This is a genomic window from Lysinibacillus sp. CNPSo 3705 (assembly GCF_028674935.1).
Classification (GTDB): Bacteria; Bacillota; Bacilli; order Bacillales_A; family Planococcaceae; genus Lysinibacillus.
In genome coordinates this window covers 1-57,671 of sequence record NZ_JAQZSD010000058.1, presented here as the reverse complement: position 1 = coordinate 57,671, position 57,671 = coordinate 1, and the positions used below count along the sequence as shown (strand labels likewise).

34 protein-coding genes (1 of these 34 running past the window's edge) are annotated in these 57,671 nt (G+C 36.7%); 24 read left to right on the top strand and 10 right to left on the bottom strand.

The window, feature by feature from the left end:
* The 9 genes from PVA17_RS19570 to PVA17_RS19530 form a co-directional block, all read left to right on the top strand.
* Nucleotides 1-1,040, top strand: partial view of an undecaprenyl-phosphate glucose phosphotransferase gene (locus PVA17_RS19570; protein WP_274068664.1) — the 3' portion only. 352 nt of this gene lie to the left of the window's left edge; only the last 1,040 of its 1,392 coding nucleotides appear in the window; its start codon lies off the left edge, out of view; its stop codon occupies nucleotides 1,038-1,040.
* Nucleotides 1,041-1,202: 162 nt separating this feature from the next.
* A complete protein-coding gene (gene galU / locus PVA17_RS19565; RefSeq protein ID WP_274068663.1) occupies nucleotides 1,203-2,087 on the top strand; it encodes a UTP--glucose-1-phosphate uridylyltransferase GalU in 885 nt (294 codons plus the stop codon).
* Nucleotides 2,084-3,046: a UDP-glucose 4-epimerase GalE gene (galE, locus tag PVA17_RS19560; RefSeq protein ID WP_274068662.1), complete on the top strand. Its 963-nt coding sequence runs from the start codon at nucleotides 2,084-2,086 to the stop codon at nucleotides 3,044-3,046. The genes galU and galE overlap by 4 nt, the downstream gene beginning before the upstream one ends.
* 102 nt (nucleotides 3,047-3,148) lie before the next feature.
* Entirely contained in the window at nucleotides 3,149-4,435 is a 1,287-nt protein-coding gene (locus tag PVA17_RS19555) for a glucose-6-phosphate isomerase (RefSeq protein WP_274068661.1), read from the top strand.
* Nucleotides 4,435-6,132 carry a phospho-sugar mutase gene (locus PVA17_RS19550; protein WP_274068660.1) on the top strand — a complete coding sequence of 566 codons (1,698 nt, stop codon included), beginning with the start codon at nucleotides 4,435-4,437 and terminating at the stop codon, nucleotides 6,130-6,132. Before PVA17_RS19555 ends, PVA17_RS19550 begins: the two co-directional genes overlap by 1 nt.
* A 586-nt stretch (nucleotides 6,133-6,718) precedes the next feature.
* Nucleotides 6,719-11,194: an endonuclease gene (locus PVA17_RS19545; protein WP_274068659.1), complete on the top strand. Its 4,476-nt coding sequence runs from the start codon at nucleotides 6,719-6,721 to the stop codon at nucleotides 11,192-11,194.
* 328 nt (nucleotides 11,195-11,522) lie between these two features.
* The gene (locus PVA17_RS19540; RefSeq protein WP_274068658.1) at nucleotides 11,523-12,527 is read left to right on the top strand and encodes an acyltransferase family protein; all 1,005 of its coding nucleotides are present in this window, start codon (nucleotides 11,523-11,525) and stop codon (nucleotides 12,525-12,527) included.
* Between the two features lie 1,004 nt (nucleotides 12,528-13,531).
* On the top strand, nucleotides 13,532-16,681 hold the full coding sequence (locus PVA17_RS19535) for an S-layer homology domain-containing protein (protein WP_274068657.1): 3,150 nt from the start codon (nucleotides 13,532-13,534) through the stop codon (nucleotides 16,679-16,681).
* A gap of 318 nt (nucleotides 16,682-16,999) precedes the next feature.
* Nucleotides 17,000-18,496, top strand: a complete 1,497-nt coding sequence (locus PVA17_RS19530; RefSeq protein WP_274068681.1) for an S-layer homology domain-containing protein — start codon at nucleotides 17,000-17,002, stop codon at nucleotides 18,494-18,496.
* 114 nt (nucleotides 18,497-18,610) lie between these two features.
* Here the strand turns inward: PVA17_RS19530 and PVA17_RS19525 are convergent, their stop codons facing one another.
* Nucleotides 18,611-19,870, bottom strand: coding sequence for an efflux RND transporter periplasmic adaptor subunit (locus tag PVA17_RS19525; RefSeq protein ID WP_274068656.1), 1,260 nt, complete (start codon nucleotides 19,868-19,870; stop codon nucleotides 18,611-18,613).
* Nucleotides 19,867-20,544 carry a hypothetical protein gene (locus PVA17_RS19520; RefSeq protein WP_274068655.1) on the bottom strand — a complete coding sequence of 226 codons (678 nt, stop codon included), beginning with the start codon at nucleotides 20,542-20,544 and terminating at the stop codon, nucleotides 19,867-19,869. Before PVA17_RS19520 ends, PVA17_RS19525 begins: the two co-directional genes overlap by 4 nt.
* A 568-nt stretch (nucleotides 20,545-21,112) precedes the next feature.
* Here PVA17_RS19520 and PVA17_RS19515 point away from each other — a divergent pair.
* From PVA17_RS19515 to PVA17_RS19485, 7 genes are all read left to right on the top strand, one after another.
* Entirely contained in the window at nucleotides 21,113-24,070 is a 2,958-nt protein-coding gene (locus PVA17_RS19515) for a hypothetical protein (RefSeq protein ID WP_483308039.1), read from the top strand.
* A gap of 56 nt (nucleotides 24,071-24,126) precedes the next feature.
* Complete coding sequence (locus PVA17_RS19510) at nucleotides 24,127-24,786, top strand: S-layer homology domain-containing protein (RefSeq protein ID WP_274068653.1); 660 nt, start codon at nucleotides 24,127-24,129, stop codon at nucleotides 24,784-24,786.
* Between the two features lie 295 nt (nucleotides 24,787-25,081).
* Nucleotides 25,082-26,164 carry a CAP and S-layer homology domain-containing protein gene (locus PVA17_RS19505; protein ID WP_274068652.1) on the top strand — a complete coding sequence of 361 codons (1,083 nt, stop codon included), beginning with the start codon at nucleotides 25,082-25,084 and terminating at the stop codon, nucleotides 26,162-26,164.
* A 653-nt stretch (nucleotides 26,165-26,817) separates the two neighbouring features.
* Nucleotides 26,818-27,741, top strand: a complete 924-nt coding sequence (locus PVA17_RS19500; protein WP_132360466.1) for a C40 family peptidase — start codon at nucleotides 26,818-26,820, stop codon at nucleotides 27,739-27,741.
* Nucleotides 27,742-27,988: 247 nt separating this feature from the next.
* Entirely contained in the window at nucleotides 27,989-29,878 is a 1,890-nt protein-coding gene (locus tag PVA17_RS19495; RefSeq protein WP_274068651.1) for an N-acetylmuramoyl-L-alanine amidase, read from the top strand.
* Between the two features lie 190 nt (nucleotides 29,879-30,068).
* On the top strand, nucleotides 30,069-31,970 hold the full coding sequence (locus PVA17_RS19490; protein WP_274068650.1) for an N-acetylmuramoyl-L-alanine amidase: 1,902 nt from the start codon (nucleotides 30,069-30,071) through the stop codon (nucleotides 31,968-31,970).
* 191 nt (nucleotides 31,971-32,161) lie between these two features.
* Nucleotides 32,162-34,057 carry an N-acetylmuramoyl-L-alanine amidase gene (locus PVA17_RS19485; RefSeq protein ID WP_274068649.1) on the top strand — a complete coding sequence of 632 codons (1,896 nt, stop codon included), beginning with the start codon at nucleotides 32,162-32,164 and terminating at the stop codon, nucleotides 34,055-34,057.
* 48 nt (nucleotides 34,058-34,105) lie between these two features.
* On the opposite strand, the gene PVA17_RS19480 is transcribed toward PVA17_RS19485, so the two are convergent.
* Together PVA17_RS19480 and PVA17_RS19475 are read right to left on the bottom strand one after the other, a co-directional pair.
* Nucleotides 34,106-34,510, bottom strand: a complete 405-nt coding sequence (locus PVA17_RS19480; RefSeq protein ID WP_274068648.1) for a ribosomal eL19 family protein — start codon at nucleotides 34,508-34,510, stop codon at nucleotides 34,106-34,108.
* Between the two features lie 24 nt (nucleotides 34,511-34,534).
* Entirely contained in the window at nucleotides 34,535-36,460 is a 1,926-nt protein-coding gene (locus tag PVA17_RS19475; protein ID WP_274068647.1) for an S-layer homology domain-containing protein, read from the bottom strand.
* A 652-nt stretch (nucleotides 36,461-37,112) separates the two neighbouring features.
* On the opposite strand from PVA17_RS19475, the gene PVA17_RS19470 reads away from it, so the two are divergent.
* On the top strand, nucleotides 37,113-38,396 hold the full coding sequence (locus tag PVA17_RS19470) for an oligosaccharide repeat unit polymerase (protein WP_132360478.1): 1,284 nt from the start codon (nucleotides 37,113-37,115) through the stop codon (nucleotides 38,394-38,396).
* A 205-nt stretch (nucleotides 38,397-38,601) separates the two neighbouring features.
* Here PVA17_RS19470 and PVA17_RS19465 read toward each other — a convergent pair whose 3' ends face one another.
* Nucleotides 38,602-40,620, bottom strand: a complete 2,019-nt coding sequence (locus PVA17_RS19465) for an S-layer homology domain-containing protein (protein ID WP_274068646.1) — start codon at nucleotides 40,618-40,620, stop codon at nucleotides 38,602-38,604.
* Between the two features lie 236 nt (nucleotides 40,621-40,856).
* On the opposite strand from PVA17_RS19465, the gene PVA17_RS19460 reads away from it, so the two are divergent.
* The 5 genes from PVA17_RS19460 to PVA17_RS19440 all read left to right on the top strand — a co-directional run bounded on the left by PVA17_RS19460 (nucleotide 40,857) and on the right by PVA17_RS19440 (nucleotide 48,147).
* Complete coding sequence (locus tag PVA17_RS19460) at nucleotides 40,857-43,118, top strand: S-layer homology domain-containing protein (RefSeq protein ID WP_274068645.1); 2,262 nt, start codon at nucleotides 40,857-40,859, stop codon at nucleotides 43,116-43,118.
* Between the two features lie 267 nt (nucleotides 43,119-43,385).
* On the top strand, nucleotides 43,386-44,531 hold the full coding sequence (locus PVA17_RS19455) for a polysaccharide pyruvyl transferase family protein (RefSeq protein WP_132360484.1): 1,146 nt from the start codon (nucleotides 43,386-43,388) through the stop codon (nucleotides 44,529-44,531).
* Complete coding sequence (locus PVA17_RS19450) at nucleotides 44,528-45,628, top strand: glycosyltransferase (RefSeq protein WP_132360486.1); 1,101 nt, start codon at nucleotides 44,528-44,530, stop codon at nucleotides 45,626-45,628. The genes PVA17_RS19455 and PVA17_RS19450 overlap by 4 nt, the downstream gene beginning before the upstream one ends.
* Entirely contained in the window at nucleotides 45,625-47,154 is a 1,530-nt protein-coding gene (gene murJ / locus PVA17_RS19445) for a murein biosynthesis integral membrane protein MurJ (protein WP_132360488.1), read from the top strand. The genes PVA17_RS19450 and murJ overlap by 4 nt, the downstream gene beginning before the upstream one ends.
* 381 nt (nucleotides 47,155-47,535) lie before the next feature.
* Entirely contained in the window at nucleotides 47,536-48,147 is a 612-nt protein-coding gene (locus tag PVA17_RS19440) for a TetR/AcrR family transcriptional regulator (protein WP_132360490.1), read from the top strand.
* Between the two features lie 130 nt (nucleotides 48,148-48,277).
* Here the strand turns inward: PVA17_RS19440 and PVA17_RS19435 are convergent, their stop codons facing one another.
* Nucleotides 48,278-49,663 (bottom strand): S41 family peptidase, encoded by a 1,386-nt coding sequence (locus PVA17_RS19435; protein ID WP_132360492.1) that lies wholly within the window; start codon nucleotides 49,661-49,663, stop codon nucleotides 48,278-48,280.
* A gap of 204 nt (nucleotides 49,664-49,867) precedes the next feature.
* The gene (gene brnQ, locus PVA17_RS19430; RefSeq protein ID WP_132360494.1) at nucleotides 49,868-51,187 is read right to left on the bottom strand and encodes a branched-chain amino acid transport system II carrier protein; all 1,320 of its coding nucleotides are present in this window, start codon (nucleotides 51,185-51,187) and stop codon (nucleotides 49,868-49,870) included.
* A gap of 249 nt (nucleotides 51,188-51,436) precedes the next feature.
* Between brnQ and PVA17_RS19425 the strand changes: the two genes are divergently transcribed.
* Entirely contained in the window at nucleotides 51,437-52,405 is a 969-nt protein-coding gene (locus PVA17_RS19425) for a C40 family peptidase (protein ID WP_274068644.1), read from the top strand.
* Here the strand turns inward: PVA17_RS19425 and PVA17_RS19420 are convergent.
* From PVA17_RS19420 to secA2, 3 genes are all read right to left on the bottom strand, one after another.
* Entirely contained in the window at nucleotides 52,378-52,878 is a 501-nt protein-coding gene (locus tag PVA17_RS19420; protein WP_274068643.1) for a hypothetical protein, read from the bottom strand. The two genes, PVA17_RS19425 and PVA17_RS19420, sit on opposite strands and share 28 nt — an antisense overlap.
* Nucleotides 52,879-52,972: 94 nt before the next feature.
* On the bottom strand, nucleotides 52,973-53,875 hold the full coding sequence (locus PVA17_RS19415) for an accessory Sec system S-layer assembly protein (RefSeq protein WP_132360500.1): 903 nt from the start codon (nucleotides 53,873-53,875) through the stop codon (nucleotides 52,973-52,975).
* On the bottom strand, nucleotides 53,875-56,238 hold the full coding sequence (secA2, locus tag PVA17_RS19410; RefSeq protein ID WP_132360502.1) for an accessory Sec system translocase SecA2: 2,364 nt from the start codon (nucleotides 56,236-56,238) through the stop codon (nucleotides 53,875-53,877). Before secA2 ends, PVA17_RS19415 begins: the two co-directional genes overlap by 1 nt.
* 225 nt (nucleotides 56,239-56,463) lie before the next feature.
* Between secA2 and PVA17_RS19405 the strand changes: the two genes are divergently transcribed.
* Nucleotides 56,464-57,528: a glycosyltransferase family 4 protein gene (locus PVA17_RS19405; RefSeq protein ID WP_132360504.1), complete on the top strand. Its 1,065-nt coding sequence runs from the start codon at nucleotides 56,464-56,466 to the stop codon at nucleotides 57,526-57,528.
* Nucleotides 57,529-57,671 lie beyond the last annotated feature (143 nt).

Here is a 57,671-nt window from a genome sequence, read left to right as displayed (position 1 = left end):
TTGTAGGATTTATGATTATTGTTACATATCGTTTTTTTGTTAAGCAATTTTTAAGAGCAATGAGAAAAAAAGGCTATAATCAACAGTTTGTTTTAATTTTAGGAGCGGGCTCTATCGGAAAAAGGTATTTAGAGAACTTGGATAATCATCCTGAATACGGGCTTAGAGCAATTGGTTTTTTAGATGATTTTAAACAAATTAATAGAGAGCAGAAAATATTAGGGAAAATAGAGGATTTATCGACAACACTAGAAAAAACAATAATTGACGAAGTAGTAATTGCGTTACCCTTAACTGCTTTTTCAAAATATCATCAAATTATTGAAATGTGTGAGAAAGCAGGTGTTCGTGTATCTATTGTTCCAGATTTTTACGATATACTACCTGCTACCCCGCATTTTGAAAGTTTTGGTGATTTACCAGTCATTAATGTTAGAGATATACCTTTAGATGAATATGTAAATAGAGTACTGAAGCGTATATTTGATATTGTTTTTGCGCTTTGTGCAATAATTATTACATCACCTATACTATTAGTGATCGCAATTGGCGTGAAATTAACTTCTCCAGGTCCTATTTTTTTCAAACAAGAGCGTGTAGGGCTTAATCGTAGAACGTTTTATATGTATAAATTTAGATCTATGAAGCATATGTCTGTCGAGGCCTCTAATACGCAATGGACTGTTGAAAATGACCCAAGAAGGACTAAATTTGGTACTTTCCTAAGAAAAACCAGTCTTGATGAGTTTCCCCAATTTTTTAATGTTTTGAAAGGCGATATGAGTATTGTAGGACCTAGACCTGAAAGACCATATTTTGTCGATCAATTTAAAGAGGAAATTCCCAAATATATGATAAAACATCATGTGAGACCAGGTATTACTGGATGGGCCCAAGTAAGCGGATTACGAGGAGATACTTCAATTGAAGAACGAATAGAGCATGATATTCAGTATATTGAAAATTGGACATTGTTATTTGATATTAAAATTATTATGAAGACTATCGTAAATGGCTTTGTAAATAAAAATGCATATTAACTGAAGTATCTTTGGAGATGGGAGTATATTGTTCAGTAAAAGACCTTGGTACTTCTAGTTTGAGTTAGAAAAAAGCTTTAGTGTGAATTTAACAATTGAGATTTTATTTGATGAACGAAACGGGAAAATAAATTTCGTTAATTTTTTAGGAAGTGATGCCTTATGAGAAAAATCCGCAAAGCCATTATTCCAGCGGCAGGGCTTGGAACACGTTTTCTACCAGTTACAAAAGCTATGCCGAAAGAAATGCTTCCAATAGTAGACAAACCGACGATTCAATACATCGTGGAAGAAGCTGTCAATTCTGGAATTGAAGATATTATTATTGTGACTGGTAAAGGTAAACGTGCAATCGAGGACCACTTTGATAATGCAGTAGAACTTGAGACGAACTTAATTGAAAAAGGGAAGCTAGACATGCTTGAAAAGGTGCAAGAATCTGCAAATGTTGAAATTCATTATATTCGTCAGAAAGAGCCCCTTGGATTAGGACATGCTATTTGGTGTGCGCGTAAATTTATTGGTGATGAGCCGTTTGCTGTATTGCTTGGTGATGATATTGTGAAAAGCGAAGAGCCTTGTTTAAAACAGTTAATGAATCAATATGAAAAAACATTGTCAAGTGTCATTGGTGTGCTAGAAGTGCCAGATGAAGATGTACATCGTTATGGAGTTATTGATCCAGTAAACAGGAACAAACGATTAATGCAGGTTACACAATTTGTTGAAAAGCCTACATTAAAGGATGCACCATCGAATTATGCAATTATTGGACGCTATGTGTTAACACCTGAAATTTTCCGTTTCTTAGACGAGAAGAAAAAAGGCAAGGGTGGCGAGATACAGTTAACGGATGCTATTGAATCTTTAAATGGTATTCAACGGGTATTTGCGTATGAGTTTGAAGGACGCCGCTATGATGTAGGTGAGCAATTGGGCTTTATCGAAACTACCATTGATTTTGCCTTAGAACGTGAAGATTTAAGTGAAGGTGTAAAAGAATTCATTTTAAAAAAAGCAAAACAGTTAAGTGGTGAAACTTTATGATTTTAGTTGTTGGTGGTGCTGGTTATATTGGTAGTCATTTTGTTAAAGAATTAGTAAAGACTCATGAAGTAGTAGTGCTCGATAATCTAAGCACTGGTCATCAATGGGCTGTAGATGCAAGAGCTACTTTTGTACAAGGTGATTTAGGTGATTCTTCTACAGTTCAACAAATTTTTGATACATACAATATTGAAGTAGTTTTACACTTTGCAGCATTTAGCTTAGTAGGTGAGTCTGTAATTGATCCTATGAAGTACTATGAAAATAATGTAACTGCTACTTTGAATTTATTAAAAGTAATGAAGGAAAACAATGTTGATAAGTTTATCTTTTCTTCTACAGCTGCAACGTACGGGATGCCAACTGTTGATTTAATTGATGAAGAAACGCCTACTAATCCTATTAATCCTTATGGTCGATCTAAATTAATAGTCGAACAAATGCTTGCAGATTTTGCATCAAGCTACCAAATGAAATATGTAGTATTACGATACTTTAACGCTGCTGGTGCGTATGAAACAGCTGAAATTGGTGAAAGTCATTCTCCAGAAACACATTTAATTCCAATTATTCTTCAGCATTTTTTAGGGCAAAGAGAATCCATTTCAGTATTTGGTACTGACTATGATACACCTGACGGTACTTGTATTCGTGACTATATCCATGTAACAGATTTAGCGAAAGCACATTTACTGGCTCTTGAAGGTTTGTTAAACGGTGCTATCGAAACGGCAACTTATAATTTAGGCAATGGGAATGGCTACTCTGTAAAAGAAGTTATTGAAACATGTGAGCGTATTGTAGGAAAAAAAGCTATTGTCCAATATGTGGAACGAAGAGCAGGTGATCCTGCTAAGTTAATTGCCAATGCTGATAAAATTTATTGTGAATTAGGATGGAAGGCTCAATTTGGTATCACGGATATTGTAAAAAGCGCATGGAATTGGCATAAGAAATAATGATAATAAATTACCAACTCGACAAGGCTCGAGTTGGTTTTCTTTTTGTAATATGGCATAATATACATATCAAATTTTACCTAAAGAAGTGAGGATTCTATAGTGCTAACAGAAATTGTTAAAACAACATTGCTGAATTGTTCACTAGACGATAGTGATATATTACGGTATAAAGATCGCGTAAAGAGGATTCATGACGCTTTACCACAATATCCATTAACAGGGTGGATGAATTCTCCGTTACAAGATCAAGAAGCACTGATTACTTCTATTGAACGAGTAGCGAGTGAGGTACGTGCTTGTGCGGATGTACTTGTCGTTGTCGGGGTGGGTGGATCGTTTTTAGGAGCCAGAGCAATTCAAGAAGCGTTAATGCCTTATTTTGGTCTAGCTAAATGTGGCATCGAGGTCGTTTATGTTGGTCTTAATATGAGCGGTGCATATATTAAAGAACTACTCGAGTATTTAGATACAAAGCAAGTGTATGTCAATGTGATTTCAAAGTCAGGTGGTACGATGGAGCCTGCGTTGGCATTTCGGGTTATGCGTTTATATATGGAAGAGCGTTATGGTGATAAGGCAATCGAGCGCATTATTGTGACGACAGATGCTGAAAAAGGGATTTTGAAGGAGATTGCAGATCATGCTGGTTATCGCCAATTTGTGATTCCTAATGATATTGGTGGGCGTTATTCCGTATTAACGCCTGTAGGCTTACTACCGGTAGCAGTAGCTGGAGTTAATATTCGTGCTTTAATGGAGGGTGCACGATATGCAGCTACTGAGTTAGCAGAATCAGATTTAGAACATAACGATGCATATAAATATGCAGTTATGCGACATATGCTTTATGAGAAAGGGTTTACGATTGAGTTACTTGCTTCCTTTGAGCCAGGTTTGAATAAGTTTCATGAATGGTGGAAGCAGTTATTTGGTGAAAGTGAAGGGAAGGAGCATAAGGGGCTCTATCCTTCAACGGTAAATTTCTCAACGGATTTACATGCGATTGGGCAGTTTATTCAAGAGGGAAGTCGTGTAATGTTTGAGACATTGTTACACTTCCATGAAATTGAGGGAGATTTAGCTGTACCTTTTGATGCACGAAATGAAGATGGATTAAATTATTTATCGACTCGCACCTTTAATGAGATTAATGCTATTTCCAAACAGGGGACAGCACTTGCGCATGCAGAGGGAAGGGTACCTGTTATTCAGCTTGAATTACCGAAGCTTGATGCGTATCATTTAGGTTATTTAATTTATTTCTTTATGAAGGCTTGTGCGATGAGTGCGTGCTTGCTAGAAGTTAATCCATTTGATCAGCCTGGAGTTGAAGCGTATAAACGTAAAATGCTAGAGTTGTTGAAAGAAGAGAAGGTGTCAAAGTAATGGTTAATGTTCGTGAATTCTATAATCAGTGGATAGAGATGAATCTACCAAATTATTTAGCAGAGGAGCTTGCATCTATTGCTGAGAATAGTAGTTTAATAGAAGATCGCTTTTATCAATATGTATCCTTTGGCACTGGTGGAATGCGTGGTGTTTTAGGTGCTGGGACAAATCGTATGAACGTTTATACCATTCGTCGTGTCGCGGAAGGGCTTGCTCGTTATATCGAATCGAATGGCGAAGCCGCTAAAGAACGTGGAGTTGTTATTGCTTATGATACACGTCATTTCTCTTATGAATTTGCATGTGAGACTGCACGTGTATTAGGGGCACATGGTATTCGTTCATATGTTTATAAGGAAGCACGACCAACACCGCAGTTATCGTTTACGGTACGTGAGTTACATGCTTATGCGGGTGTTGTCATAACGGCTAGCCATAATCCTAAACAGTATAATGGTTTTAAGGTGTATGGCGAGGACGGTGCACAACTAACACCTCAATTTGCGAATGACATCGTAGAACATATGGAAAATATCGAGGATATATTTTCTATTGAGGTATCTGAACTTGAGCAATTGGAGCAGAAAGAGATTTTGACTTGGCTTGGAAGTGTTATGGATGCCGCATATTTAGAGAATCTTTTAACATTAAAGGACAATGATGATATTGCTCTAGATATGAAGCTTGTTTATACGCCATTACATGGTGCTGGGTTAGTGCCAGTTAGTGAAGGACTACAAGCTTTTGGCTTTCAACACATACATATTGTAAATGAACAAGCTGTACAGGATGGAGCTTTTCCAACGGTTTCATACCCAAATCCAGAGGAACCTGCTGCTTTTGCATTAGCAATGGAACTAGGGAAGAAAGTTGGCGCAGATCTTTTATTAGCAACAGATCCTGATGCGGACCGTTTAGGTGTGGCTGTGAAGAATGGTGAAGGCTACGAACTTTTGACGGGTAATCAGCTTGGTGCTCTATTGTTGCATTATTTATTGTCAACAAAACAGTTAAATGATACTTTACCGGATAACGGAGTAATGTTGAAAACTATTGTAACTTCAGAGTTAGGTGCGATGATTGCAACGCAATTTGGTGTAACTACGGTCAATACGTTAACGGGTTTCAAATACATAGCTGAAAAAATTGCTGAGTATGAAAAAACTGGGGCTTTTTCGTATTTATTCGGCTATGAAGAAAGCTATGGCTACTTAATTCAAACTTTTGTCCGCGATAAGGATGCTGTACAAATTGCCTTAAAGGTAGCGGAGATGGCTGCTTTCTATGCAAAGAATGGACAGACTTTATTAGAAGGTTTGTACGATTTGTATCATCAGTATGGTTATTACCAAGAGACCTTAGTTTCACAGGTGTTTGAAGGGAAGAATGGCCAAGATGAAATGAAGGCGCTATTAAATAATCTTCGACGAAACGTGCCTAAGTCAATAGCGAACTTAGAAGTAAAACGATTTGAAGATTATTTCACGGGACTTTCAACTTTAGCAGATGGTTCTACTGAGCCTATTGAATTGCCAAAGGAAAATGTCTTGAAATACGTACTAGAGGATACATCTTGGGTAGCCATTCGACCATCAGGTACAGAACCGAAATGTAAATTCTATTTTGGAGTGGTTGGAGAGACAATGGAGGAAGCTAAAGAAAAATTAAAGCAACTCCAAGCTGCATTTTTATAGATCAGCAGTTTAATAAATCAATTAATAAACGCCCTTATTAAAAGAGGGCGTTTTGTTTTTTACTCTATCTATTTCAACTCGGCCTTATGCTGGAATGTTGGGCGAGCGGGCTGACAGTAGTTCAATAAGTCGATTGTTTTACCTTTTAATTGATTTTGTTTGATTTGTTACTGTTCAATTTCTACTATTTCAAGCCGACTTTCTATTGATTCAAGACCAATTTCAGATTGAATTGAAAGTTTGACTAATTTGTTTAAACCACTCGCTTAAAACTTCCTCTATTGATTTTACCTGTCTTCTATTAAAAAAAGTCATTTTTTAAATCTCCCTCTCTTAATATTTTGTATCTTTGTAAGGGGTTAATAAATTTTAATATAAAAATAATAGTTATTTACATAGACCATTAATAACAATAAATAGATAAAAAATTAATAAGGTATTAACAATAATATGTTTACATATATATGTAGTGGAAAATATGTTTTACGCTTATTTAATATGCTGACAACCCTGCGTATGAAAATAATCTTATTTTTTGCAATTTAAAAGACCTATCATTCTTAAAATTGAAAGGAGCATTAATCAGATGTCAAAAAAGAACTGGAAGAAGCCGATAAACGCCTTTTTAGCAACAACTCTAGTCGCGAGTGTTGCCGCACCAGTAGCATCCCTCACTGTACAAGCTGAAACATTAGCAAAGGATTTAATCATTTCAGAGTATATAGAAGGAAGCTCCTTCAATAAAGCCATTGAAATATATAATGGTACAGGTGCAGCGGTTGATTTAAGCAATTATACGTTAGAGCTTCATACGAACGGGGAAGTTACCGCGAAAAATAAAGTGAGTCTGACGGGTACTCTAGAAAGCGGAGCTACTTATGTTTTATATCATAAAGATGCAGCGCCTAACATTAAAGCAAAAGGAAATCTAGAAAACTCAACTGTTATTAATTTCAATGGAAATGATCCAGTCGTTTTAAGGAAAGCTGGTGAAATAGTCGATTCTATTGGACAAGTCGGTTCTTCAGCGGATTACGCTAAAGATGTAACTTTAGTAAGAAAAAGTTCAGTCTTATCGGGTGATACGAATATTGAGGATCCATTTAATGCAGCTTTAGAATGGACTTCATATCCGGTAGATGATTTTTCTAATTTAGGGCAGCATGTTATGGATATTGATTCAGGTCAGCCTGTTGACCCTGAAGTACCGACAATTCTTTCAATTGGGGAAGCTCGGAATAAAGGAGTAGGTGAAACGGTAACTATTAAAGGTAGAGTTGCGGCAGGCTTGAAAAATACGTTCTCCGTTCAAGACGAAACAGGTGGTATTGCCGTAAGACCTACAAGTTTAGCTATGTCTATCGGTGATGAAGTTACACTAAAAGGTAAGTTAGCTGACTATCGTGGGCTACTACAATTAGATGGTGCGACAATCGTTAAAAAGGTTGAAAATGCCGGTGTACCTTCTCCAAAGGTAGTAACAGGTGCTTATGTGAATGAAGATAGTGAATCACAGTTAGTAACAGTGAAAAATGTTACGCTCACAGATGTTCAACAAGGGGCTGGATGGGCAAACTTTACTGCTAATGACGGAACGAACTTCCTCGTACGAGATGAAACAAATTCGCTTGGCTTAGCTGTCGGTACAAACTATGAATCTATCACTGGTATTGTTCAACAGTTTGATAACGACTATCAAGTCATTCCTCGATCAAAAGCAGATATTGTAGTGGACAGTTCGGCGTTAAAGTCTGCAAGCGCATCTCCTGGAAGTGGGACGTTTGTTGGGAAAACAACTGTTACTTTAACAACATCGACAGCCGATGCAGAAATTTATTACACATTAGATGGCACGGTGCCGACTGATAAAAGTCTTAAATATGAGACACCAATTGAAATTAGCAAAAATACGACTTTAAAAGCAATAGTTAAAGCGAAAGATGGCACATATAGCGAAATTACTACATTTGATTATCGCATTGCTGATCAACTACAAATTCATGATATTCAAGGTGCAGGGCATGCTTCAACCTTTGATGGTAAAACAGTTGAAGGAATTGAAGGAGTCGTAACTTATTCATTTACGTTAAATAATAATTGGTATTATACGATTCAAACGCCAGATGAATTGGCTGATCATGATCCGAATACTTCTGAAGGAATTTTTCTGTACAGTGGAAAGAAACCGTGGCCAATAAAGGTAGGGGATTTAGTATCTGTTAAAGGTAAAGTAAGCGAATATGCTTACGATGGCTATGATGATAGGCAGCAAACGGATTTAAAAACAACTCAAATTAATGTGCGTGACGATCAAGATGGGAAAGTAGAAGTCATTAAAAGTAGTGTAGCTTTACCAAAAGCAATTGAAATCGATAAGCTAAAAATGTCATTTAGTCAAATCGACAGTGATCAACTCCAAATTTTTAATCCAACAATTGATGCTATTGATTTTTGGGAAAGTATTGAAGGGATGAGAGTAGAAGTTAGAAACGTGAAGGCGGTAGCACCTCAGGAGCATGGAGATTTAGTAACAGTACTTGAGGATGAATCGACGGACACAATTCACGGTGGGGTATTGTATGAGAAAGAAAATGCAAATCCGAACAGAATTCAATTCCGACTAGAACCGAATGGCGCTGCACGCAATTTTGAAGTGGCAACAGGTGATAAATTTAAAGGACCAATTACGGGTATCGTTGGCTATTCCTATCAAAACTTTAAAATCTATGCTTCGTTAGATGAGATGAAGGCAGCTTATGAAAAAGGAAATACAGCACCAGAGACTACAAAAATAATAAAGGCAGAAGATAAGGTAACAATTGCCTCGTATAATTTGGAGAACTTCTCTAATAACAAAACTTCGACAACTGATGATAAAGCGAGAAAATTAGCAAGAGCAATTGGTATTGATATGGGTAGCCCTGATATTGTCGGCGTAACAGAGGTGCAGGATAATAATGGGTCATCTCCGGGTGATTCCAAAGCGGATCAAAGTTATAAAAGATTAATTGACGCTATTAAAGGTGTTGGTGGTGTCGAGTATCAGTATGTGAATATCGATCCAATTAACAATCAGGACGGTGGAGCACCGGACGCTAATATTCGAGTTGGCTTCCTTTATAATCCAAAGCGAGTTAAGCTGAAAGAAGGTATGCCAGCAGGAGATGCTACAACAGCTGTTGGCTATAAAGATGGGAAATTAACATTGAACCCTGGTCGAATTGATCCGGCAAATGAAGCGTTTCATAGTAGCCGCAAACCTTTAGCAGCACAATTTGAATTTCAAGGTGAAGATGTAATTGTTATCGCAAATCATTGGAATTCTAAAAATGGAGATACTCCTTTATTTGGTGCGATTCAGCCACCACAGTATGGAAGCGAAGGGCAACGTAAAAAAATCGCCAACATTGTTTATAATTTTGTTGAGGACGTTAAATCAAAAAATCCAGATGCAAATATTGTTTCTTTAGGTGATTTTAATGATTATCAATTCGCTGATGCGCTTAAAATCCATGAAGGTCAATTGATGACAAATATGATTAATAAAGTGGATGCTTCGGATCGTTACACATATGTTTATCAGGGGAACTCACAAGTATTAGACCATATTTTAGTGTCAAACAATTTGGCAGAAAAAACAGATGTCGATATCCTTCATATTAACGCTGACTTCACGGACATGGCTGGTCGTGCAAGTGACCATGATCCTGTAATGGTGCAAATGGATGTTAAGAAAGGTTCAACTGTTGAACCGATTCTGCCTGAAATAGTATATGACTATAAGAACTTCAAAACAAACAAATTGACAATAAATAAACCTAGTGTGGCAGTGCATTTAGATGCTCAATCTGTTATCCCAAAAGGTGTTTTCCTGAAAGGCGCCTATGCGGAGCTACATGGAGAAGGCTTTAAGACGACTGATGTTATCCTTAGTCCAGCTAAAGCAGGAATGATTATCGACCTTAAAGGCAATAGCGTGAAAACACTCACAATTGAAGGTCCAAAAGTCAGTGAAATAAGAGGCGCTGAAAATATAGATCTACAATCGATCATCTATAAAAAGGGCGCTGCTCCTGAACAAATTAAATTTACAAATTCGAAGGGGGATCCCATTGTGGATCCTTCTTTGCCTTCAGAAAACAAGCAACCAATCATTAAAAATCCGATTTCAAACAAAACTATAGCTGTTGGAGAGGAAATTCAAATTGATTTAACAGATCATTTTTCCGATCCTGATGGTGATAAACTTTCATTTACGGCTACAAAGGGCACTATAAGTGGAAAATTATTAACACTTAATTTAGATGAGGGTAGTCATATTGTTGGCGTTACTGCATCTGATGGCAAGAAAAGTGTCACGACAAGCTTCAGCGTGACAGTAATGGCTAATGATTATTATGCAGGCGCATATAACAAGGAAGGTCAAGCACTAAAAAAGGCTCTTCATGATATCATTTCTGAACAAAAGGTACTTTCTTATGATGATGTTTGGGATGCTTTAAAGTATACAGATGAAGATCCTAATAATCCGAATAATGTCATTTTATTTTACTCTGGGAAATCTAGTCCAAAAACAAACAGTGGCGGCAATGTAGGAAACTGGAACCGAGAGCATACGTGGGCAAAATCACACGGAAACTTTGGGACAAGCAAAGGACCCGGAACAGATATCCATCATTTACGTGCAACCGATGTACAAGTGAATAGTGCAAGAGGAAATTTAGACTTTGACAATGGAGGCAGCCCAGTCACTGGTTGTAATGGCTGCTTTAAAGATTCAGATTCATTCGAACCACCTAATCGCGTAAAAGGGGATGTAGCACGTATATTATTATACATGGCAACTCGTTATGAGCCTGGAGATAAGGTTGATCTGGAATTAAACGATAAAGTCAATAATGGAACAGCCCCTTATCATGGTAAACTCTCTGTTCTTTTACAATGGCACAAGCAAGATCCTGTAGATGAATATGAAAAACAAAGAAATGAAAGAATTTATGATATCCAAGGCAATCGAAATCCGTTTATAGACCATCCTGAATGGGTGGAGAAGATTTGGTGATGGAAAGTTACGTTCTTTTAATATTACTTTCTTCTTTATTAATAGAGAAGAGTACTCAAAACGCCACTTCAAAGTTTAATTTGAAGTGGCGTTTGTTTATCTCAAATTCTAATCTCATTGAATCAGGACATTGATTGATTTGCTTTAATTCGCTTAAAACTTCCTCTAACGACGATTCATCTCGCTTCTATAATATATCTATTTTGCTAATCTATCTCTCTTAAATGTAATCCCCTCATTATAGCATAGATAACAAGTATCTCCATTGCATTGATCGACAAACTATGACAGACTTAAATGAGATATAATAGTTTTAGGAGAATGTTTAGTGATCAAAGAGTGGGATTTACTGCGTGTGGTGGCGTGTTTGTCTATTTTATTATTACACACCTCTTCGTGGATTATTATGGAGGTAGGTGTAGAGCCAGAGCAGTCGTTTTATCTGTTTTTACGGATTGCGCTCTGTTATGCAACGCCGACGTTTATTTTGTTGTCTATTTTAATTTTGGCGAATCGTTATCAAGTTAAAATACCGAATAACTTTTGGCCGAATAGAATTCAATATATTTTTCTACCATATTTAATGTGGGCCATACTTGATTCTGTAATTGTAGAGTTAATTTATCACAATGGCTTAGTATGGGAAAAGTTTGTCAGTAATGTAGTTTACGGTGGGTTTGTAGGTTGGTTTGTTGTGGTTATGATGCAGTTATATGTAGTCTTTACGTTGATGAAGCGGTTTAAATGGTCTATGGCTTGGTTTTTACCGTTATGTGTGCTGATTATGTTAATCCATCATTCATTGATCGCCTTGCCATATCCATTTTTTGAAGAGAATGATCTCATGTTGCGTTTACTCTTTACGGGCTGGCTTGGTTATTTTGCGATAGCATATGCGATGGGTGTGTATTATACGCAGATTGCTGCGCTTGCAAAAAAGTATCGTTACGCGATGGTTGTGTTGTTCGTGTTATCTACTGTCTTTTTATATATTCGTCTGCAGCTCGGTTATACAGAGACACATTCGAGACGACTTGATTTAATACCGCTTGTGATAAGTATCGCCTTGTTGGTAATTGCCTGGGGGCAGTCGCTACCTTATACGAAAACGGTTCAATTGCTAAGTCGATATGCGTTTATGATCTATCTCATTCATTGGGAGGTTCTGCGGATATCAACAGGATGGTTTGTGGATCATTTTAATAGTACGCTTGTGCGAGTGCCATTGCTAATGTTGTGGGCGCTAATCGTTTGTATTACAGTGACGAAGTTAATTTCGATGCTTCCATTTAGTAAGTTCGTAATTGGGAGAATAAAAAAGCGTACCGCATAGGAAAAGCAGTGATTTCTTTAATTATAGAAATCACTGCTTTTTTGTTTTACCAGTAGCAATTAGGAATGCACCGCTAGGGGATAGAAGTATTGCCAAGAGCATCTACCATTTTGCAGTTTCAATAGATTCGCGAATATGGCATACGAAACGAGGCATGCGCTACAATTATTTTAATAAGCCCCATTTTCAATGCAAATTAATATAATAAATATGCTGTAAATATCAGCACGCCCCGTGCCCAAAGCAAGTGAAGCAGGAATCGCTGATACCTCCAAGAAGATCGTTGATAAAAAGGTAAATCGCTGATACCCCCAAGAAGATCGCTGATAAAAAGGTAAGAATCGCTGATACCCTCAAGAAAATCGCTGATAAAAAGCAAAGAATCGCTGATAACCTTAAGAAACCCGCTGATAAAAAGCTAGAATCACCAATCTCCCTAAGAAGCTCGCTAATAAAAAGCTAAAAATCACTAAAAAGCTATGACAACGATAATCTCAATAAAATTGCTGGTGAAATACCAAATATTGATAGAATAACGGCAATTGCTGATTAAAAAGTGCCAATTCATAAGTCGATTTCTGAACGAAAAAGGGCTTATGTAATATACCAAAAAGCTAATAATATATGAAACTTATGGGAAATCAGATAGAATATAGGAAATATAAGAATAAATTACCAACCTAATTGTGACAAGAGTTCACGAATTGTTCACTAATGGTTTTTAATCAATTATTGCTTAAAAGTCGAAAATTGTAGAAATATGGATGGTAAAAATGACATGGGTAAGATGGTATATTTTCCTTGTGGCAGTAAGGTTTGTCTGTTAATTTTCAGGATGGTAGCGATGACTATTTTTGTACAAAATATGGTTAAAAAACCTTTGGAACTAAGGTGTTACCACAATTTTCATTCCAGGTATTTCATTTTGAAATTTATTATCTCGTACTCTTATAATGAAGTCGTAGTCACGAATATTGGCTAATTTATCTAGGAGGTAATTTCATATGAAACAAAAATATAGTAAATGGGTTGTAGGCGCAGCTTCAGCAGCCCTAGTAGCATCAGCAATCGTACCAGCAGCAAGCGCAGCAAGCTTTACTGATATTAAAGATAATGACCATGAGGACGCTATCTTAGCATTAGCAGACGCTAAAATCGTAGCAGGTTACCCAGACGGCACATTCAGACCGGATGCTGTAGTTACTCGTGGTAATGTAACTAAATTCTTAGGAAAATGGTTAGTTTCAGAAAATTACGAAATCCCTGCAGACTATGCAACAAAAGCTCGTTTCACTGATTTACCAACATCAACACCTGACAAAGAGTTATTACAATATGCAGCACTTGTTAAAGATGCTGGCGTATTCAAAGGTTCAAATAACCAATTAATGCAAGCTAATAACATGAGCCGTGAGCAAATGGCAGTTGTTTTAGTACGTGCTATCAAAACTGTTTATAACATAGATTTAGTAGCTGATTACAAAGATGCTGACTTCGAATCTGTTATCACTGATTTAGACAAAGCTACAGCTACAGAAAATCGCGAAGCAATCATCGCGTTAGAATACGCTGGTATTACAAACGTTAAAAATGTACAACAGTTCAATCCTAAAAACTCAGTAACACGCGGTCAATTTGCATCATTCTTACACCGTACAATTACTATGGGTGAACAAGCATCTTTAACTGTTAAAGAAGTTAAAGTTGTAGATGCTACAACATTAGAAGTAACACTTTCTGATGACAAAAAACACACGGTAACATTACCAACTCCACTTCCAGAAAACAAAGAAACTAAAGTAGAGTTCGTTATCGATGGCAAAACTTATTCTGCTGAAGTTACATATGTAACTGCGGCAAAAGTAAAATCGGTTGATGCAGTAAATGCAAAAACTTTAGCTGTAACATTCAATAAACCAGTTGAAACTGAAAAAGCTAAATTTGAGCTTAAAAAAGATGGTTTCAAATCTAACTTCTCTGCTATTACATGGAACGAAGATAAAACAGTTGCAACAATTGAATTAACAAGCAAAATTACTAAAGGTGAGTTCACTGTAAACGTAACTGGTCTTTCAGATGAAGCACTAACTGGTTCTGTGAAAACAGAAGACGAAAAAGTTTCTCATATTGAAATCCTTGGTGAAGTAGCTCCATTAACTGGTGTTAATACTACAGCTACAATCGGTTACCAAATTAAAAACCAATATGGTGAAGACATTACAAAATTAAACTCTTCATCTTTAACACTTTCTACAGCAGGTGCTGATAATGCAGTTTCAAATGCAGACGGTTCGATCACAATTAATAAAGCTGCTGGCCTTAAAGAAGGTGACAAAGTAGTACTTACAGTGATCCACGGTGCAACTGCAACTACAACAACACAAACTGTAACAGTTTCTGCAAAAACTGTAGCATCTGACGTAACAATTGGTGCTCTTTACAACAAAGATGGCAAAACGTTAACTGAAGCTACTGCTTTAGCAAAAGATAAATTCTATCTTCCTGTTACTGTAAAAGACCAATACGGTAAAGAAATTACTGACGTAAAACGTCTAAAAGATGAAGTTCTAGTAACAAATACAAACCAAGCTGTTGCAACATTCGGTGAATTTGAAAAACAAACAATCGAAGGCAAAGATGTAGTTGTTCTTCCAGTTGAGAAAATTGTAGCAACTGGTGATACAAACGTAATTGTTATTGCTAAAGCAACTGGTAAAAATGGACAAGCGACAGTGAAAGTTGCTGAAGGTGTACGTGCGGATTCAGTTACATTAGGCGCACCAACAAAAGTTGTTACTGCTGAAGCAGACATCCTATTCCCATTATCTGTTTTAGACAAACAAGGTAATGCTATTAAGGATACTACTGTATTAAACGGTTCTAAAGGTATCACTATTACTGGTGGAACTTTAGTAGAAAAAGATGGCGAGCTTTATGCAAAAGTAGCAGGCGCTAACGTCAAAGAAAACACACCAGTAACTGTTGTTGTAACATCTTCAACTGGTAAAGTTGCAACTCAAACAGTTATTCCTAAATCTACAACTGCACCAAAAGTAATCACTGGCTTAAATAGCAAAGTAAGCACAGCTATCCGTGAAATTGCTGGTGAAAAAGTAGAAATCACTGCAAAAGACATCGTAGTTGAAGATCAATTCGGTCAAGTTATTTCAACTGATGAGCTTCTTGCAAAACTTGCTACAGCAAAATACACAATCGAAGCATCTACAGATGAAAACGCACCATTCGAAGTAACAGGTAAAATCGGTGCTGCTGACAACAAAATTACAGTAGCCTACAAAGCAGGTGCTACTAAAACAACTGCTAATGTAACATTCAAACTTGTAAAAGAGGATAATACTGCAATTGAAGCAAGCACTTACTCTAAACAATTCTCAGTTGTAAAAGATAGCTCATTCACTTCTTATAAAGTAGAAGATATTAAACCTATCTATGTAACAGGTACTGCTGGATCTTTAACAATCCCAACTGGATATGGCAAAGACATCGTTGTGAAAGCAGTAACTGCTAATGGTGGAGAAGTTACACTTAAAGCAGGTTCTGACTACACTGTAAAATCTGCAGTTCTTACAAACGTTGCAGATGGTAATATTACTACTGATGATGCAGCTAAAGTAGAATTCGATAAAGATGCTAAAACTGCAACTGCAAAAGTAACAATCACAATCAATGCTACTGGGGAAGAAATCGTGAAAGAAGTAACATTCTCTAACGTTGCTCCTAAAGTAGAAAAAGTAGCTGTAGTAGAAGATGGTAAAGCTCAACAATACATTAACGGTGACGCTGTTAACTTCGTAACTGCTACTCCTTACGATGCAGCTAATGCATTCAATCTAGATGCATTCTTCGATTTAGCTGATGTAGTTGTTACTGACCAATACGGTGTAATGGCAACTGTTGCTGAAGCTGATGCTACTGGCGTAGTTAAAGGCCAAGCTGTATTTAACGGTGTTCCAACTGCTGCTGCAACACTAACTTTATCTAAAGTTTCTGGTGAAGTAGTATTCAGCAATAACGGTACAGCTACAGCATCTGCTACAGGTAAAGCTGGAGACGTATTCAATGCTCGTGTAAACATTGGTGGTCAAAGCGCAACTCCTGTAAAAGTTACAGCTAAAAAAGACTTCAAAAACTAAGAAATATTTTTAAAACAGTGGAGGTTCGAGTTAAATCGAACTCTCTGCTGTTTTTTATTTATGAGGAAAATTATGACGGTGGTTAGATGGGCAGGGGTAATGGATAGAAGAGCGATAACGACGGAAAGAAAAGTCGCAACGCTTAATAAAATCACATAATTGACAAAATATATCTCGAACCGATTCATATAGTGCCTCACCCCAATATTCGATAGAAAAAAGAAACTCTTCATAATAGAGGATTATGAAATATTTGGATTCCCTTATACGTATTATAATAGTATGATAGACAAAATATGTTAAGGGGTTGAGCTGGTGATGAAGAAGCATACTTTATTTCAAGGGGCATTAGTTGCTGCATTAGCGACAAGTGCGATTGTAGTAGTACCAACTGCACAGGCAACAGATAAATTTTCTGATGTTGATTACACGAAGGAATACGGTGTAGCAGTAAAGAGTTTAGCTGAACGCGGAATTATTAAAGGTTATGCAGATGGCACGTTTAAGCCATTCGCTGATGTGACGCGTGGACAGGCTTCGAAGATTTTAGCAGGTCTTCTAGGGCTGGATACTAAAAATGTAATGGATCCACAATTTACGGATGTCAAACCGGGTGATGAATATTATGGAGCCATTGCAGCCTTGGAAAGTGAAGGGATTATCTCAGGGTTTGCTGACGGATCCTTCGGTGTCGATCAAGCGATTACACGTGAACAATTAGCGCGAATGCTAACGACGGCATACCAATTAGAATCTACTATTGGTCAGACATTACCATTTAAGGATATTGTAAAATATTCAGATGCTTATTACGCAGTCGCTCCATTGTTTGAGAATAATATAACGAAGGGGATTACATCAACTACTTTTGGCTTAAAAGAGACTGTCAATCGTTCGCAGCTTGCGTTATTTATTCATCGTCTTGAAGTTATGAAGGCTAAACGAGTGACCCAAACATTTACTGCACAGGAGTTTAATTCAACTAATATTGATGCTTATTCTAACGATAATCTAACGCCGGATGGAGAGCATGAGTTCTTCCGCATTCTTCGAACAAAAAATGATATGCAGATAGAGGCGTTACGAGAGGGATCGGGCTATTTCATGCTAGTTGGCTACAATATTGATAATGATGAAAATTATGAAATCGTCGAAATGCAAAAATATAAAATTGATGTAACAAAAGTAGATGGAAAATTACAAATTAACTGTCAACCAACAGATGAAGTGACACCTGGCTCAGCAATGATTTTTGAGCAAGATTTAGGCTTTGATCCGAAAAATATTCAGCTAACTACAGCTGCTGGACAAGCTGTTAGTAATAAAGTTTTCAGCTATAAGCCATATGAATTCGATGGCTGGGATGAACAATCGATTCCTAAGGGCGGTAACTATGTGTTGTCGTTATTGCAAGCAGGTGACTATATTGCAACTTTCTCTGATAATAAAGGACATTCGGTACGTGTAGGTATCCATGCAGAATCTGATGGCTATGGATTGTATTCAACATTAGCGATTGAAAAAAGCAGTGCATTCATTCCAAAAAGTGAAATTGGCTTTAAGGTGAAAGATTTCAAAATTGAGCAATACACAGGTGCAATGCATGATCATAAAATAGTTGATGTCGAGCTTTCAGCAGATGGTGTCACTGTAAAAAGAGTCGGAAAAGGTAATTCTGCTTTTTCTGTCCGTCTGAATGGAGAAAATGGTGAGAAACTATATGTACATGGCATGATCCATGAGGTAAGTGGTATAGCAGCAATGAACTATGAGCTAGCAACACAAGAACAAATGGAGAATTCATCATTTAATTAAGAAACAGATAGAAAAGACAACATCGCTGATAAAAGCAGAGAAATCGCTGATAAACATCAAAAAATCGCTAACAGCACAAAAGCCTCCCCAATCATGCGGGGAGGCTTTTATATACTAAAAGACAATATATTTTACGTAGTCTTTCCAACCGATCTCTTTAAAATTGCGCCACTCGATTTTTTTAAGAGGAATTGAACGGAAGGAGCGAGCTAAAATATTGCGTTGTTCATTTGCGATAATAGGTGTTCCAGCATCCATATAGCCTGTAAAGATCGTAGAATCTGCCGTTTTAAAGGCAACCTCGATATCCTCAAGGCGTATTTTACCATTTTCATCAATTGTATAAACGCTATGTTTGTTATTCTTTCCAGCCTTCACCCATGCGGATTTCACTTTAAGCGCGTTGGATGCCTGATTTACGGTAATAGAAGCTTTACCGACAGTTGAAAATGGAATGTTTTCTAGTATGTCATCTTGATGCAGTATTACCTCATAGCTTGTAGGCTTTGGTAGCTTTGCAGACTTAGCTAGTTGATTTGCCCAAAGGGATTCCTTATTTGCTGGTATCATTTGTTTTTGGAAGACAATACCAGATAGATCGTCGTCGTTATGCGGCAGTTTAAAACTAACGGTTTGTCCATCTTCAACTTTTTGCCATTCATCCTCGGATAAGTAGGCAAGCATAGACTTTTCAGATGAATAGATTTCAAATGTTACCGCACCAGCTTGTTCAGTAATTTTTGAGATGACACCATCTACTGGGCAAATAACACCTTGGCGCGCTTTAATTTGGCCAATTTGGGCATCCATTAAAGCTATTTGACGATTGGTCTCTGCAATATGACGGTTCAATATTGCTACTGCAGTTGATGGAGAAGCTTGCTGACCTAATTCAAATTTAACAGAGACATTTAATTTCTCACTAATTTGGTCGGTATTAATTGAGCTTTTTGGGTCATTACCTCCACCGTATTCAGATTCTATGTCCGCTAAAGCAGATTCTAAATCACTTAATTCAGTTTCGTAGGCAGTGCGTTCAGCCTCAAGCTTTGCTAATTCACCGTCAACTTCCTCTGTTTTGTAGGTAGCTAGTAAATCATTGGCATGTACTTCCTGTCCACGTGTAACATCTATTGCAGCAAGATTTTTCGCATCTGCTGAAATCGTATAGGTTTGTGCTGGTGCAACAATCGCATCCTTTTCAACCGTTTCTACACGATCACTAGGTGTAGCTCGTTGGAATTCATTGATAAAGTAGGATCTTGCTACTTTACTATCATCCTTAAATACAAAATAAGCATTCACACCAATTAATAACGCTATCACTATAATACTTAAACTTGTCCAAGGTCTGGATTTAATAAAGCGCATCATCCTAACCCCCTTGTAATCCATTCTTGTAGTGGTAACACACTAATCATTCCGATAAAAATAGCCATTACTACATAAAGACCAATTATTTTTGCTAATAATGCCTTTCGATCTGACCACTCCTCCCATTTTGAAAGGAACGTGTATTGCACAATAATTGTTAATACAGTTGCTACGGTTAGTTGGTTGATAGCAAATAGTACATAATCCTTGTCAATTACTTGCTGAGCTATAGGTGCAAGTGAGAAGAACGAGAAGTTAGTAGTGTAACCAACTGCATAAAACACAGCAAATAAAATTGTCTTTTCAATAAGTAAAAATACCATTACATAAAGTTGTACCTTCTGAATCCACTTGTAGGGAATGTCTGTTAATAGATGTAATAAGTATGTAACGCCATAATAATGGAAGCAATAATAGATAACTCCCCAGGCAATAACCCCAACCATTGATAATAAACGGGCTGTATAGTATTCAGTTGGATGATTCGATGCAAATAAGCTTGTTAAGCTTTCAGTACCCATGCCCCAAAACTCACGAGCGGCAAATAGCAGCAAAAAGAGTATAAAAACTGCGAAGGATCGCTTTTTATATCCTCTTAGTTCTCCTTGCTCAACAGCTTGGGTAAAATAAGTGGGATGCATTAAGCTGTGCCAAAATTTATATTGATAAAACATATATAGCTCCCTTTCTCGTAAATTAAATCGTAAAGTTGTAGTATACATCTAATTACTGGAAAATAATATAGTAGAAATGCTAAGTTTTTCATGGATTCCCCTCGAAAAAGAGGGAATTTAATCGTTATTTCAGATAATTATACAAAGCTTTTATTCGCTAATTTGAGTAATGTTTCAACAAAATATTTACTGGAAAATTTAAGGTGCAAGAACAGATAGAGTAGCGCTTTCAACAGACGAGCGCTGTTTCCTCTAAGCTTCGTTTTTTACACGCTAACTGTCGTTAATGACATATATTCTTTTAAGTAGAAAGTATTTTTACTCGCAATTAGTCATCTTTTGCCAAAATTTCTTCCAGAACAATGCACATAATTCAATTATATAGTATCCTAACAATAACTTCCTATAAAAAGACTATTCAATCTAAAAAATATTTCTGTTACTGAAGAGGATGGGCTTCTTTAATAGATTAACTTGAAATAGGATAAAATGCACCGATACAAAAGGTAGCAAATTAGAAATAAATGATACATATCTATTTAACTATATACAAGAAAGGGTGGGCATTTTGAAAAAACAAATACAGGTTGGTGTAATAACAAGTCTATTACTAACTCCGACGGCGATTGCCAATGCTCAAGAAGGACAACCTCAAACAATCTCTCAGGAAAATCACGTAGCTAATGTGAATATAGCAGCAACAAATGCAAACGCTAAATCACAAACTATTGCACAATATGGAAAATTATCTGAAAAATCGACAACATTAGAAATGGCTGCTGCCAAAAGAGATTTAGCATTTTTAAGCGATAATTTTGACACTGATGAAATTGAATTTATTACAGCTAAATACAACTATATAGAAAATCAAATAATTTTATTAAGCGAACTTAAGAACATTGGTACAAGTATTAAAGGTATCTCGTATACTAGTAAAACTTTCATTAAGGATGTTAATGATGCATGGAATAGATATCAGACATTTTTAGGTGCAACGAATGCTGATAAAACCTATTTAAATGTTCAACAAACATTTAAAGGTGCTGTTAATACTGCAACGAACAATAAGGCTAGAGCTATCGTTAAAGATGTTACGGGTAAGTCCCTCCAATATGATTATGAAGGGGCTGCACTCATTGCTTATTTCAAAAGTAACGGGGCAGATATTACAAAACTTTTAAAAATGGTTGATGATGCAACTGTAGTAGACAAAACAGTTAAACAATTAGAAACGCTTGTATTAACCCTAAGTGATCCAAATTCTGATGCTACTAAAATTAAGGAAATTACAGATGGTATAACGACTGAACTGAACAAGCTCACAGCTGACCAAAAGAAAATTGTTATAGCGCATAATCCAAATAGTGCAGCGGTTTCACCGTACAAAAAATATACAGAAGTGCTAGCTAACCAATCTACAGCTGATAAAGTAATTGCGCTAGTGGAAAAGTTAGACCCAACTGCAAAGGATTATACTACAAAAGCGAAGGCTGCTAATACTGCTTACTTAAAGCTAGATCCTGCAAAACGCGAATATGTGAAAAACTATAAATCATTGAAGGATCAAGTAGAGGCGATGGATATTGTGACACGTATCATGGCTTTGAATACATCGCAAAAAACATATACGGAAGTAGTGACACAGTTAACTGCAGATTATGGGAAACTATCATCAAACGGGCAACAACTTGTAACGAATTATCCTGCTCTTCAAACCGCGAATGGCTATATTACAACAGCTAAAGATTTCGACAATCGTGTTATCGCTTTAGCTAATGAGCCGGATGCAACGTTTGTAGGGAAAGTAGCAGCGATGTCTGCAGAATATAAAACGATGGATAAAAATGCGAAAAAATTAGTAACACAATCCAAGACATTAACAACGTATGAAAAAAATAATGCCAATGTTGTGAAGGTTATTAATGCAATTGCAGCTTTAAATCCAGCAAATAAGGATTATACAAAAAAGGTTTTGGCAGCACGTAAGGCATATAATGCATTAGACTCTGCCTCACAAAAACGCGTAACAAACTACAATCAGCTAACAGCAGTTGAGGATGTTGCTACATTAATAGGCTTGATTGAAACATTGAAACCGACAAGTAAAACATTTTTAAATGATTTAGATTCTGCACGCAAAAATTACGATACATTACCACCAGAAAAGCAAAAAGCTGTGACAAACTATGAAAAGCTTGTCACAGCTGAGACTGAGCTGAAATCTGCACATACAGTTATCGCATTAATAGATGCGGCAGTGCCTAATGATCCAGATTATTTAACGAAGCTTATGAATGCTCGCGTTGCTTACGATAAACTAAATTCAGGACAGAAAAAGCTTGTCTCTAATGTGAAGGTGTTAACAGATCGTGAAAAAGAAGTAAAAGCAATTTTAAATACTATGGTGCAAATCGATGGTATAGAGCCGGGCACAAGTAAATTTGTCAGTCAAGTAAACACAGCGCGAAAAGCGTACGATAAGCTGACAAAAGACCAAAAGCTATATGTTAACAATATTGCTATTTTACAAGGCTATGAACCAACTGCTAAAGTGATTGAATTAATAGGCAAGTTAAAGCCTTCTAGTAAAACGTTCAACGCGGATACAGTACAAGCTCGAGCACTATACGATGCTCTAAGTAAGGACATGCAGCAATATGTGACAAACTACAATTTATTACAAGCTGCTGAAGCAAGCATCTTAGGTGCAGGAAATGTAAAGCGTATGATTGATGAGCTTCCGACTGTCCCAGCAAATCAATATATTAAACGTATTGAAGAGATACGTGCAGCATATAATGCATTACCGAAAGATCAACAATATGCAGTTGAAAACTATAAAACATTGCAAGAGCAAGAAAAAATTATTAAGCCTGTCATTAGTGTTGTCAATGAGATTGATAAATTGATGACATCGAAAAATATGGACAGCCAATATCAAAAGGTGTTAAAAGCATATGATAATCTTACTGCCACTCAACGTAAATATGTTTATAACGAGCAGCTACTTCTTTCATTGGATAATGTTATTAAAGTTTATCAAAGTATTGCAGCCTTAAAGCCAAGCGACAAATTATATTTTGGTATGATAGAATCTGTACGAAAAGATTACGATAGCTTAAGTACTACAGATAAGCAACGAGTATCTAATTACAATATTTTGCTTGAAGCTGAGAAAAATATGAGTGAAGTAAAGAAAGTTGTTGCGATTATAGCTGGTCTTAATCCGGCTTCTAGCACATATATTCAAGATGTAGCGAATGCTTCTGCTGCATATAAAGCATTAGATTCTAAAGTAAAAGGACAAGTTCTTAACTACGATGCTTTAAAGAAAGCAGAAAAAGATGTAGCAGCAGTGTTAAAAGTGGTGAGTGCAATTGGTGAGCTGGACCCAGACGCTAAAACGTTTGAAAAGAAAGTACTGGCTGCACAAAAACTATACGACGCACTTACTCTTGAGCAGCAGGATTTAGTATATAATTATCGTATTTTACAAGAGCACTTAAAAACATTAGGTTTATTATAAGGAGAGAGGGCAAGTCCCTCTTTTCTTTCTTTATAATAAGGAAAGGAAGCGTTCATTTGTCGACTAAGAAGATACATAAAGCATGGGCTCTTGCCACCGCGGCAGCAGTTGTTCCCTTTGTTGCAGCCGTGCCTGCGGAAGCAGCTGCAATGCCATTTATAGATATAAAAAATAGCGGAAGTGAAGTTGAACTATACAAGGCAGTTAGTGAATTATATAGCCAGGGCATTGTATTTGGGACAACATCGACTACGTTTAGTCCTTATCAAAATTTAACACGAGGGGAAGCAGCATACTTTTTGGCTGAAGCTCTAAAATTGGAGACAAAAAATGTAGTAAATCCTGGCTTCAGTGATGTACCGACCTCTCATAAATATTACGGTCATATTGCCGCGCTTGCCGAAAAGGGTATTATTCAAAAAGGAACAAATTATAATCCAGATCATTTTATGAATCGAAGCCAAATGGCAAAGATATTGACAATCGGCTTTAATTTACAGCAGGCAACAACATTATCTGCACCTTTTTCAGATTTTACAAAAGAAAATGAAACTAATATGTATATTCAAACGTTATTAAATTATGGGATTACACAAGGAACTAGTGCGACTACATTTTCACCCTATACAGATGTTCGTCGCGGTCAAATGGCTTTATTCCTATACCGCACTTTACAAAAAACTGAAGACAATTTCTATATAATTAGCGTTGAATAAATGGGAAGACTCACTCTGAAGGTGCTTTCAATCTTAGAGTGGTTTTTTTGAAATACTGAAGGTAAAATTAGGTAATAATGGAATATGAATGTTTCACCAACCAAAGTTGGGTGTGAGGACCTTTAAATCGCGAATTATAATGGTAACAGTACTTTTTTTCCCGCATCGTGAGGGCAATGAGGGAAAACAAACATGAGTATGGATACGATCCCTAATTTGGTCGTTAGGAAAACATGTGGTGGGGGATTTGTGCCATTAAATTACTATACATAATTAAACGAAGGAGGAGATAGCTATGTTAAAAAAAGTATCTAGTGTTGTTGGTATGTCTCTTATTTTGCTAACTACATCATATGCTGTGCCTCTGACAATCACATCTGAAGAAGTATTGGCAGCTAATATTGCAAAAGATGTTTCACAATCACATTGGGCAAAAAGCTCAATAGAACATATGCTAGAAAAGCATTATATGACAAACTATCAGGATGGCTCCTTTAGACCCGAACAACCGATTACTAGGGCAGAGGCTGCCGCTGCAATTGCTCGTTCCATGAAGCTAAAACTGGATACCGATTACACGCCTAATTTTACGGACTTAGCGGATAATCATCCGTACTACAAAGAAATTTGTGCCTTAGTGGAATTAAAGATATTACAAAATGGTGATTGCTTCAACCCTGATGCACCTTTACAACGTGCACAAATTGCCAAAATGTTAACACTCGCGTATCAAATTGAAGTCGATTCTCAAAATCAAAGTAAGTTTAGCGATGTTAAGCAGGGACATTGGGCAAAAGACTATATTGAATCGCTTGCAGATGTTGGTGTTATTAAGGGGATTAACGCACAGCAATTTGCACCAAATCGAATGGTAACACGTGCGCAATTTGCTTCTTTGGTTGAAAGAAGTCTCGACTTTTCAACGAAGGTAACAAATCTTGAGGTAGCCTACGATTATTTATCCAAGTCTTATATTCCGACAAAATGTTTTTCACCAACCATGGCTAATGATGTAATACGTTTAGTCAATGTCGAACGACAAAAAAGAAAGCTACACCCCCTTAACTATGATGCAGCTTTAACACAAATTGCCGTTATTAAGGCTCAGGATATGGTGAATCGACATTATTTTGAGCACGAATCCCCTTACTACGGAATGCCCTGGGATTTAGCAACATTATTCGATTATCCATACACGAGCTTAGGAGAGAATATAGGAAGAAAAATTCCAACATCCGAAGCTGCCGTCAAAGCATGGATGGCTTCACCAGCACATCGTGAAAATATTTTACGAGAAAATTACACAAATACCGGGGTCGCAATTGCAGTTGATAGCAATGGATATTACTATTGGGTGCAGTTATTTTCTAGTCAATAGAATGTGCGGCGGGATGAGAAAATACCCGTGGAGTGAAGAAGGGACCTGCGTGAAGCATGAGAATACCCTCGGGGCAAAGGCCAATTAGCGGCGGAATTTCAAGTTTTAGTGGCGTTCCTTGCTTGGTTAGCGGCGGAATTTCAAGTTTTAGTGGCGTTCCTTGCTTGGTTAGCAGCGGAATTTCAGGTTTTAGCGGCGCAACTCACACTATTAGCGGCTAATTCCAACATAAGCCAATACTCGCGGAGCAAAGGCGAATCCCCGTAGAGCAGGAGAACCGTCACAAAGCAGAGGAAAATCGCCGCGCAAAGCAAAAGAATTACCTTCGAAAGGTAATTAAACCACACGGGCCCTATCTTAAAAAAACGAAAAATCGAATCGGAAATGCGCATATTTAACAACTGAAAATTGGAATTCCACTAAAATTTGCAATCTATTGTGACAAAGCGTAGCGAATATTACAGGAATGTTACAAAAATCCCGATTATCCATTATTTAATACCCATATTTTAGCGCTGATAAACCACGAAACGTTGGTATATCAGTGTTTTTTTGTGCTTTAAAAACCGTTACACAATTGAAAAGTTAAAATAGCATCTTTTATGATAGTCTATTTATAGGCAAAAAAGTTCTGAGAGGGGTATACCGAATATATGAAAAAGAAATGGTTATTACCGGTTTTTGCATCTTTCATGTTATTTACAACAACTCAAATAGATAAAGCTGAAGCAGCCACAACATCTGATGTAACTGATTCAGCGTCAAAATATTTAGGTGTTCCATATCTTTATGGAGGTACAACTACTAAAGGGCTCGATTGCTCAGGATATACATCTAAAGTCTTTGCAGATTTAGGTATTGAATTAAACCGTACTTCAGGCTCGCAATATCAACAAGGTACTGCTGTAGCAAAGAAGGATCTTGAAATTGGCGATTTACTATTCTTCAATACTAGTGGTAAAGGTGTTTCGCATGTAGCTATTTACATGGGTGAAGGGAAAATGATCCATTCACAAACAGGTAAAGGTGTTAGTTACTCAAATGTAGATGATCCTTATTATTGGGGTTCTCGTTACATTGGTGCTAAGCGTGTAGCAACATTTGATAGTGAACAAGCAGAAGCTGTTAAAGAAGAAGTAAAGGAAGCTGCGATTGATTTTACAGTTTATGCTTCTCGTGCTGAAGTGGCAGTGCAAATTGCTAAAGCACTTAACTTGGATACATCCGATAAAAATACGAATTTTACAGACGTAAAGCCAACAAATGAACATGCTGGTGCAATTGCTGCTGTATCGAAGTTAGGTATCTTTGCTGGTGATGGTAGTGGCAAATTTAATCCATCTTCACCGATAACACGTGCTCAAATCTCGAAAGTTTTAGTACAGGCCTTCGGATTAAAGCAACAAGGCAATGTTGTAACATTTGCTGATGCTCCTGCAAATCATTGGGCAAATGAATTTATTTCAATTCTTGCTTCAAATGGTATTACAGAAGGTAACGGAAATGGTAACTTCGGTTACGATGAGATGTTAAAAATTTCTCAACTACAAACGTTTATTGAACGCGCACAAAAATAACAATAATAATCAAATTCCGTATTACTTAGACAAGGGCTACGTTTAAAGTAATATATTGCAAGGAAGTTCTTTTATATAATGTATAGATTGAGGAGAGTTTGCACTTGCAGACTCTCTTCTTTTTATGAAATTTACCAAAAATAGGAGTGGTGCCTAGAAAACAGTTAATAGTTACGTTGGTATGATAGTTTTGTCGGTGCAATTTTGCTAAAATGAACACGAGAACAGGAAGGGAGGAAATAAGACATTGAACCTCAAGAAAGTCAGTCTTATATTATGCGTCTTATTCATTTCAGCTTCTATGTTTACAATACATAGTGCCCAAGCAAGTGGTGGATTTGTAGATGTTCCTAAAGATCAAGAAGCTTATGAAGAGATCAATTATTTAGTTAGTTTAGGTGTTATTAAAGGATATACGGAAAACGGCAAAGCGTATTATAAACCTTATAATAACGTAACGCGTGGACAAGTTGCCAAGATGGCTGTAATTGCTTCAGGTAACAAACCACTAGTTGTCAATAAATCAAGCTTCTCTGATGTAAAAGTAGGCACAGAGCTTTCAGGCTATGTAGAACGCGCTATACAGCTTGGACTATTTAAAACAAATACGCAGGGGCAATTTTTACCGGATAAGCCTTTAACTCGCGATGAAATGAGTTATGTATTAACAAAAGCCTTTAAACTTGATACAAGTGAATATCAAAATATCGATTCTCCTTTTGTAGATGTAGGTATTACTCATCCATACGTTACATTTGTGAATACGATATACTATAACGGTATTACAAAGGGAACGGGTCAAAATTATTATCCAAATAACAAAGTGACACGTGCGCAGTTTGCATTATTTATAGCGCGTGCAAAAAGTGAAAAGTATCGTTTAGAGCTACCAGTTAAAGGTGTAGGTGTACCGGATACAACACAGGTCATTGGCTTAGTTTCTGTCACAACTGACGGATTAAATATTCGTAAATCAAAAGATACTTCATCTACTGCTAATATAGTAGGTACAGTAAACAAAGGCGGTAAATTATCAGTCTATGCAGTTGAAGGGGACTGGTTAAAGGTTACTTATAAAGGTGCATTTGCTTATATTCATAAAGCGTATGCACAGTTTTTAGATGCTGATGGTAACGCATTAGGGAATGTCCAAAAGCAAGTTACTGCAACACAAAATTTAAATGTTTACGTAAAACCAACTTCTTCATCAAAAGTTATTACAACAGTTAATAGCAAAACGAAATTACCAGTTTATAAGACAGTCAGTGGCTACCATCTAACTGTAGTAAACGGTATACCAGGCTACGTCGTGGCTAATAGTACAGAGGATGTTGAAGTAGAAAATCCTTCTACTCCAGATCCACCTACAGTTTCTGGTGATCTATTAGGTCGAGTGACGGTTGATAGTTTAAATATTCGCAAAGAAGCTAACTCTACTTCTACGGTATTAGGTAAACTGAAGAAGGGCGAAACTATTCAAGTAAACAGTATTAACGGTTATTGGGCACAAGTTACTTATCAAGGTCAAAAAGGGTATGTCCATAAATCATACTTAAAGCTACTAAATCAAAGTGGTAATCCATTGAAAAATCGAATTATCATTCTTGATCCCGGTCATGGTGGTAAGGACCCTGGAACTGTTGTAGGTTCTTATTCCGAAAAAGCTATCACATTAAAAGTCGGCACACTTGTGAAGCAAAAGCTAGAGGCTGCAGGTGCGAAGGTATATATGACTCGTACAGGAGATACGTATCCTTCGTTACAAGACCGTGTTGACTTTACAAATAATAATTACGGTGAAATCTTCGTAAGTATCCATGTTAACTCAGCAGCAAATACTGCTGCACTAGGTACTGAAACATATTATGCAATTTCAACGGGTGATATGTATCAGGAAGACATTGATTTAGCGACATTTGTAAATAATCAAATTGTTAATAACTTAAATATGAAAAATCGTGGTGTTAAAGAACAGCAATATTATGTTATTCGCAACACGATTATCCCAGCCATCTTAGTTGAGCTAGGCTTCCTAACAAATAGCGAAGACCGCGGGAAATTGACGAATGATAAATATGCTGAGTTATTTGCTGATTCTATCTACAAAGGAATTTCACAATACTACGCGAAAAAATAATAAAACGGGCTACATTGTTCAATATGAGCGATGTAGCTCTTTTTGTTTGACACTTTAAATACTATGATCATCGGTAGACTTAAATTCTATTATTTAGGATTTAAGTTGTAACACTTGCATCTATATGATAGTTTTACCAGAGAAATTTTGCTAATATTAATGGTAGAACAAGAAGGGAGGAAATAAGACATTGTATCTTAAGAAAATTTGTCTTATATTATGCGTCCTTTTCGTTTCTGCTTCAATGTTTACAATAAATAGTGCACAAGCAAGCGGCGGTTTTGTAGATGTTACGAACAAGGATGACGCATATGAAGAAATCAATTTTTTAGTAAATTTAGGTGTTATTAAAGGGTATACAGAAAAGGGCAAAACGTATTATAAACCTAACAACACCGTAACGCGTGGACAAGTTGCCAAGATGGTTGTTGTGGCATCAGGCAAAAAGCCACTAGTTGTGAATAAATCAAGCTTCACGGATGTAACGGCCGGTACAGAGCTTTCAGGCTATGTAGAACGCGCTATACAGTCTGGTTTCTTTAAAACAAATACAAAGGGACAATTTTTGCCAAACAAACCTTTAACTCGTGATGAAATGAGTTATGTATTAACAAAAGCGTTTAAGCTCGATACAAGCGAATATGAAAACATCGATTCTCCTTTTGTAGACGTAGGCATTACTCATCCGTACGTTTCATATGTGAATACGATTTACTATAATGGTATTACAAAGGGAAGTAATCAAAAATATAATCCAAATGAACAAGTGACGCGTAAACAGTTTGCGTTATTTGTAGCACGTGCGAAGGAAGAAAAATATCGTTTAGATATCCCTGTTAAAGGTGTAGCTACACCTGATTCATCACAGGTCATTGGCTTAGTTTCTTCAACAACTGACGGATTAAATATTCGTAAATCCAAAGATTCTTCATCTACTGCAAATATAGTAGGTACAGTAAACAAAGGTGGTAAACTATCAGTCTATGCAGTTGAAGGAGATTGGTTAAAAGTTTCCTATAAAGATACCTTTGCTTATATTTATAAAACGTATGCGCAGTTTTTAGATGCAGATGGTAACGCATTAGGAAATGTGCAAAAGCAAGTTACGACAACACAAAATATTAATCTTTACGTAAAACCAACCTCTTCATCAAAGGTAATTTCAACTGTGAATAGTAAAGTGAAGTTACCTGTTTATAAGACGATAAGTGGTTACCATCTAACTGTAGTAAATGGTGTACCAGGCTATATCGTGGCTAATAGTACAGCGGACGTTGAGGTAGAAAAACCTTCTACTCCAAAACCAGATCCAACTCCACCAACAATTTCTGGGGATCTATTAGGTAGAGTGACAGTTGACAATTTAAATATTCGTAAAGAAGCTAACGCTACTTCTGCAGTAGTAAGTAAGCTAAAAAAAGGCGAATATGTTCAAGTGAACAGTATTAACGGTTATTGGGCACAAGTGACTTATCAAGGTCAAACAGGGTATGTCCATAAATCTTATATAAAGCTACTAAATCAAAGTGGTAATCCGTTGAAAGATCGAATTATCATTCTTGATCCAGGTCATGGTGGTAAGGATCCTGGAACTGTTGTAGGTTCTAATTCCGAAAAAGCTATTACATTAAAGGTCGGCACACTTGTGAAGCAAAAGCTAGAGGCTGCAGGCGCGAAGGTATCTATCACTCGTACAGGAGATACGTATCCTTCATTACAAGACCGTGTTGACTTTACAAATGCTAATTACGGTGAAATCTTCGTAAGCATCCATGTAAACTCAGCAGGAAATACTGCTGCACTAGGTACCGAAACATACTATGCAGTGTCAACAGGTGATATGGTTAATGAAGATATTGATTTAGCGACATTTGTAAATAATCAAATTGTTAATAACTTAAATATGAAAAATCGTGGTGTTAAAAAAGAACAATATTATGTTATTCGTAACACGATTATTCCAGCTATCTTAGTCGAACTAGGTTTCCTAACAAATAACGAAGACCGAGCTAAAATGACGGATGATCAATATGTTGAGTTATTCGCTGAATCTATCTACAAAGGAATTTTAGAATATTACTCAAAACAATAAAATGAAGCGCTACATCGTTCAATAGTAGACGATGTAGTGCTTTTTGTTTACATTTAGCACCTTGCGATGATTATTATAGAGTTGAATTCAATAATTTAAAATTTTGGTATAATAATTCCATATGTGTAATAGTTTTGTCTAGGAAATTTTGTTAATATTAATAATAGAACAAGAAGGGAGGAAATAAGACATTGTATCTCAAGAAAATTAGTCTTATATTATGCGTCCTTTTCGTTTCTGCTTCAATGTTTACAATAAATAGTGCACAAGCAAGTGGCAGTTTTGTAGATGTTACGAACAAGGATGACGCATATGAAGAAATCAATTATTTAGTAAATTTAGGTGTTATTAAAGGGTATAAAGAAAAGGGCAAAACGTATTATAAACCTAACAACACCGTAACGCGTGGACAAGTTGCCAAGATGGTTGTTGTGGCATCAGGCAAAAAGCCACTAGTTGTAAATAAATCAAGCTTCACGGATGTAAAGGCCGGCACGGAGCTCTCAGGCTATGTAGAACGCGCTATACAGTCTGGTCTCTTTAAAACAAATACAAAGGGGCAATTTTTACCAAACAAACCGTTAACTCGTGATGAAATGAGTTATGTATTAACAAACGCGTTTAAGCTCGATATAAGTGAGCATGAAAATATCGATTCTCCTTTTGTAGACGTAGGCATTAATCATCCATACGTTTCATATGTGAATACGATTTACTATAATGGTATTACCAAGGGAAGTAATCAAAATTACAATCCAAATGAACAAGTGACACGTAAACAGTTTGCGTTATTTGTAGCGCGTGCGAAAGAAGAAAAATATCGTTTAGATATCCCTGCTAAAGTTGTAGCTGTACCTGATTCATCACAGGTCATTGGCTTAGTTTCTGCAACTACTGACGGATTAAATATTCGTAAATCCAAAGATTCTTCATCTACTACTAATATAGTAGGTACAGTAAACAAAGGTGGTAAACTATCAGTCTATGCCGTTGAGGGGGATTGGTTGAAAGTTTCCTATAAAGATACCTTTGCTTATATTTATAAAACATATACACAGTTTCTAGATGCAGATGGTAACGCATTAGGGAATGTCCAAAAGCAAGTAGCAACAACACAAAATATTAATCTTTACGCAAAACCAACCTCTTCATCAAAGGTTATTTCAACTGTGAATAGTAAAATGCATTTACCTGTTTATAAGACAGTAAGTGGTTACCATCTAACTGTAGTGAACGGTGTACCTGGTTATATCGTGGCGAATAGTACAGCGGACGTTGAGGCGGAAAAGCCTTCTACTCCAGATCCAACACCACCTATAGTTTCTGGGGATCTATTAGGTCGGGTGACGGTTGATAATTTAAATATTCGCCAAGAAGCTAATGCTACATCTGCGGTAGTAAGTAAGCTGAAAAAGGGCGAATATGTTCAAGTGAATAGTATTAACGGTTATTGGGCACAAGTTACTTATCAAGGTCAAACAGGGTATGTCCATAAATCCTATTTAAAGCTATTAAATCAAAGTGGTAATCCGCTAAAAGATCGAATTATCATTATTGATCCAGGGCATGGTGGTAGTGACCCAGGAACTTCTTATGGTTCTATTACAGAAAAAGACATTACATTAAAGGTTGGTACTCTTGTCAAGGGAAAACTGGAGGCTGCAGGGGCAAAGGTATTGATGCCTCGTACTGGAGATACGTTCCTTCCGCCACAAAAACATATTGACTTTGCACATGATAATTACGGCGAAATCTTCGTTAGTATCCATGTTAACTCTGCAGATAGTACTAAAGCAAAAGGTACCGAAACGTATTACGCTAAAACACCAGGTGATATGTATCAAGAAGATATTGAACTTGCAACATTTGTAAACAACCAAATTGTTAAAAACGTAAATATGGAAAATCGTAAGGTCAGAAAATTTAATTACATTGTAGTTGCAAATACGATTATTCCATCCATTCTAGTTGAGCTAGGCTTCCTCACAAATAGTGAAGACCGTGCTAAGTTGACAGATGATAAATATCTTGAGTTATTTGCGGAATCCATCTACAAAGGAATTTTAGAATATTACTCAAAACAATAATAACGAAGAGCTACAGCGATCAAAAGTAAACGCTGTAGCTCTTTTTGTTTAATGGGTTTGGTATTTTAGCGGCGCAACGAGCATTTTTGGCGGCGGAAAACCTGAGTTTAGCGGCGAAGCGAACACTTTTAGCGGCGGAACACACAGTTTTAGAACCGCAAACATCGCTGATAGACCCGCGAACATCGCTGATAGACCCGCAAACATCGCTGATAGACCCGCGAACATCGCTGATAGAACCGCAAACATCGCTGATAGAATCACGAAAAAGCGAAGTGAGCATTTTAGCGGCGCAACGCACGAGATTAGCGGCGAAATGAACACCTTTAGCGGCGCAACACACAGGTTTAGCGGCGAAGCGAGCACTTTTAGCGGCGGAAAACTCAAGTTTAGCAGCGAAATGAACACTTTTAGCGATGGAAAACCTGAGTTTAGTGGCGCAACGAACTTCAACCGGCGATACCTATCCCTTAGTAGCTATTTTGAATTTGCATGAAGTGTTCTATTTACGAATTGAGCAAAGTTTTGACGTGTTACTGTACCATTTGGTTTAAATGTATTGTCGGCATAGCCTGTAGTGATGCCAAGTGAATATAAGGCTTGGACATCTTTATAATAAGCATGAGATGTCGGCACATCTAAGAAAGTATTATTTGTGTAACCTTGTAGCTTGAAGCCGTTGACAAGTGCTCGTGCCATGGCTGCGCGGGTCATTGGCTGGTGGGCATTGATTTTGCCATTTTCTACTGCAATAATACCGTAGCGTAAGCCTGTTGCTAAAACAGCATAGCCATAATCACCTGCTTTGATGTCACTTGCATTTAAGGTAGCTGAGCTTGATGCTGGAATCCCTAATGCTCGTAAAATCATTTCTGTTGCTTGTAGGCGAGTTAATGTCCCCTGTGGATTAAATTTTCCATTAGTTCCTTTCACAATGCCTAATGCATATAAGTTTTTAATATCAAAATAGGCACCATTCGACGAAGATACATCTGGGAAGAACGGAGCGGAAGCAATTGTCGCTTTGTTGGAACCTTTTGCGCGCGTGAGCGTTTTAATTTCTGCAATCGTTGCAAATTTTTCATCAGCATTTTTGCGATCATCGCGCCCCTCTATAAAGGATGTACGTATCGTATATGTTCCGGTAGCTAAATTACCAGGCATAGTAATCTGATATTTTTCCACATGGGTACTAATATCTTTTTGATCGGCATTGACTGTTGTGGAATCAGCAGCAAGTCCTGGAATATAACGTTCATGTCCCATACCAACAACTTTATCGTTTGCGTCTAAAATTTCTACTTTCAATGTACCGCGTGCAGGCACATTACCATTGTTTTTAACCGTTACAGTGGAGTAGAAAACAAATGTACCAGACGGTGCTACATAACTTTGCACCCCGTCAGAGTAAAGCGAAAGGTTATAACGGCGTGGCACATAGCCATTATGTTTTTCGGCTACCCAATTTAAAGCATGCTTCATAAATACTTGTGCATCCTTGTCACCATTAGTTGTTATATAAGCAGCACCATTTTCGTTATCCTGCCAATCCGCTTGATCATTAATATTTATATAATCATAGATTTTGAATCCAATTTGAACAACTCTGCCTTTTCCGTATTCAATCGCATGGGCTGCGCCAAATTCAATTTTTTTCATTGTTTTAGGTTTGTCTGTATAATTGTAATCTGAGAAATATAAAATAGGTGTTGCAGATCCACCTTGCCAAGGCTTTATGACTTCTACCCAATCACGATCTATTTTTGTTAGATTAAGCTTGCTTTTGCCAAGCTCTTTTGTTGTATTTTGCATAATAGGATGAACAGTATTGATATTGCTTATTGTAGAATTTCCTAACACAATATCGTCAATAAAACGAGAATTGAAGACTTCAGTTAAATTATCCCACTCCATCACCCAAGAATCGACATCGTAAATCAATGGAGAGAGATCCATTTGACCGAGTTTAGGGAATTTTGTAGATTCATTTCGAGCTGTCTGGAAGGCAAAAATTGCACCACCGCCATTTCGAACGTACATTTTAACATTTTCGCGTTGCTGATGATTCATCATGACTGTATAGGCAAAGACGATTGCATCATATTGACTTAAACTTTCTAAATTATTTAAGTCTTTCTCATAAATTTTCTCTACTTGGAAGCCTTGTTGCTGATAGAGAAGAAAAGCTTTTAGTTCCTTATTATATGTGGAGCTATAGTCAACCTTTTCAGAAACACGTTGGCCATTAAATGTTCCACTAGGGTGTGTAGTATTGGCATATTTTTCACTACTTTCAGAGAAAACGACACCGATTTTCTGTGCTGCTTTAGCTTGTGTTGGTGCTAAAAAAACTACGAGCATAAAAGAGCATGCTATGAGTAGTGAAACGAATAATTTCTTCATTAAATCCACATCCTTATTTTTGTATATTTTTTCTTCAATTGCGTGCTAATTTTGAATTGTGCTTAAGCCCTGAAATTTGCACTACTTAGTTATCATACAACTAAATAATGGATAAAACATTAAAAGTTGGTTTTTGCATGGTGATTTGACATAGATTGTCGATTAATGTTGTCAGAGCGAAGAGGAACAACAGTTGGGGAAATTTATGCAATAAATTTTGGGTATAAACTGATAACGCCTTCGTGACCAACATCGTGCTGCTGTCGCTACGTTGCACTCACGCTTTCGCGCAAAAAACATCTGTTGGCCCGAGACCCTGCAGCGAAGCGGCTTATCGGACGCCCCAGGAAGCTTTGCTCTGTGCGAAAGCGAAGCGTCAGCAACAAATGTTTTCTGTAGCGAAAGCGAAGCGTCAGCTACAAAGCGCCCAGTTGGAACGGAAATCAACCACACGTTTTGGTGATGATCTCGTAATTTAGGGAAAAAAGAAAAATATTGCATAATTTTATGTAAAATCAATTCATTCCTTTCTATAAGTCTACCTGTATTTATGATATAATAACTCTTGTTTTGCTTTAGTAAATAAAAAGAATGAACAATTTTGATTCGCGATAGAGGAGGGCAATCACATCTTCTGAGATGTATGACATTTATGAATAAACTGAAACAAACTTTTGCAAAGGTCAACAAAATTGATACGTTTTCGCCGTATTTCTTTTTACCTTTTGTATTAATGCTCTATTTCTTTACAAGTCTATTTGATTTCCATCGATTTGAATTATTTAATTTACGTGTATCAATTTGGCCAGCAGTATTTTTAGCAGTAATATGCTATTACATTGGTGTGTACATTATTGATAAGTTACAGTGGACAATCCCATCATTTGGTTTATCCTTCTTAGGGAAATATGTTGTTCATTTTATCGTATTTTTAACTTTACTAGGTTTAGTTTCATATGTATTAATGATGACTTCCGGTGGTGGATTAGGAATTTCTGATGAATCTAATCGACGTAACCTTGATCCAAAATTAAACTTCTTTGCTCAATTATTATGGTATGGTGTTTTACTGTTATTATCATATAAAATGATTTTAGAAAAAAATATAACATGGAAAAAAACATTAATCTACGGCTCTATTTATGCTGCAGTAATGTTCTTATTCCTATTGATGGGTTACCGTACACCATTAATTATCATGTTATTTACTGGTATTATCATCTTCCATTACGTTGTAAAACGTGTGAAATTAACATGGTTCCTTACAGCTCTGTTTGTTATCGGAGTAGCATTCTCAATGTTTGGCTTCCTTCGTGTTGTATCAGAGGATACAACGAAAGAATTTAATAGCCGTGAACAACCAGATGTAGAATTGACTGAAACAGAAAAAGAAAAGCTGCTATCAGTAGAGCAGCAAGTTAACTTAACACCAAAATGGATTCGTTCAATAAATGGTGAGAGTGTAACAGGCCATATTGTTTTAAGTAAAATTATCGAATATACGCAGAAGGAAGGTTACCTAAATGGAGAAATCCATGCAGGTATCATCAGTACTATTTTACCAGGTGAACAAGTTTCACCACGTATGAGAGTAACAGAAGTTGTAAACTCTCTAGCCGAATCTGAAGGTAAATATATTACACGTCCTAACAGAACAACAACACCAACATTTATTGGTCAATTATTCTTAGACGGCGGTTATCTGCTTGTAGCGATAGGCTTCTTATTATATGGTGTATTAATCTCATTAATTTATAATAAAGTGAAGCAGGGCGGTATTCGTAGCTTCCACTCTGTAGCTTATGCATTTGTCATTACCTTATTTACAGTGTCTATGCATACAGGCTTGCTTGATTTAATCTTTATTTTAATGCTAGGCTTTGTCATAATTGCGTCAGCGATTATTAAAACAGATAAGAAAAAGCTTTCATATTAACAATAATAGAGATGTCTCAAATATTATTTGAGACATCTCTTTTTTATTAGGGTGTTCCCATGGCAGGTGGGTGTCGATAAAATTTGGAAGTTGAACATTTTGCTCCCCTTTATTTTGCCGAAAAAACAATGTGACACCATAATATTGCCATTATAGATTTTCAACAACATAAAAAGTCGCCCTACGTTATAGGACGACTTCTTTTTTATTTTACTGTATTGATCACTTGTACATAGTCTTTGCTCACGAAAGCTTTTCCTGTATACAGTTTATCAGAAATGATCTCATACCAGCCGTTTGTAGCAGAGCTAGTTATGATCACAGGCATACCACTGCGTGCATATGTGAATAGAGGGTTATTGCTAGTAGCTGCACCTGTGCGAACGTTTAAGCCGTTTGTTGTTGTTAGACCGATTGTGTATGGTTTATTAGCATCCTTAAAGCCTAACGCCTTTTCAGCTCGGTAATAGTGCCCTGCAATTTTTGCTCCCCAGAATGGATCAGACGCGTATTTTACGTTAAAGCCAAGAGCTTTTGAACCTACTACTGCACCATTCGCAAAGTTTTTACCAGGTGTACCCCCTGGATTAATGTAGTTTGGCTGTAGGAATTTATCAACAAGCTCATTGATGTTGTCAGCTATACTATCAAAATTTTTGTTTAGTGGGTTCGTATCATACACGTACAAGCCAAATAGGTTATTTAACTTTTGTGCATGTTCACTCATACCATAAGCACTCTCATGCTGGGCAAGTGATAAAATAAGCATTGCGTTAATTTGGGATTTTGCTTCTACGTCTTTCAATGTTTGCCCTAAACCTATTAACTTACTTTTCTTTGTAGCATCTTTATAAAGGGTAGCTCCTGTACTCTCAATCTCTGCAAGCTTATTCATTATATAAGCATCTAGTTCTTGTGCCGTATATTGTGTTTGGGCACGGGCAGGTAAAAATTGATAATAGTTATAGGCATCACCTTTAGAAGAGCCATTGCCGTTTGAGAAATAAATACCGTTCCAGCTATAGTATTTTTCGTTTTGCTTCATAAAGGATGGCGCTTTTCCGAAAACATAGCTAGAAGAATATTTATTTGTGTTGTAATCGTAAAGTGTGTGCTTAATTTCACCATTCACATTTTCATAGTAAGAACGACCTTTGCTTATTGAAAATGGGATTAATGTAACATCAGCATGTTTTAAGTAGCCGACTTGACCAGCTAATCGAACTTTTACTTGTGTTGCATCACTACTGAGGTATTCCATTTCAGTATTTGCCGCCACAGCAAGCGAGTCATTAATTGTTTCAGATTTTAGTGCTACGTAATTATTTGTTACAGCGTAGCCTGAAGACATTTTCACAATTTTATCACTTTGGACAATAACCTGTGTATTTTTTGTCACGGCTTTTTCAGCAGCTTCAAAAGTAGAGAATCCTTGGTTACCAACCAATGTGCCGTTTGAAATTTCCTTAATAGCATATTTAGAAGATCCGGTATTTGTATCGCCGCCGTTTGAATTATCGCCGCCGTTTGAATTACCGCCGTTAGTATCGCCACCGTTTGAATTACCACCGCTAGTATTACCGCCGTTTGTGTTGCCACCGTTTGGTGCAGTAGCGTCTGGATCACCAGCAAGTTGCATTAAGCGGACAATAAACGAAGATGCTTGTCCAATTGTTGCATTTTTTGCAGGCATAAAGTAACCATTAGCGCCTTTAATGATTTCTAGTTGTGCACCTATAGCTACTGCTTGACGGTATTCTTTTATGATAGATGCATTATCCTTAAACGTAATAGTAGGCGTACCTTTAGGAATATTTAAATAATCGATAGCTCTCTCAAGCATAACCGCCATATGCTGTCTTGAAATAGCAGCATTAGGCTTAAATGAACCATCTCCATAACCTGTAATAATACCAGCTGAAGCAGCAAGCTTAATATCTTTTGCATGTACATATGTATCTGGGACATCTTTAAAGACTATGTCACTTGTCGCTTTAAGATTCATGGCTTTACTTAAATAAGAAGCAAACTCTCCACGTGTCACATTGTCATTTGGACGATAACTTCCTTTTGCATCTTTTACTAATGCATTTTTAGAAATTAAATAACGAAGACCCTGTTCATGTGAATGCCCTGTTAGTTCGTCAGCAGATGCCAGTTGAGGTTGCCAAAGAAGCATGCCGATTATTGTCATGAGCAAAGCAATGATTGATAGTTTTTTCATATTTTACCCTCCTAGACTTCTACATCATTTTACCAAAGTTATAGAGTAACGATAAGGTCAAATATTTGAAAAATCATAAAATGAGACTATATAAATAGTTTTCATGACAATTCATATATAACTAGAAAATAGCTTAAATGTTCCATGGATATTTTGGCATATTTTTGATAGTGTTATAGAAGTAAAACATGTGAAGGGAGAGTTGAGGGCTCCATTTTACTCTGGAGCGCAAAAAAATGAAAAAAATAGCAAAAAATTTACTAATTTTAGTTGTATTATTGTCAATGGTTGTTAGTCCGTTACATGCTTATGCAGCCCAAACGGTCAAAAAAGAATATAAATTATCACATGGTGTGCAGTATAAACAATATACATACAGCAGTACCAAAACAAATTCTATTAATCATCTTGCTATTGATGTAGACGAAACGACGGAAGTACAATTAGGTATGCCCGCGAATGTCAATGGCAGAGAATCGACAGTAGCAAATGCTAATCGTAATTCACGCGAGGGGAATCGTGTAGTTGGTGCTATTAATGCAAGTTTCTTCGATATGTCAGCAGGTTTCCCATTATTTTTACTAAGTAAAGATAATGTTATTTTAAACGGTGGAGCTGTTTCAAAGGGCTCCGATGAATACATGAATGTCCCTACAGCTTTTGGTGTTTCTCCAGATGGCAGGGGTGTCATTGACTATTTTGATTTTAATGTAACCCTTTCTCACAACGGTAAAGACTATAAAATGACAGGAATGAATCGTGCACGTAATATATATGAAGCGATTGTTTACACACCACAATTTTATAGTAAAACAACAAATACAAATGAATATGGTTTTGAAATTGTAGTAGATACTGGAGCTCCGGTTACTGAAAATAAATTTGGTCAAACATTAACAGGGAAAGTTACACAAATTACACCTTATGGATCAAAAGAAAAAATATCGATCCCTTCAACTGGCTTTGTCGTATCTTTACAAGGTGGGGATTGGCACAGTAAGCTAAGCCAAATTGCAGTTGGCGATGAGCTAAGTGTTAACTTCGCTATTGATAAGCAATGGCAGGATGCAAAATTTATCCTGGCAAGTGGTCCGTATTTAGTAAAAGATAATAAACCTTACATTATGATGAGCACATCTAGTAAGCGTGCAACAGAGGTTACAGCACGTACGATTGTGGCGACAAGTAATAATGGGAAAACAGTACACTTTATTACGGTTGATGGAAAACAGAAACATAGCGCAGGGATGAATATGGTTCAACTTGCGAACTATTTAGTGTCGCTTGGTGTTGATCGAGCAATTAACTTAGATGGCGGCGGCTCAACAACGATGGGTATTCGAAATTACGGTAATAATAATGTCGTATTAGCGAACCTACCATTAAATGCAGGCAATGCGCAGCGTCTTGTGTCCGCAACATTACAAGCTGTAAGTACGGCACCAACTGGCAAAGGAAAATATATTAAATATACGAATAGTACAAGCTATGCAACTCTTTTAGCAGGTGCTTCGTCTAGTATAGCAGTGCAATACATTTTAGATGAAAACTATAATGCGCTACCATTAGACGGTCATGTATCGCTAACATCTGAGAGTAATACTTTAAAAGTTAACGGCTTGAACTATACTTCAACGACAGCTGGTAATGATCGTATTTTCATCAACCACGATGGCACGCCTGTTGAATCATTCCAAGTGAAAGTAGTAGATGCTCCAGCAACAATAGACATTGCACCAAAGTCAAAAACTGTAGGAGCAGGCGAAACTGTTAAATTTACTATGGATGCAAAGGATGACGGTGGCAAACCGCTAGTTTACAATGCATCACAAGTGAAATGGTCTGTAGAAGGTAATATCGGTACGATTACTAATGATGGTAAGTTTACAGCTAAAAATCCAGGTGCTACTGGTAAAGTAGTAGCGACTTTAGGAACAAAGCGAGTAGAGGCTACTGTAACTGTAGCAAAAGCTGCGTTGTTTAAAGATATTCCTAGTAACTATGTGTACTATAAAGAAATTGAGTATTTAACAAAAAATAATATTATTACAGGTCATCCAGATGGCACATTTAGACCAAATGACAAACTTACACGTGCACATGCAGCAGTTATTATTAGTCGCGCACTTGATTTAAAAACATCAAACGTCAAAAATCCAGGCTTTAAGGATATTCCTGCGAATCACATATATTATAAACAAATCGCAGCTGTAGTTGAGTCTGGTATAATGAGTGGTAAGGGCAATAATGTCTTTGATCCTGATGCTACTTTAACTCGTGCACAAATGGCGAAAGTTGTAGCATTAGCTTATAATCTAAAAGGGACAAGCAGCACTAACTTTAAAGATGTATCGAAGGATCATTGGGCATACACATATGTTCAACAGTTAGCCGCAAACAAAATTACAACTGGTTATGGTGATAACACCTTTAAGCCAGATGAAGCGATTAGTCGCGCTCATTTCGGATTATTCCTTTATAGAGCAATTAATCAATAAAGAATGGCTTAGCATTTAAAAAATAGCAAACTAGTCGTGTTACCTAGTTTGCTATTTTTCTCTTTAAAATAAAAGGTTATTGATTGGGACGCTCCAAGAAAGCGCCTAGCCGCAACGGAAATCAACCTTATGTTTTGTTGATGAACAAACAGATCACAAGATTAGTAGTAACTTTTGAAGCTCATCTTATATTTACTATTTTTAAAAGAACGTAAATGTGCAATTGTGGTATAATCTCAGTATTAAAAAGTAAAAGGATGTTTTTTAATGAAAATAGGCATTGTGGGGAATTACGGCAATGATAATAATGGTGATGAATCAATATTATACGGCATTCTTCAACAAGTAAAACAAACATTTTCGGTAACTAATGATGACATTACCGTTTTTAGTAATAACACACAACAAACATCCGAACGTTATGGGGTACATAGCTATCCATTGTATTACAGGAAGAGTAATTTATTTAAAACGTTTATCCATACTTATAAAAATAATAAACAATATGTTTCAACATTTGACCTCCTCATCATTGGTGGTGGTGGTATTTTAATGGATTTTTATAAACGTGAGGCTCACCTGTATGGAGCGTATGCAATGATGGCAAAGCAAAGTAATGTTCCCTACATTATTTACGGATGTGGCGCTGGACCACTTGATACGATTTCTGGGAAAATTAGTATTCGCGCAATGTGTCGTTATGCAGCAAATATCTCTGTACGTGATCCCCAGTCTAAAAAGCTTTTGCAAAGTATTGGGGTGAAAAAGCCAATAGATATTATTGGTGATCCTGCATTTACATTAAAAGGTGATCGTCAACATTACGCCGAAAAGCCAATTAAAATAGGTGTATCAGCGGTTCCGTACTATAATGCAAACTATTGGCCAGAAGGAAATGTTGAAAAATATGATGCGTACGTTACAGGAATGGCGAAAAATTTAGATCATGTAATTTCTGAGCATAATGTCGAAATTACATTCTTTGCCACAAAATACCCGCAGGACGTCACTGTGACGAAGGATATTCAGAAAAAAATGCAACAACGTGCACACACAAAAATTATTGATGAAAATTTGGTGCCGGAGCGATTACTTGATGTAACGGAGGAACAGGATATTATTATCGGTACACGTTTGCACTCGCTTATTTTGGCAACGGATTCAGAAACTCCGATTATTGCGATATCCTATCATACAAAAGTACAAGATTTTATGTCCTTTGTAGGCGCATCAGATCGTTGCTTACAAATGCAGGATATAGAGGATGATGTGAAGGCTCTATCCACATTAGTAGGCAAACTAAGTAGTAATTGGGACCAGTCGATTGCGGAGACGAAACAAATTGCTACCCACATTCATAAAGAGGCCATGCGTGGTCAGGAATTAATGAAAAAGGCAGTGACACGTCTATGAAAAAAATACTCGTCATTAGTAATATGTATCCAACATCTGATCATTTATCATTCGGTATTTTTGTGAAAAACCAAGTCACTGCTCTTGAAAAGGCAGGACTAGACGTAGATATATCTGTAAATACTAATCCGGCAACTGGTAAGAAGAACACCATTATGAAATATACAAAATGGGGTTTATCGACATTGATGAAAGGCTTAAAAAACAGAAAGTCTATTGATGTCACACATGCACATTATGTGTTTCCATCTGGTATGCTGTCGCTCCTATTAAAGAAAATGTTTGGTATACCATTTATCGTTACAGCTCATGGTGGAGATATTGAGCGCATGGCGAAAAAGAACGCAAGAATTCGTAATTGGACAGAGAGTATTTTACGTGAAAGTGAACATATTATCGCAGTAGGTCCTGTCTTAGCTCAACAAATTGAACAAGATTTTGGGATTGAAAAAGGTAAAATCTCTGTCGTTAGCATGGGTGTGAATCGTGAGGTTTTCACAAAAGGCAATCAAGTAGCAGTGTGCAAAGAATTGCAATTAGCTACTGAGCCATTCAGATTTTTATTTGTAGGAAATGTTATAAAACAAAAAGGCGTTGAAGAGCTGTTACAGGCTTTCCAAATGCTAAAAACAAAAGTATCTCGGCCTTTAGAGTTAAATATTGTAGGTTCTAGAAGAGATCAGGCATTTTTCCAATCCTTGCAACCATTGATCAGTGAAGACGTCAAATTTATAGATCCACTAAAACAACAAGAACTAGTAAAGTGGTTCCAAGCAAGTGATGTCTTTGTATTACCATCCCATTTAGAAGGTTTTGGATTAGTGGCATTAGAGGCATTAGCGACAGATACACCTGTTATTGCTTCAAAAGTAGGCGGACTTGTATCTTTGCTTGGAGAGGGCGCAGGGCATTTAGTGGAGCCCGAAAATGCGATGGTTTTATCTGAGGAGATGCTGCGTGCCGTGAACACGCCAAAAGAACAATATATGAATCGTGAAGCGGTCGACGAAGTATTAGCCCTTCACGATGAAAAAAATATAACAGCTCGCTGTATAGAGATTTATAAGTCGGCCATTGAAGGTGGGGATGGCCTATGAATAAGTTTATAAAAATAGTTGGGGCAGTTGCGATTATTAATGTCGTGGCCCGTATATTTGGATTTTTACGTGAAATGATTATCGGATATTACTATGGAAGTACCTATATTGCTGATAGTATTTTCACAGCTTACACAATTCCAAACTTTTTATATCTAGTCGTAGGTGGTGCATTTACTACTGCTGTTATCTCAATTTATAATCGGGAAACAACGGATCGTGCGCTATTTGTTAAACAGTCCTTCACAATTGTCTTGTTAACGGTTTCAATAATGACAATTTTAATGTTAGCGTTCACTAATCCAATTATGGAGATGTTTAACCAAAGTAAAGATAAAAAGGCATTTAGTCAAAGTGAGTTAGATTTAGCTAAAAATCTATATTATTGGATGATGCCTTCGTCAATTTTACTCGTATTGTCCTCATGGTATAGTGGATTGCTAAACGCAAATCATAAATTCCATTTGTCTAGCTTTGCTATTTTAATTTATAATGCAATCTTTTTAGTGATTGCTGTAGGTTTATCCCTTTTTATCGGTCCAATTGGATACGGTATTAGTGCATTAGTCAGTGCAGCAATAATGGTATATTTCCTGATTATTGGATATCGTAAATTGGATTCATTTAAGGTTGGTTTTTCATTTGAACGAAATATTGCATCAAAGCAATTGTGGATAATGACGTTACCGATTATGCTCGGTGGGGCAACCATTCAAATTTATGCATTATTACAGCGTGTTTTTGCAGGAATGTTATCTGAAGGGGCAGTAGCTGCTGTAAACTATGCATCAAGACTTATGCAATTCCCGCAAGCAATTTTAATTACAGCAGTAACGACAGTTATCTTTCCAATTTTGAGTCAAAAAGAAGCAGAGAATGACCTTGCTTCCATTAAAAGCTTATACTCAAAAGGGCTACATTATCTATTGTTGTTACTTTATCCTGTAACAGTCTACTCATATTTTTATGCAGAGAATCTCGTGCAGGTTGTTTATGAACGTGGTAATTTTGATGCAATTTCAACTGCAATTACTACACCAGTACTGGCAATCTTTTGTTTATCGATGTATTTTTTAGCTGCAAACGGGTATATAACGCGCTTTTATTATGCAAAGGGTGACTCAATGGCACCTGTTATCTTCAGCCTAATAAATGTATTTGTTATTAACATTGCCGTTATTAAGTTGCTTGTCGATAAATATGGAGCAGAAGCGATTGCATGGGGTACATTAGTAAGTTCAGTAACAAACTTTATTATGCTAATTATTTATGCAGCCTATAAATATGACTTGAAAATGGGGATCTTTAGCAAAGAGCTGCAATTTTTCAGATCAGTTCCGCCAATGATTATTATCACGATTGTTTTGTATTTTTCAAGCAAGTTTTTAGTATTCAACAACATATGGCTAACTTTCATTGTAGGCCTTGTTATTTTTAGTGCAGTAGTTGTTGGCTCGTACTTATTATTTGGCGTGAAAGAAGTAAAAGAATTTAGTGATAAACTAAAACGGAAATTTTTAAAATAATAGGGAAAAGTGGGTATCTTGGAAAGCACGGGATACCCACTTTTTTATTTCAGGTGTGTTGATATGCTTATTGTTGTTCGAATAAAGGGAGTTTACTAAGGTGCCATTAAGCCCTAGTGTAAAAGCGAGTAGCCTGTAGTGGGAAAAAGGTATGAACGCACCTGTTTTGGTCGTTGAAAGGAATAAAACTCGATTGGACACTATAAGCACTATCTGCAAAAAACTTGTTATATTTATAATATTTTATAGTGAAAAAATAGGAGCTGTATTATAATTAGTTTTATTAATAGTGGTATTATTTATGAACATATGGATAAATTGGCATTATTTCAGTAATGTCTAAAGGACTATGACTACTACAAATTAGATAAGGTGGGAAGTATGGCAAGAGGTAGGAAGGTTAATTCAAATGGTGAACGAAGTAAACAATTATTGCTTGAAAAGGCTTTAGCGTTATTTTCTGAAAAAGGGTATCATGATACAAAGATTAGTGACATTGTCAAAGCCGCGAATGTAACACAGCCAACTTTTTATTTATATTTTGAAAGTAAGGATGCTCTCTACACCGATCTGAATAAACGATTTCAGCAAGGGTTTGATGAAATTATGGGTAAACAATTAGAAGAAGGCGAAGAGGGATTAGAAGGCTTTGTTACAGAGCTAAAGCAAAAAATACAAATGTTATTCGTTTACATAATTGATAACCCTAAATTAACAAAAATTGGATTATTTGAATCTAAGCAGTCACTTGTAGTTAAATCTCGACTTACACAGCAATTTACTCACCTTATACATCGTTATGATTGTGCCCATATATTACAATCATATTGTGCAGACATAAACATAGTTGTAGATAGTTTTGTAGGATCCTTAGAGCGTTTAATATTAACAAATTTACTTGAACAAAAAAAACAGCCATGCGAGTTAGCAAGCGACTTAGTTCATTTATACTTTTTAAGAGAAGTAAATACAAATATTTGTCAAATTGAATGAGGCTGAGACATAAAGCCGAATAATTAACAAAACACGATAAACAGAAAAACCGAACTATTCCGAAACACTTCATGAGAGTTTCATTGGATAGTTCGGTATTTTTGTTGGCCAAAACACATTTGTCTTAGCCTTATTTTTTAACTGTAATATGAAGATAAACGCCTTTTTGAAGCTTATTGCCTGTTTCTTTTTGAATAGATGGATGAACGAGTAGCATATACTCTTGTCCGCTGTTTAATGGTTTTGATGGAGTAACAAGTAATGAATGACCATCAACTTTTGTAGTAACGGGTACTTCGTTACCGCCTAAAGTAACGAGTTGTACACTACCTTCAGCAATTTGCGAAGCGAGTGCTTGTGAGAATTTCACAGTAAATGTTTTAGAAGTTGGTACGTTTTTTAAGCTTGCAAGCTCTTTATAATTTGTATATTGTGCTTTAATTGCATCATAATGTGCCTGGTAAATAGGAGCGGTCTTTGTTTGGACGTTCGGTTTTACCCCAACCTCATTAATCGTTTTCCCTAATGGACCTGTAAAATTACCAGTTGTAAGCTTTAAATAGCTACCATCCTGCAGTTCAAAAAAGCCTTGCATACAGCCTTTTCCATACGTAGTTTCTCCGTATAAAATAGCAGATTGCTGATCTTGTAATGTTGCTGCTAACATTTCAGAGGCGCTAGCACTATAACGGTTTACTAGAATACGTGTATCTGCTGGGAATTTTTCGTTTTGATTGACTGCACGTATTTTATAAGAGGCATGTGCTTCTTCCAGTAAGTAGGCAATTTTTGCTTTTGGGAATAGCCCTGCAATCTCCTCAGCTGTTGATACATAGCCTCCGCCATTGTTTTGTAAATCAAGTATAAAAGAGGTTGCACCACGCTGTTTTAATTGAATAAGCGCATCTTTGACAAGCTTTGCACCGTCTTCTGAGAAGGATGACATAGCAATATAGCCAACATCCCCAAACAGTAACGCAGATTCCACATTCGGTAATGTGAATTTTTTCCGTGTAATGGTTGTAGTTGAAGTTTTACCATCTGCATGTCGAAGCGTCACTTCTATTTTCGTATTGTCGTCACCAGATAATAAGGAGGAGACTTCTTGGGTAGAGCTTCCTACTACGGATTGTCCGTTAATGGCGATAATAATGTCTCCAGCAACTACACCAGCTTTAGATGCACCGCTATCCTCAAACACTTGTAAAATATGAACGCCATCTTCATGCTCTTCGATGATTACACCAATCCCAATTGTTGATAGATCGATGCTATTCATATAATCTTCAAGTTCTTTTTTCGTAAAATATGTGGAGTAAGGGTCTAGCATATCAATGATTTCAGGAATTGTTTTAGCTTTTTGTAAATTGCCGTGGATGGTTCCAACATAGTTTTCCTCAATAATTGCCTTGATTTCCTTTACAAGCTGTTGTTCATTGCTCGCAGCAGAAGCGTTTGTCAATGGAATGATGAAAAAGCATAGAACGAATACAAAAGACCACAATATTTTTTTCATGGGACACCTCTTTTCTAATTAACTTTATTATACATGAATTTCCATATAACCGTGAATAGGAAAGGAGGGTTACCTACAAAAAAAGAATCTGCTAGCCATTTGCGAAAAAGTAAGTTTATGCAAGATTCCTAGACAGTCGGTGTCTAAAAGAAGCTTGAAGCTTATTCGCAAAAAGCAATCAGATTCTAGTTAGATGAAGAAATTTTATTTTTTTGTGAGCTTATGAATGACTAAGCCGATAAGCGCACCGATTATTGCAGGTACAAGCCATGCTAGACTTTGCTCGTATAATGGCAAAGCTTTCAAAATGTTCACATATGGTGCAATTGTAATTTTCATTTCCTTTAAACCATCATTCAAGCTTACAAAGAATGTAGGAATTAATGCTAAAATGTAGACAATTTTCCCACCTTTAAAGAAGTTATCAAAAAGCGACAGAACCATTAATACCATCGCTAGTGGATAGATGATTAATAAAACAGGTAGTGATGCACTAATAATTGTAGAAAGACCTACGTTTGTTATAGCAGCACTGAAAATTGTGAAAATTACTAAAAACGTTTTATACGAAACTTTAGGAAATAGTTTATGGAAATATTGAGCATTGGCAGTCAATAAACCTACAGCAGTAGATATACACGCTAGTAAAATTGTAGCAGATAATATGATAGTTCCAAATTTGCCAAAAAGAGCTTCAGCTGATTTCGCAATAATTTTCCCACCATTATCAAAAGTACCAATTGCATTAATACTAGTGTTACCAATTTGCCCAAGTGAGATATAGACAAATGATAGGCCAATAGCAGCAACAATTCCCGCGAAAATTGTCGTTTTGACTTGCTTTTTAGTATTTGACATACCCATGTCGCGCAATGCTTGCAAAATAACGATCCCGAAAACGAGTGCACTTAGTACATCCATTGTTAAGTAGCCTTGAACAAAGCCTTCAGTCAACGGAGAATCAGTGTATTTCCCGATAGCTACCCCTGGTTCACCCATTGGGGAAATAAAGCTTTTAATCGCTAGTAGTAAAATAACGGCCAATAGAACAGGCGTTAAAATTTTCCCGACACGATCGACAAGCTTTGAAGGGTTAATAGCTAAGAATAGTATAAAGGCAAAAAATATGACAGAAGTAATGAAAAGTGGTGCCCAATGATCTGTTGCTGATTCTGGGAGAAATGGGACAATTCCAATTTCATAAGATACAGAGCCTGTACGTGGCACTGCAAAAAATGGCCCAATCGCTAAATAAACGATTGATGTAAAAATAATACCAAAAGTAGGGCCGACACGATTAGCAAGTATTTGTAAATCGCCACCCGCTTTCGCAATTGCAACTATTGCTAATAGCGGTAATCCGACACCTGTTATTAAGAAACCAATCATTGCTGTCGTAATATGTTCACCAGCTTGTTGACCTAATAATGGGGGGAAGATAATATTTCCGGCACCTAAAAATAAGGCAAATAATAGTAAACCTACTGCCAAATTTTCTTTAATGAAAAGCATGATGTTCTTCATAAAAATTAAAACTCCTTTAAGATTGAAAAGATGAAACTTTCTAAAAATTTTAAATACAGAAGTGTATGTTATCATATGAATACTAATCTTGCAATTAATATTCTATTACAATTTGTAAGAATCTGTCGGAATCAGTAGTTTTCATAAATTGTTTGAAAAATAGTCAATTTTTCTGATTTCTGATTTCTTAATTATCTAGTATGATAGACACACAAGGAAATATTTTAGCACGAACGGAGGCAAAATGATATGAAAAAAGCAAAAAAATTAAGAATCCTTGCTTTAAGCACTATTGCTACTTCTTTTTTAGCATTACAGACCGCAGAGGCAGCTACTTATACCGTGCAAAAAGGAGATACTTTAACGAAAATTGCTCAAAGCAATAAAGTAACAGTACAAGACATAAAAAACTGGAACAATTTAAAGAATGATCTGATTTACGTCGCGCAAAAGCTTGAAGTTTCAAAGCAAGCTTCTAATGATGCGGTAAAACCTTCAAATCCATCAACAACTAAGCCGACAACACCAAAACCAACAACACCAAAACCAACAACACCAAAACCAACAACACCAAAACCAACAACACCATCAAAGCCCGCAACTGTTTCACATACAGTAGTTAAAGGCGATTCATTATCCAAAATTGCTAAGCAATATAATGTAACAATAAAGGACATAAAAGACTGGAATGGACTTACGACAGACACAATTTTCGTTGGACAAGTGTTAAAATTATCTCCAGAGGCTTCATTACCCGAAAATGACACAGTACATAATAATAACGGATCTTCAGATGCGGGAACATCAACAGTAACGACTAAAGATCCTGCAGCTAATGGACAAGCTATTTATAAGAAAACAGTGGACGTAGCGAATTCATTAGTAGGAACACCATATCTCTATGGTGGCAACACACCTGAAGGTCTAGATTGCAGTGGCCTTATTTACTACGCCTTTAATCAAGGTGGTTTAAAAATTGGAAGAGACAGTAGCGAAGGATATTTCAACGGCAATACAACACAAGTTAAAAATCCAGTAGCAGGAGATTTAGTATTTTTCCAAAATACGTATAAAGATGGAATATCACATATGGGTATTTATATAGGTAACAATAAATTTATCCATGCAGGGTCAGACGGTGTTGAAATTTCGGACGTTACATACTCTTACTGGTCTACAAGATTAGTAGCTTATAAACGTTTCGACGCTATTAAATAAAGTAAAAGCGATTTTTGCAAATACGCAATAATCGCTTTTTTCATGGAGTTAGATAAAAGAGCAGGAATGAAGGCGAACAGTTGTTGATAGAACATAGAACAACGCTGATAAAGATGCGAGAATCGCTGATAGAACGCGGAACATAGCTGAGGAGCTAGAACCGCTGATAGGACGCGGAACATAGCTGCGCCAGAACCCGCTAATAGAAAACGAAACATCGCTGATAAAAGAGCCAAAATCGCTGATAGAAAACGGAAAATCGCTGATAAGAGAGCCAGAATCGCTGATAGAAAGTGGAACATAGCTGATAAGAGAGCCAAACCCGCTGATAGAAAACAGAACATCGCTGATAAAATAGCCAGAATCGCTGATAGAATGCGAAACATCGCTGATAAGAGAGCCAGAATCGCTGATAGAACGAGGAAAATCGCTGATAAAGGTGCGAGAATCGCTGATAGAAAGCGAAATATCACTAATAAGAGAGTTAGACCCGCTGATAGAAAACAGAACATCGCTGAAACAAATAAAAAAACCCTTCTTTCTAAAAAAAGAAGGGTTCTCAACACTTTATTGTGTTACGCGTGCTGTCCAACGAGAAAGATCGGCATCTTTCGCGTCAACAAGCTCTGCAGGGAAGATAAATGTCCATGGCTTTGTTGAGTCTGGTTGTACAGTTAATATTGGATCCATTTTAAATGAACCTTTAGCGATTTGTTTGCCTGTTGCGTCAATAATTTCTAATGGTAATTGTTCTAAGTTAATCGCTTTATTATGGCCGTTACGAATGAAGATAGATACATTTAAATTACCGTTATCAGCTAGTTTTGCTTGTAGGCCGGTGAAGTTTACTTCTGTTTCACCTAACTTAGGTAAAGTTTTTACGATTTTTGCAAGTTCTTCTTTTTGTGCTTCAGGTAGTTGTTTCTCCCATGATGGATCTAATTCTAATTGGTGACCGCGAAGGGAAACAAGGTTGAATGCGATTTTCCAGCCATCTTCTGGTACTTCATCGACTTTTATCGTTGATTTTTCAAATTCAAATACCCATGGACGAGCACTTTCTGCTGGAATTGTGCCAAGTGCTGAAAAGTCGAATTTTTTAGATGCTAAAAGCTCGTCATTTTTATCCATAATAAACAGCTCAATTTCACCAAGCTCAATTGCTTGAGATAATGATGAGCGGAAAAATGCACGCACTTGCCATTTTTTAGAGCGCATATCTTCTTCTATACTAATAGAAGAAAGTGATAATTGATTTGGCTTCAATGGTTCTAGCTCATTAGCAAGGAAGTTAAAGATATACTTTTGCTCTTGAGGTACATCCCAATCTGGATGGTAAGATAATTTCGTCACAACATCCTGATTATTGTCTGTATTTTCTACCTTGATGTTTTGCAGTAAATCTTTAGAGTCGATTGTATTTTCTTGCCCAAGTTTGTCTGATTTTTTAAAGAATGAGAATAAGCCCATTATTGTACCTCCATTTGTGCTTCAATCATTTTCATGAAGCCTGTAATTTCAATAATAATAGAACGACGTAATTCTTGGAAATTTTTGGCGAATAATTCTAAACCTTCACGCTTATAAATACGCATAGGATCCTCTTGTTGATAATGACGTAACCCAATACCTTCTTTTAAGTGTGCCATATCCTCTAAGTGTTTTACCCAACCACTATCTAAGTAACTTAGCATCACTTGAGGTATTATCGTCATAACTTGTTCATTTTGTGAAAATTTCTCCATCTTTGCTGTTAATTCATCAACAGGTTCCTGAAGTGAATCTAAAATAGGGATTACTTTTCCTACTTCTCTATCAATTGTAACGGGTGAAAGGAAGAGACTATTTAAGGTTCTTTCCATATCATCATAAGCCCATTCGACTGAAGGTAATTCTTCAGGAGCGGCATCACGTACTGCAAAATCTACAGTTTCATAGAACATTTGCTTTAATTGTTCTATTAAATCTTCACCAGCTAAAATTTTATCACGTAGTCCGTAAATAACTGTACGTTGATCATTGATAACATCATCTAATTTTAGGTTGTATTCACGCATACCGTATTGAGAGCCTTCCACAATACGTTGTGTGCGGTTAATGAGTTCTTGAACCTCTTTGTTTTGGATAATGCCTTTTTCATCAACAACCATTTTTTCTGAGAATTTTTCAACCTCTTCTTTTGCATAACGGCGGAACATATCATCTTCAATAGAGAGAATGAAGCGGCTTTCGCCTATGTCACCTTGGCGACCTGAACGACCACGCAGTTGATTATCTACACGGCGGCTTTCATGCTTTTCGGTACCGATGACATATAAGCCTCCAAGTTGGTGAACTGCTTCATCCAGCACAATATCTGTACCGCGACCAGCCATATTTGTTGCTACAGTAATACGACCTTTCTGACCAGCTTGTGAAATCAGCTCAACTTCTTGCTCAACCGTTTTAGCGTTCAGCAATTGGAATTTTAAGCCTTCTTTCTTTAAGTATTCGGCCACTGTTTCGGATTGTAGTATTGACGTTGTCCCAATTAAAACAGGTTGTCCCTTTTCGTGACGACGTTTAGCTTCAGCAGCTACGAACTTGTATTTATCTTCTTGTTTTTTGAAAATAATATCAGGCTGATCGACACGTTGACGTGGACGGTTTGTTGGAATTTGAATAACTTCCATGCCGTACACTTCGCGGATTTCTTTTTCTTGTGTTTTCGCCGTACCCGTCATTCCGGAAAGCTTCGGATACATACGGAAATAGTTCTGAATTGTAATCTGTGCCTGTGATTTATTTTCTTCAGTAATCGTTACGCCTTCTTTAGCTTCAATTGCTTGATGTAGGCCATCAGATAGTGAACGGCCTTCTAAAATACGACCTGTGAACATATCAACAAGCTCAATCTTGTCATCTTTTACGATGTAATCAACATCACGCTTAAACATTACGTGTGCACGCACCGCTTGGATTACGTAATGGTAAAGTGTTTGGTGTTCAAGATCATATAGATTATCAACATTGAAGGCAGCCTCAACCTTTTCAATGCCTTTATCTGTTAAAGAAGTAGCTTTTGTTTCTTCATCAAAATCGTAATCTTCTTCTTCTTTAAAACGTTTAGCTAGCATAGAAGCAATGCGATGTAGTTCATCATTCGCAGCCATTTTCCCAGCGATAATGAGTGGTGTTTTTGCCTCATCAATAAGGACACTATCGACTTCATCGATAATGGCGAAGTGATAAGGACGCTGTACTTTATCAGCCAAGCTGTGAGCCATGTTGTCGCGTAAGTAATCAAATCCGAACTCAGTACCTACACCATATGTAATATCTGCGTTATAGGCATCTTTTTTGGCATCTGGTTCCATCATCGGTATATTTAAACCAACTGTTAAACCAAGGAAACGATGGATTTGACCGACAAGTTCGTAGTCACGCTTAGCTAGATAGTCATTTACAGTAATAACGTGAACACCTTTACCTTCTAATGCGCGTACATAGGAAGGAAGAGAAGCGACAAGTGTTTTACCTTCACCTGTAGGCATTTCTGCAATATTGCCTTCAGTTAAAACAAGACCACCGATAAGCTGTACATCAAAATGACGCATACCTAATACACGTTTTGAGGCTTCGCGTACAACAGCAAATGCGTCTGGGATGATAGATGTAATTGGTTCACCTTGTTCTAAACGATCCTTGAAAATAAAAGTCATTTCTTTTAATTCATCATCTGACTTAGTAACATATTTTTCTTCAAGACTATTAATTTGATCTACTATTTTATAGTAGCGTTTTAATTGACGAGCACTAGTTTGCTCATTGTTACGTTTAAAAATTGAGAACATGAAATTTACGCTCCTTTTAAGTTGTCTAAATGCTAGACACTACATTATTTTATCAAATTTTACGAATGATGACTACATTTGACATGCAGCATTCTTCCAACTTGAAAAAGAGGAATAATATTTGTGAAATGGTGGAAAATAAATAGAAAAAGTATATTTCGGCGTCTGTTCGTGCTATAATCAATTAGAATTTAAATGTAGATTATTTTTTTGAGGAGGAGAGACATGCTCTACGTGTCTTTAATAGCAGCATTTGTTGCTTCAATATTGTTAACTCCACTAGTTAAACGATTAGCATTCAGAATAGGTGCTGTCGATGCACCAAACTATCGAAAAGTACATGCACGAATTATGCCAAGACTTGGGGGATTGGCGATTTTCCTTGCGTTTTTAATAGCTGTGGCTATATTCCAGCCGATTTTGATATACAATGAAAATGGTAGCGATTTTTTACTGGCAATTATAATTGGAGCTTGTATTATCGTAGCAACAGGTGTCATTGACGATATGCGTGAAATCTCTGCAAAAGCAAAATTAATTGGTCAGCTTGTTGCGGCACTTATCGTTATTTTTGTAGGTGGAATTCAAATTGAGATGATTAATTTACCATTTGTAGGTGAATTAAATTTTGGATTACTAAGTATCCCTTTAACAATTCTTTGGATTGTTGGTATTACAAATGCCATTAATTTAATTGATGGCTTAGATGGCCTAGCTGCCGGTGTGTCAACGATAGCCCTTATTACTTTAGCAATCATGGCTTTTATTATGGGCAATATGTTCGTTTTAGCTATCGCATCCATTTTAGCGGCAGCAACATTTGGCTTTTTATTTTACAATTTCCATCCAGCGAAAATTTTCATGGGAGATACCGGAGCCTTATTCCTAGGCTTCATGATATCGGTGCTCGCATTGCTTGGATTTAAAAATATCACGGTCGTAACATTAATTATCCCAGTTATTATACTAGGTGTGCCAATTTCTGATACATTCTTTGCGATTGTTCGTCGCGTACGTATGAAGAAAAAATGGTCTGATCCAGATAAATCACATTTGCATCACCGTTTACTAGATATGGGCTTCACACATCGTCAAACAGTACTCATTATTTATGGGATTGCCATTATGTTTGGTTTAGCAGCCATCATTTTCTCAATGGCAAAAGTATGGGGTGCCATTTTACTCGTAGCGGTCATTTTAACTGCAATTGAAATTTTGGTTGAAGTCATCGGACTCGCGGGTAAAAACTATAAACCACTATTGAATTTTGTGCGGATATTTAATAAATAAAACATTCAAGTAACCATCCATTTTATGGATGGTTACTTTTTTAGGTGCGCCCGGCATGCGTATGAACTATAGGGTGTAAGTCCCGAACCCCGAAGACAGAAGTAGAGGTTAGCCAAGAGCAAGGGTGTCCGTGGTGACGCGGA

Excerpts from the sequence above, each read along its gene's own strand:
- galU (WP_274068663.1), top strand. The coding sequence starts at position 1,203 with ATGAGAAAAATCCGCAAAGCCATTATTCCAGCGGCAGGGCTTGGAACA.
- galE (WP_274068662.1), top strand. The coding sequence starts at position 2,084 with ATGATTTTAGTTGTTGGTGGTGCTGGTTATATTGGTAGTCATTTTGTT.
- PVA17_RS19550 (WP_274068660.1), top strand. The coding sequence starts at position 4,435 with ATGGTTAATGTTCGTGAATTCTATAATCAGTGGATAGAGATGAATCTA.
- PVA17_RS19545 (WP_274068659.1), top strand. The coding sequence starts at position 6,719 with ATGTCAAAAAAGAACTGGAAGAAGCCGATAAACGCCTTTTTAGCAACA.
- PVA17_RS19535 (WP_274068657.1), top strand. The coding sequence starts at position 13,532 with ATGAAACAAAAATATAGTAAATGGGTTGTAGGCGCAGCTTCAGCAGCC.
- PVA17_RS19530 (WP_274068681.1), top strand. The coding sequence starts at position 17,000 with ATGAAGAAGCATACTTTATTTCAAGGGGCATTAGTTGCTGCATTAGCG.
- PVA17_RS19525 (WP_274068656.1), bottom strand. The coding sequence starts at position 19,870 with ATGATGCGCTTTATTAAATCCAGACCTTGGACAAGTTTAAGTATTATA.
- PVA17_RS19520 (WP_274068655.1), bottom strand. The coding sequence starts at position 20,544 with ATGTTTTATCAATATAAATTTTGGCACAGCTTAATGCATCCCACTTAT.
- PVA17_RS19505 (WP_274068652.1), top strand. The coding sequence starts at position 25,082 with ATGTTAAAAAAAGTATCTAGTGTTGTTGGTATGTCTCTTATTTTGCTA.
- PVA17_RS19500 (WP_132360466.1), top strand. The coding sequence starts at position 26,818 with ATGAAAAAGAAATGGTTATTACCGGTTTTTGCATCTTTCATGTTATTT.
- PVA17_RS19475 (WP_274068647.1), bottom strand. The coding sequence starts at position 36,460 with ATGAAGAAATTATTCGTTTCACTACTCATAGCATGCTCTTTTATGCTC.
- PVA17_RS19470 (WP_132360478.1), top strand. The coding sequence starts at position 37,113 with ATGAATAAACTGAAACAAACTTTTGCAAAGGTCAACAAAATTGATACG.
- PVA17_RS19465 (WP_274068646.1), bottom strand. The coding sequence starts at position 40,620 with ATGAAAAAACTATCAATCATTGCTTTGCTCATGACAATAATCGGCATG.
- PVA17_RS19460 (WP_274068645.1), top strand. The coding sequence starts at position 40,857 with ATGAAAAAAATAGCAAAAAATTTACTAATTTTAGTTGTATTATTGTCA.
- PVA17_RS19455 (WP_132360484.1), top strand. The coding sequence starts at position 43,386 with ATGAAAATAGGCATTGTGGGGAATTACGGCAATGATAATAATGGTGAT.
- PVA17_RS19450 (WP_132360486.1), top strand. The coding sequence starts at position 44,528 with ATGAAAAAAATACTCGTCATTAGTAATATGTATCCAACATCTGATCAT.
- murJ (WP_132360488.1), top strand. The coding sequence starts at position 45,625 with ATGAATAAGTTTATAAAAATAGTTGGGGCAGTTGCGATTATTAATGTC.
- PVA17_RS19440 (WP_132360490.1), top strand. The coding sequence starts at position 47,536 with ATGGCAAGAGGTAGGAAGGTTAATTCAAATGGTGAACGAAGTAAACAA.
- PVA17_RS19435 (WP_132360492.1), bottom strand. The coding sequence starts at position 49,663 with ATGAAAAAAATATTGTGGTCTTTTGTATTCGTTCTATGCTTTTTCATC.
- brnQ (WP_132360494.1), bottom strand. The coding sequence starts at position 51,187 with ATGAAGAACATCATGCTTTTCATTAAAGAAAATTTGGCAGTAGGTTTA.
- PVA17_RS19425 (WP_274068644.1), top strand. The coding sequence starts at position 51,437 with ATGAAAAAAGCAAAAAAATTAAGAATCCTTGCTTTAAGCACTATTGCT.
- PVA17_RS19415 (WP_132360500.1), bottom strand. The coding sequence starts at position 53,875 with ATGGGCTTATTCTCATTCTTTAAAAAATCAGACAAACTTGGGCAAGAA.
- secA2 (WP_132360502.1), bottom strand. The coding sequence starts at position 56,238 with ATGTTCTCAATTTTTAAACGTAACAATGAGCAAACTAGTGCTCGTCAA.
- PVA17_RS19405 (WP_132360504.1), top strand. The coding sequence starts at position 56,464 with ATGCTCTACGTGTCTTTAATAGCAGCATTTGTTGCTTCAATATTGTTA.